This is a genomic window from Ancylobacter polymorphus (genome assembly GCF_022836935.1).
GTDB lineage: Bacteria > Pseudomonadota > Alphaproteobacteria > Rhizobiales > Xanthobacteraceae > Ancylobacter > Ancylobacter polymorphus_A.
Genome location: NZ_CP083239.1, coordinates 1,976,904 through 2,033,107, shown reverse-complemented (window position 1 = coordinate 2,033,107; position 56,204 = coordinate 1,976,904). Strand labels below are relative to the sequence as shown.

At 68.6% G+C, this 56,204-nt stretch carries 51 protein-coding genes and 1 other RNA gene (2 of these 52 cut by a window edge); 26 read left to right on the top strand and 26 right to left on the bottom strand.

Annotation, left to right across the window (positions count from 1 at the left end; translation table 11 throughout):
- From K9D25_RS09510 to K9D25_RS09480, 7 genes are all read left to right on the top strand, one after another.
- Positions 1–619: the 3' portion of a YceI family protein gene (locus K9D25_RS09510; RefSeq protein ID WP_244450601.1), read on the top strand. The gene continues 8 nt to the left of window position 1, outside the view; the window shows 619 of its 627 coding nt (coding positions 9–627); its start codon lies beyond the left edge, outside the window; its stop codon occupies positions 617–619.
- Between the two features lie 67 nt (positions 620–686).
- Complete coding sequence (ispH, locus tag K9D25_RS09505) at positions 687–1,655, top strand: 4-hydroxy-3-methylbut-2-enyl diphosphate reductase (protein ID WP_244450600.1); 969 nt, start codon at positions 687–689, stop codon at positions 1,653–1,655.
- 14 nt (positions 1,656–1,669) lie between these two features.
- Positions 1,670–2,650 (top strand): homoserine kinase, encoded by a 981-nt coding sequence (locus K9D25_RS09500; RefSeq protein WP_244450599.1) that lies wholly within the window; start codon positions 1,670–1,672, stop codon positions 2,648–2,650.
- Positions 2,651–2,718: 68 nt separating this feature from the next.
- Entirely contained in the window at positions 2,719–3,183 is a 465-nt protein-coding gene (gene rnhA / locus K9D25_RS09495) for a ribonuclease HI (RefSeq protein ID WP_244450833.1), read from the top strand.
- Between the two features lie 18 nt (positions 3,184–3,201).
- Positions 3,202–3,600: a DUF4260 domain-containing protein gene (locus tag K9D25_RS09490; protein ID WP_244450598.1), complete on the top strand. Its 399-nt coding sequence runs from the start codon at positions 3,202–3,204 to the stop codon at positions 3,598–3,600.
- Positions 3,601–3,747: 147 nt separating this feature from the next.
- Complete coding sequence (ykgO, locus tag K9D25_RS09485; RefSeq protein WP_013167868.1) at positions 3,748–3,873, top strand: type B 50S ribosomal protein L36; 126 nt, start codon at positions 3,748–3,750, stop codon at positions 3,871–3,873.
- Positions 3,874–3,970: 97 nt separating this feature from the next.
- On the top strand, positions 3,971–4,597 hold the full coding sequence (locus K9D25_RS09480; RefSeq protein WP_244450597.1) for a tetratricopeptide repeat protein: 627 nt from the start codon (positions 3,971–3,973) through the stop codon (positions 4,595–4,597).
- A 15-nt stretch (positions 4,598–4,612) separates the two neighbouring features.
- Here the strand turns inward: K9D25_RS09480 and K9D25_RS09475 are convergent, their stop codons facing one another.
- The 5 genes from K9D25_RS09475 to K9D25_RS09455 all read right to left on the bottom strand — a co-directional run bounded on the left by K9D25_RS09475 (position 4,613) and on the right by K9D25_RS09455 (position 8,002).
- On the bottom strand, positions 4,613–5,122 hold the full coding sequence (locus K9D25_RS09475) for a dihydrofolate reductase (RefSeq protein WP_244450596.1): 510 nt from the start codon (positions 5,120–5,122) through the stop codon (positions 4,613–4,615).
- Positions 5,119–6,417 carry a flavin monoamine oxidase family protein gene (locus tag K9D25_RS09470; RefSeq protein ID WP_244450595.1) on the bottom strand — a complete coding sequence of 433 codons (1,299 nt, stop codon included), beginning with the start codon at positions 6,415–6,417 and terminating at the stop codon, positions 5,119–5,121. The genes K9D25_RS09475 and K9D25_RS09470 overlap by 4 nt, the downstream gene beginning before the upstream one ends.
- A gap of 60 nt (positions 6,418–6,477) precedes the next feature.
- Complete coding sequence (locus tag K9D25_RS09465; protein ID WP_244450594.1) at positions 6,478–7,239, bottom strand: SspB family protein; 762 nt, start codon at positions 7,237–7,239, stop codon at positions 6,478–6,480.
- 52 nt (positions 7,240–7,291) lie between these two features.
- Positions 7,292–7,645: a transfer-messenger RNA gene (ssrA, locus tag K9D25_RS09460) on the bottom strand.
- Between the two features lie 39 nt (positions 7,646–7,684).
- Positions 7,685–8,002 carry a hypothetical protein gene (locus tag K9D25_RS09455; protein ID WP_244450593.1) on the bottom strand — a complete coding sequence of 106 codons (318 nt, stop codon included), beginning with the start codon at positions 8,000–8,002 and terminating at the stop codon, positions 7,685–7,687.
- 180 nt (positions 8,003–8,182) lie between these two features.
- Here K9D25_RS09455 and K9D25_RS09450 point away from each other — a divergent pair, with 180 nt between their 5' ends.
- Positions 8,183–8,977 carry a thymidylate synthase gene (locus K9D25_RS09450; RefSeq protein ID WP_244450592.1) on the top strand — a complete coding sequence of 265 codons (795 nt, stop codon included), beginning with the start codon at positions 8,183–8,185 and terminating at the stop codon, positions 8,975–8,977.
- Positions 8,978–8,981: 4 nt separating this feature from the next.
- Positions 8,982–9,461 (top strand): GNAT family N-acetyltransferase, encoded by a 480-nt coding sequence (locus K9D25_RS09445; protein ID WP_244450591.1) that lies wholly within the window; start codon positions 8,982–8,984, stop codon positions 9,459–9,461.
- A gap of 72 nt (positions 9,462–9,533) precedes the next feature.
- On the opposite strand, the gene K9D25_RS09440 is transcribed toward K9D25_RS09445, so the two are convergent.
- Both K9D25_RS09440 and fumC read right to left on the bottom strand, forming a co-directional pair.
- Entirely contained in the window at positions 9,534–10,163 is a 630-nt protein-coding gene (locus tag K9D25_RS09440) for a Spy/CpxP family protein refolding chaperone (RefSeq protein ID WP_244450590.1), read from the bottom strand.
- Between the two features lie 133 nt (positions 10,164–10,296).
- The gene (gene fumC, locus K9D25_RS09435; protein WP_244450589.1) at positions 10,297–11,688 is read right to left on the bottom strand and encodes a class II fumarate hydratase; all 1,392 of its coding nucleotides are present in this window, start codon (positions 11,686–11,688) and stop codon (positions 10,297–10,299) included.
- 397 nt (positions 11,689–12,085) lie between these two features.
- Between fumC and K9D25_RS09430 the strand changes: the two genes are divergently transcribed.
- The 6 genes from K9D25_RS09430 (at position 12,086) to K9D25_RS09405 (ending at position 16,730) form a co-directional block, all read left to right on the top strand.
- Positions 12,086–12,274, top strand: coding sequence for a DUF4169 family protein (locus K9D25_RS09430; protein WP_244450588.1), 189 nt, complete (start codon positions 12,086–12,088; stop codon positions 12,272–12,274).
- A complete protein-coding gene (locus K9D25_RS09425) occupies positions 12,271–12,549 on the top strand; it encodes a ribbon-helix-helix domain-containing protein (protein WP_244450587.1) in 279 nt (92 codons plus the stop codon). The genes K9D25_RS09430 and K9D25_RS09425 overlap by 4 nt, the downstream gene beginning before the upstream one ends.
- Positions 12,550–12,730: 181 nt before the next feature.
- Positions 12,731–13,873: an FtsH protease activity modulator HflK gene (gene hflK, locus K9D25_RS09420; protein WP_244450586.1), complete on the top strand. Its 1,143-nt coding sequence runs from the start codon at positions 12,731–12,733 to the stop codon at positions 13,871–13,873.
- Positions 13,870–14,826, top strand: a complete 957-nt coding sequence (gene hflC / locus K9D25_RS09415; RefSeq protein WP_244450585.1) for a protease modulator HflC — start codon at positions 13,870–13,872, stop codon at positions 14,824–14,826. The genes hflK and hflC overlap by 4 nt, the downstream gene beginning before the upstream one ends.
- A 12-nt stretch (positions 14,827–14,838) precedes the next feature.
- Positions 14,839–15,024 (top strand): DUF2065 domain-containing protein, encoded by a 186-nt coding sequence (locus K9D25_RS09410; RefSeq protein ID WP_244450584.1) that lies wholly within the window; start codon positions 14,839–14,841, stop codon positions 15,022–15,024.
- 134 nt (positions 15,025–15,158) lie between these two features.
- Entirely contained in the window at positions 15,159–16,730 is a 1,572-nt protein-coding gene (locus K9D25_RS09405) for a Do family serine endopeptidase (RefSeq protein ID WP_244450583.1), read from the top strand.
- A gap of 112 nt (positions 16,731–16,842) precedes the next feature.
- On the opposite strand, the gene K9D25_RS09400 is transcribed toward K9D25_RS09405, so the two are convergent.
- Positions 16,843–17,265 carry a DUF1036 domain-containing protein gene (locus K9D25_RS09400; protein ID WP_432207942.1) on the bottom strand — a complete coding sequence of 141 codons (423 nt, stop codon included), beginning with the start codon at positions 17,263–17,265 and terminating at the stop codon, positions 16,843–16,845.
- A gap of 115 nt (positions 17,266–17,380) precedes the next feature.
- Positions 17,381–18,673, bottom strand: coding sequence for a glycerate kinase type-2 family protein (locus tag K9D25_RS09395; RefSeq protein ID WP_244450581.1), 1,293 nt, complete (start codon positions 18,671–18,673; stop codon positions 17,381–17,383).
- 173 nt (positions 18,674–18,846) lie between these two features.
- Here K9D25_RS09395 and K9D25_RS09390 point away from each other — a divergent pair, with 173 nt between their 5' ends.
- From K9D25_RS09390 to K9D25_RS09380, 3 genes are all read left to right on the top strand, one after another.
- Positions 18,847–19,695 carry an N-formylglutamate amidohydrolase gene (locus K9D25_RS09390; RefSeq protein ID WP_244450580.1) on the top strand — a complete coding sequence of 283 codons (849 nt, stop codon included), beginning with the start codon at positions 18,847–18,849 and terminating at the stop codon, positions 19,693–19,695.
- Between the two features lie 27 nt (positions 19,696–19,722).
- Complete coding sequence (locus K9D25_RS09385; protein WP_244450579.1) at positions 19,723–20,025, top strand: DUF1244 domain-containing protein; 303 nt, start codon at positions 19,723–19,725, stop codon at positions 20,023–20,025.
- Between the two features lie 170 nt (positions 20,026–20,195).
- Entirely contained in the window at positions 20,196–20,480 is a 285-nt protein-coding gene (locus K9D25_RS09380; RefSeq protein ID WP_018387757.1) for a DUF2312 domain-containing protein, read from the top strand.
- Between the two features lie 97 nt (positions 20,481–20,577).
- Here K9D25_RS09380 and K9D25_RS09375 read toward each other — a convergent pair whose 3' ends face one another.
- Both K9D25_RS09375 and K9D25_RS09370 read right to left on the bottom strand, forming a co-directional pair.
- On the bottom strand, positions 20,578–22,299 hold the full coding sequence (locus K9D25_RS09375; protein ID WP_244450832.1) for a DUF882 domain-containing protein: 1,722 nt from the start codon (positions 22,297–22,299) through the stop codon (positions 20,578–20,580).
- Between the two features lie 194 nt (positions 22,300–22,493).
- Positions 22,494–24,563 carry a L,D-transpeptidase family protein gene (locus tag K9D25_RS09370; RefSeq protein ID WP_244450578.1) on the bottom strand — a complete coding sequence of 690 codons (2,070 nt, stop codon included), beginning with the start codon at positions 24,561–24,563 and terminating at the stop codon, positions 22,494–22,496.
- 308 nt (positions 24,564–24,871) lie between these two features.
- Between K9D25_RS09370 and purE the strand changes: the two genes are divergently transcribed.
- From purE to K9D25_RS09355, 3 genes are all read left to right on the top strand, one after another.
- Positions 24,872–25,381 (top strand): 5-(carboxyamino)imidazole ribonucleotide mutase, encoded by a 510-nt coding sequence (purE, locus tag K9D25_RS09365; protein ID WP_244450577.1) that lies wholly within the window; start codon positions 24,872–24,874, stop codon positions 25,379–25,381.
- Positions 25,378–26,472, top strand: a complete 1,095-nt coding sequence (locus K9D25_RS09360; protein ID WP_244450576.1) for a 5-(carboxyamino)imidazole ribonucleotide synthase — start codon at positions 25,378–25,380, stop codon at positions 26,470–26,472. The genes purE and K9D25_RS09360 overlap by 4 nt, the downstream gene beginning before the upstream one ends.
- 152 nt (positions 26,473–26,624) lie before the next feature.
- Positions 26,625–27,566, top strand: a complete 942-nt coding sequence (locus K9D25_RS09355; protein ID WP_244450575.1) for a sulfite oxidase heme-binding subunit YedZ — start codon at positions 26,625–26,627, stop codon at positions 27,564–27,566.
- A 4-nt stretch (positions 27,567–27,570) separates the two neighbouring features.
- Here the strand turns inward: K9D25_RS09355 and miaA are convergent, their stop codons facing one another.
- Positions 27,571–28,521, bottom strand: coding sequence for a tRNA (adenosine(37)-N6)-dimethylallyltransferase MiaA (gene miaA / locus K9D25_RS09350; RefSeq protein WP_244450574.1), 951 nt, complete (start codon positions 28,519–28,521; stop codon positions 27,571–27,573).
- A 50-nt stretch (positions 28,522–28,571) separates the two neighbouring features.
- Between miaA and serB the strand changes: the two genes are divergently transcribed.
- The gene (gene serB, locus K9D25_RS09345; RefSeq protein WP_244450573.1) at positions 28,572–29,465 is read left to right on the top strand and encodes a phosphoserine phosphatase SerB; all 894 of its coding nucleotides are present in this window, start codon (positions 28,572–28,574) and stop codon (positions 29,463–29,465) included.
- Positions 29,466–29,472: 7 nt separating this feature from the next.
- Here serB and K9D25_RS09340 read toward each other — a convergent pair whose 3' ends face one another.
- Together K9D25_RS09340 and K9D25_RS09335 are read right to left on the bottom strand one after the other, a co-directional pair.
- Positions 29,473–33,078: an AsmA family protein gene (locus K9D25_RS09340; protein ID WP_244450572.1), complete on the bottom strand. Its 3,606-nt coding sequence runs from the start codon at positions 33,076–33,078 to the stop codon at positions 29,473–29,475.
- Between the two features lie 162 nt (positions 33,079–33,240).
- Positions 33,241–34,656 carry an FAD-binding oxidoreductase gene (locus tag K9D25_RS09335; RefSeq protein WP_244450571.1) on the bottom strand — a complete coding sequence of 472 codons (1,416 nt, stop codon included), beginning with the start codon at positions 34,654–34,656 and terminating at the stop codon, positions 33,241–33,243.
- A 256-nt stretch (positions 34,657–34,912) separates the two neighbouring features.
- Here K9D25_RS09335 and K9D25_RS09330 point away from each other — a divergent pair, with 256 nt between their 5' ends.
- Positions 34,913–35,425 carry a thioesterase family protein gene (locus K9D25_RS09330; RefSeq protein ID WP_244450570.1) on the top strand — a complete coding sequence of 171 codons (513 nt, stop codon included), beginning with the start codon at positions 34,913–34,915 and terminating at the stop codon, positions 35,423–35,425.
- 34 nt (positions 35,426–35,459) lie between these two features.
- Here the strand turns inward: K9D25_RS09330 and K9D25_RS09325 are convergent, their stop codons facing one another.
- The 3 genes from K9D25_RS09325 to K9D25_RS09315 all read right to left on the bottom strand — a co-directional run bounded on the left by K9D25_RS09325 (position 35,460) and on the right by K9D25_RS09315 (position 39,914).
- Positions 35,460–36,398 carry a 50S ribosomal protein L11 methyltransferase gene (locus K9D25_RS09325; protein WP_244450569.1) on the bottom strand — a complete coding sequence of 313 codons (939 nt, stop codon included), beginning with the start codon at positions 36,396–36,398 and terminating at the stop codon, positions 35,460–35,462.
- 87 nt (positions 36,399–36,485) lie between these two features.
- Positions 36,486–38,948, bottom strand: coding sequence for an ATP-dependent helicase (locus K9D25_RS09320; protein WP_432207922.1), 2,463 nt, complete (start codon positions 38,946–38,948; stop codon positions 36,486–36,488).
- A 93-nt stretch (positions 38,949–39,041) separates the two neighbouring features.
- Positions 39,042–39,914 (bottom strand): LysR family transcriptional regulator, encoded by an 873-nt coding sequence (locus K9D25_RS09315; protein ID WP_244450567.1) that lies wholly within the window; start codon positions 39,912–39,914, stop codon positions 39,042–39,044.
- Between the two features lie 99 nt (positions 39,915–40,013).
- On the opposite strand from K9D25_RS09315, the gene K9D25_RS09310 reads away from it, so the two are divergent.
- The 3 genes from K9D25_RS09310 to K9D25_RS09300 all read left to right on the top strand — a co-directional run bounded on the left by K9D25_RS09310 (position 40,014) and on the right by K9D25_RS09300 (position 43,518).
- Positions 40,014–41,318, top strand: coding sequence for an aspartate aminotransferase family protein (locus K9D25_RS09310; RefSeq protein ID WP_244450566.1), 1,305 nt, complete (start codon positions 40,014–40,016; stop codon positions 41,316–41,318).
- A 121-nt stretch (positions 41,319–41,439) separates the two neighbouring features.
- Positions 41,440–43,272, top strand: a complete 1,833-nt coding sequence (locus K9D25_RS09305) for an aminopeptidase P family protein (RefSeq protein ID WP_244450565.1) — start codon at positions 41,440–41,442, stop codon at positions 43,270–43,272.
- A gap of 93 nt (positions 43,273–43,365) precedes the next feature.
- On the top strand, positions 43,366–43,518 hold the full coding sequence (locus K9D25_RS09300) for a DUF3309 domain-containing protein (RefSeq protein WP_244450564.1): 153 nt from the start codon (positions 43,366–43,368) through the stop codon (positions 43,516–43,518).
- Between the two features lie 91 nt (positions 43,519–43,609).
- Here K9D25_RS09300 and K9D25_RS09295 read toward each other — a convergent pair whose 3' ends face one another.
- From K9D25_RS09295 to ftsA, 9 genes are all read right to left on the bottom strand, one after another.
- Positions 43,610–44,167 carry a cysteine hydrolase family protein gene (locus K9D25_RS09295; protein ID WP_244450563.1) on the bottom strand — a complete coding sequence of 186 codons (558 nt, stop codon included), beginning with the start codon at positions 44,165–44,167 and terminating at the stop codon, positions 43,610–43,612.
- A 57-nt stretch (positions 44,168–44,224) separates the two neighbouring features.
- A complete protein-coding gene (gene ligA, locus K9D25_RS09290) occupies positions 44,225–46,351 on the bottom strand; it encodes an NAD-dependent DNA ligase LigA (RefSeq protein ID WP_244450831.1) in 2,127 nt (708 codons plus the stop codon).
- A gap of 163 nt (positions 46,352–46,514) precedes the next feature.
- On the bottom strand, positions 46,515–48,041 hold the full coding sequence (locus K9D25_RS09285) for an ArnT family glycosyltransferase (protein ID WP_244450562.1): 1,527 nt from the start codon (positions 48,039–48,041) through the stop codon (positions 46,515–46,517).
- Positions 48,038–49,198, bottom strand: a complete 1,161-nt coding sequence (locus K9D25_RS09280) for a glycosyltransferase (RefSeq protein ID WP_244450561.1) — start codon at positions 49,196–49,198, stop codon at positions 48,038–48,040. The genes K9D25_RS09285 and K9D25_RS09280 overlap by 4 nt, the downstream gene beginning before the upstream one ends.
- Before the next feature lie 105 nt (positions 49,199–49,303).
- Entirely contained in the window at positions 49,304–50,977 is a 1,674-nt protein-coding gene (gene recN, locus K9D25_RS09275) for a DNA repair protein RecN (protein WP_244450560.1), read from the bottom strand.
- Between the two features lie 133 nt (positions 50,978–51,110).
- Positions 51,111–52,016, bottom strand: coding sequence for an outer membrane protein assembly factor BamD (locus K9D25_RS09270; protein ID WP_244450559.1), 906 nt, complete (start codon positions 52,014–52,016; stop codon positions 51,111–51,113).
- Positions 52,017–52,295: 279 nt separating this feature from the next.
- Positions 52,296–53,234, bottom strand: coding sequence for a UDP-3-O-acyl-N-acetylglucosamine deacetylase (gene lpxC, locus K9D25_RS09265; RefSeq protein WP_244450558.1), 939 nt, complete (start codon positions 53,232–53,234; stop codon positions 52,296–52,298).
- 305 nt (positions 53,235–53,539) lie between these two features.
- Positions 53,540–55,252 carry a cell division protein FtsZ gene (ftsZ, locus tag K9D25_RS09260; RefSeq protein ID WP_244450557.1) on the bottom strand — a complete coding sequence of 571 codons (1,713 nt, stop codon included), beginning with the start codon at positions 55,250–55,252 and terminating at the stop codon, positions 53,540–53,542.
- Positions 55,253–55,338: 86 nt separating this feature from the next.
- Positions 55,339–56,204, bottom strand: partial view of a cell division protein FtsA gene (gene ftsA, locus K9D25_RS09255; RefSeq protein ID WP_244450556.1) — the 3' portion only. Its footprint extends 457 nt past the window's final position; the window shows 866 of its 1,323 coding nt (coding positions 458–1,323); its start codon lies beyond the right edge, outside the window; it ends in the stop codon at positions 55,339–55,341.

Sequence of the window (56,204 nt, the reverse complement as noted above, 5' to 3'; positions counted from 1 at the left end):
TGTTCGACTTCTCACCGCCGCCACCCTCCTCCTCACCGCCGTCACCGGCGCCTTCGCGCAGGAAGCCGCGCGCGAAATGCCGGGCACGGACGACGTGTCCCGCATCAGCGGCGGCACTTACACCGTCGATCCCGACCACACCCAGATCGTCTGGACGGTCGACCACATGGGCATCACGCCGCTCGCCGGCATGTTCGGCGCTTCCGCCGGCACGCTGGTGCTCGATCCCAGCAAGCCGGACGAGGCGAAGCTGGAAGTCACCATCCCGATGGCGGGGCTGCGCGTCACCTCGGAAGAGTTCGCCACCCATCTCGCCAGCCCGGACCTCTTCGACACGGCGAAATTCCCCACCGCGACCTTCAAATCCTCGAAGATCACGGTCGAGGGCAGCGACGCCACCATCGAGGGCGAGCTGACGCTGCACGGCGTGACCAAGCCGGTCACCATGGATGTCAGCTTCTTCGGTGCCGGCATCAACCCGATGACCAAGGTGGAGAATATCGGTTTCACCGGCACCACCGAGATCAAGCGCAGCGATTTCGGCCTCGGCTATGGCGTGCCGGCCATCTCCGACGAGGTGGCGCTCGATATCGTCGCCGCCTTCATCAAGCAGCCCTGACCGGGCCGCGCTTGACAGCGCGGGCCTCGGCACCCATGACGGTGGCGAGGCCCCGCTGGACCCTGCGATGACCGCCGAAAAACCTGTTCTCCGCGTCCTACTCTGTGCCCCGCGCGGTTTCTGCGCCGGGGTGGTGCGCGCCATCGACGCGGTGGAGCGGGCGCTGGAGATGTACGGCCCGCCGGTCTATGTGCGCCACGAGATCGTGCACAACAAATATGTGGTGGAAGGGCTCAAGGCGAAGGGCGCGGTCTTTGTCGAGGAGCTCGACGAAGTGCCCGCCGGCACCGCCGCCCCGGTCATTTTCTCCGCCCATGGCGTCGCCCGCTCGGTGCCCGAGGATGCCGCCCGGCGCAACTTCTTCGCCATCGACGCGACTTGCCCGCTGGTGACCAAGGTGCACCGCGAGGCCACCGTCCATTACAAGCGCGGCCGCGAGGTCGTGCTCATCGGCCATGCCGGCCACCCCGAGGTGATCGGCACCATGGGCCAGCTGCCCGAGGGCGCGGTGTCGCTGGTGGAGACCGCCGAGCAGGCGCGGCTGTTTCAGCCCCGCGACCCCGGCAATCTCGCCTTCACCACCCAGACCACGCTCTCCATCGACGACACCGCCGAGATCGTCGCCATATTGCGCGAGCGCTTCCCCGCCATGGTGGCGCCGCACAAGGAAGACATCTGCTACGCCACCACCAACCGGCAGGAAGCGGTCAAGCGCGTCGCGCCCGAGGTGGACGCGATGATCGTCGTCGGCGCCCCCAACTCGTCCAACTCCCAGCGCCTGAGAGAGGCCGCCGAGCGCGCCGGCTGCCGCCACGCGGCACTGGTGCAGCGGGCGAGCGAGATCGACTGGGAGCGCTTCGGCGCCATCACCTCGCTCGGCGTCAGCGCCGGCGCCTCCGCCCCGGAAGTGCTGGTCGAGGAAATCCTCGACGCCTTCGCCGAACGCTACACGCTGGCGGTGGAGACGGTGCACAACGCCCATGAGGACGTATTCTTCCCGCTGCCCCGGCAGCTCCGCTCCGATGCTGCCGAATAGGCTCGACCCGTCCCATGGCCGTTTACACCGACGTTTCCCCGGAAGAGCTCGAAGCCTTCCTCGCCACCTATGACATCGGCCGCCTGCGGGCCTTCAAGGGCATCGCCGAAGGGGTGGAGAATTCCAACTATCTGCTGCAGACCGAAGCGGGCAGCTTCATCCTCACGCTTTATGAGAAGCGGGTGAACCCGGCGGACCTGCCCTTCTTCGTCGGGCTGATGGAGCATCTGGCGACGCGCGGCATCGACTGCCCGCAGCCGGTGCGCAACCGCGAGGGCGTGGCGCTCGGCCGGCTGGCGGGACGGCCGGCGCTGATCGCCACATTCCTCGTCGGCACCTCGGTGCGCCGTCCCGGCGTCGCCCATTGCGCCGCGCTCGGCGCCGCCTTGGCCGGGCTGCACAAGGCCGGCGCCGACTTCACCGCCTTCCACCGCGCCAATGCGCTCTCGGTCGCCGGCTGGCGTCCGCTCTACGAGCAGGCGGGCGAGCGGGCGGACACCGTGGCGCCGGGGCTCTCCGCCCTCATCGCCGATGAACTCGCCGTGCTGGAAGCGCGCTGGCCGACCGGCCTGCCCGGCGGCGTCATCCATGCCGATCTGTTCCCGGACAATGTGTTCTTCACCGACGGGCGGCTGTCGGGGCTGATCGACTTCTATTTCGGCTGCAACGACCTTCTCGCCTATGACGTCGCCATCTGCCTCAACGCCTGGTGCTTCGAGCCGGACGGCGCCTTCAACCAGACCAAGGGTCGCGCCCTGCTCGCCGCCTATCAGGCCGAGCGGCCGCTCGGGTCTGACGAGATCGCCGCCTTGCCGCTGCTGGCGCGCGGCGCCGCGCTGCGCTTCCTGCTTACCCGCCTGGTCGACTGGCTGAACGTGCCGCCCGGCGCGCTGGTGCGCCCGCACGACCCGCTGGAATATCTGCGCAAGCTGCGCTTTCACCGCTCGGTGACCAGCCCGCGCGACTATGGCGTGCTGGAAGGCGACGCCGCGTGAAGACCGCTCCCGGCACCGCCCGCATCTTCGCCGACGACACGGCCAAGGAAGCTCCCAAGGAGGCTCCCATGGAAGCCCCCAAGGGCATCGTCGCCATCTGGACCGACGGCGCCTGCTCCGGCAATCCCGGCCCCGGCGGCTGGGGCGCCATCCTGCGCTATGCCGGTTCGGAGAAGGAACTTTCCGGGGGCGAATCCCCCACCACCAATAACCGCATGGAGCTGATGGCGGCGATCTCGGCGCTGGAGGCGCTGAAGCGTCCCTGCACGGTCGATCTGCACACCGACAGCGAATATATGCGCAACGGCATCACCAAGTGGATCGCCGGCTGGAAGCGCAATGGCTGGCGCACCGCCGACAAGAAGCCGGTGAAGAATGTCGACCTGTGGGAACGCCTTGAAGCCGCCATCGCCCGGCACGAGATTCGCTGGCACTGGGTCAAGGGCCATGCCGGCGACGAGATGAACGAGCGCGCCGACGAACTCGCCCGCGCCGGCATGGCACCCTACAAGGCCGCGCGGGGCGGCTACTGAACCGGACGGCCTAACGCCATGACGACGGAACGTGAGGCATCTTCAGGCGCGGTGACGGGCGCCCCTGCCGCGCTGTTGCGCGCCGAGGGCCTCGCCGTCTTCGCCGCCGCTCTGGCGGCCTATGCCGCGCTCGACGCCAGCTGGTGGCTGTTCGCGGCGCTGATTCTGGCGCCGGACCTGTCGATGCTGGGCTATCTCGCCGGGCCACGCGCGGGGGCCTTCGTCTACAATGCCGGCCACACCTATGTCGGCCCGGCACTGCTCGGCGCCCTCGCCTATGGGTTCAGTGCCCCGCTCGCCGGCGCCCTCGCCCTGATCTGGACCGCCCATATCGGGCTCGACCGGCTGCTCGGCTATGGGCTCAAATACAGCGCCGGTTTCGGCCACACCCATCTCGGCCGTCTCGGCCGAAACTGAGGAAGGCTGGGGCGTAAGGGGCCTGTTGGATTGACAAGGCCCCCTCCGCTCCGCTATCAGCCGGGCCTCAATTTCTGCTGGCGGATCGGGGCGCGGCCATAGGGCGCCGTCTCATGCGCAGGCGCTGTCGATCCGAAGGTTAGTGTCATGAAGATCCGTAACTCGCTCAAGTCGCTGCTCGGCCGTCACCGCGACAACCGTCTGGTGCGCCGCAAGGGCCGCGTCTACATCATCAACAAGACCCAGAAGCGCTTCAAGGCCCGCCAGGGCTGAGCGAGGGCCGCAGGGCCTTCGGCCGGCCGCGTTCACGATTTCGCGGCCTGTAGCGGACAATATTGCTCAAGGGCGCCGTGACTCCTAACATGGAGACATGCGCGCCCTTTTTGCTGCCCTGATCCTTGCCGCCGCCCCACTCGGTGCCTTCACGCCCAGCGCGTTGGCCGAGACGGCCCCCCTGCCCCAGGCGGAGCGGCCCGAGGCTGCCGCGCCGGCGGTCAAGCCGGTGGAGCCCGACCGCGCCAAGCGGCTCGACGCGCTGTTCGCCGCGCTGAAGGCGGCGCCGGACGACGAATCGGCCAAGGAAATCGCCGCCCGCATCGATGTGGCGCTCACCCCTTCCGGCAGCGACACCGCCGACCTGCTGATGGCCCGCGCCTCGCAGGCGACACAGGCGAAGCAGTTCGACCTCGCGGTGGAATTGCTCGACGGCCTGCTGCGCATCGAGCCGGATTATCTCGAAGCCTGGAACAAGCGCGCCACCATCTTCTTCCTGCGGGAGGACTATTCCGACGCGCTGGTCGATCTGCGCCAGGTCGTCGCGCGCGAGCCCCGCCATTACGGCGCCTGGGCGGGCATCGCCATCATCTGCAAGGAAATCGGCGACGACAAGCGTGCGCTGGAAGCCGCCCGCCGGGCACTCGCCATCTACCCCCATCTCGACGCGATGGTGGATATGGAGAAGGAACTGGCGATCAAGGTCGAGGGCCGGCCGATCTGACGCCGGACGGCCGGCTCAGGCCCGCTCGTAATCCACGAAGCTGAAGGCGAACTCGTCCTTCTCCCCCTGGATCGGCCCTTCGCGGCCGGTCTCGCGCCACTGCTCGCGCGCGAAGGCGGGGAAATGCACGTCGCCCTCGGGCTTGCCATGCACCTCGGTGAGGCGCAGCCGCGCGGCATGGGGAAAGGCCTGTGCGTAGATCTGCGCGCCGCCGACCACCGCCATCTCATCGACGCCGAGCCGCAACGCTTCCTGCGCCCCGCGCTCCAGCGCGGCACCGAGCGAGGAGACGACCAGCACGCCCTCCGGCGGCCGGAAGCCGGTGTCGCGGGTGATGACGAGGCTGGTGCGCCCCGGCAGTGGCTTGCCGATGGATTCGAAGGTCCGCCGCCCCATCAGGATCGGCTTGCCCCAGGTGATCGCCCGAAAGCGCTTGAGATCGCCCGATATGTGCCAGGGCAGCGCCTCGCCGCGCCCGATCACGCCATTCTCTGCCACGGCGGCAACCAGGGTGAGAACGGTCATGCAGCCCTCCCGCGCAGCCGCGCCAGGGCGGTGTCCGCCGCCACGAGGCCGGTCTGGTGCGCGCCATGCGCGGTGGAATAGGCGTGGGGCGAGGAGGCCTCGCCGGCGAACAGAAGACGGTCCCCGAGCGGGTGCGTCAGCGTCTGCGTCAGCCGCGCGCGGACATGGGCGAAGCCCGGCAGGGCGCAGCTATAGCCGCCGCCGATCAGGGGATCGGCCACCCAGCCCGTCGTGGCGACGCCGGCGACATGTTTTTCGATGTCCGTGCCGAACGCGTCCTTCAATGCCGCGAGGGCGAAGTCGCGCATCGCCGCCGGCCCGGCCGTCACCAGCGCCGCTGCATTCGCCCCGCCGAGCTGGGCGATGGCCATGGGGTGGCCGAACGGGCTGAGCGTGAAATTCACCGGCTTGCGCGCCGGGTCGCGCCGATCCAGCGTGTCGATATAGCTGGTGGGCTCGGCGCCGAAGACATCGCGGTCGAACAGGAAGGCGACCTTTTCCGCCGCGCCCAGCGGCAGCGCCTCGAAGGCCTCGGCAAGATCGGGCGGCAGCAGCGGCGCGAAGGCGAGCCCGCCGCGCGCGATCACCGAGGTCGGCACCGCGACGATGACGAGGCGGGCTGTGAGCGTGCCGCGCGAGGTGGTAAGCCGCACCCCCTGCCCCGACCAATCGACGGTCGAAACCGCGCAGCCGGTGACGATGGGCAGGTCCGGCGCCTCCCGGGCGGCGAGCGCCTGCACCAACGCGCCATAGCCCTTCTCGACCGGATAGTTTTCGCCCGTATCGGCATAGGCGGCGTAGTCGAGGGTCGACAGCCGCTCCGGCTCGGCGGCCGAAAGCAGGGTCAGCCAGTGCCGGGCGAGCCGCGCCCCCTCCGGCGGCAGCGTCAGCTCGCCGAGAACCGCGCTGGCGGCGACATCGCGCCCCTCCTCGCCCGCCCTGTGGATGGCGGCGTAACTGGCCTGGATGGCGTCCCAGATGGTCTCACACTCCACCTCATCGGCCCAATGGTCGCCGAGATGAGTGGCGCGCGCCTTGCGGTTACCGCGCACGAAGTAGGCGAGGCCGAGTTCGTCCGCCGCCGCCCGCAACGGATTGACCGAAGCGGAATGCAGCCAGTGGCAGCCGCGATCCCAGGCCACGCCGAAGGTCGCGGTGTCGGTGAAGGCCCGCCCGCCCGTGCGCGCAGCCGCCTCCAGCACCACCACATCCGCCCCCGCCTGCGCCAGCCGCGCGCCAGCAGCCAAGCCGGCCGCGCCGGCGCCGATGACGATCACCTCATGCTGAGCGGTCACGGTCAGGTCCGATGTCGGGAAAGGAGAGAACTTAGCGCCGCCGACGTGCCGGCGGCCTCATCACTTCTTGCGGAACGCATCGAGCCGCACGACCTGCGCGCCGCCCGAGCCGCCATCCTTGGGGTCGTCGCCATCGGCAGGCGGAGCGCCCTTGTCGTCGGACGGCGGTGCATCGGCCGGTTTGCCGTCCACAGCTTTGACGTCGGAAGGCTTCCCCCCGGCGGGCTTCGCCTCGGCCGGCCGGACGGCGGCCGGAGCGACAGTGGCCGGCTTCGCGGCAGCCTTGCCCTCGGCAGCCGCAGCGGGCGCCGGCGCAGCAGGGGGCGCGGCGGCCGTTTCCAGCTTCACCGGCTCGGCGGCGCGTGTGGGGGGGCGGGTCGAGGGAACGGAGGTGGGACGGCCCTCGCCGATCGGGGTGGGCGCCACGGCCGTCGGCTCGGCCGGCGTCTCGCCCACGCCGTCTTCCTCCGCCGTTTCGAACTGCAGCCCAAACTTGACCGAAGGGTCGAAAAAGCCCTTCAGCGCCGCATAGGGCACATGCAGGCGCTCGGGAATGCCATTGAAGGACAGGCCGACTTCGAAGAACTGGTCGGTGACGATCAGGTCCCAGAACTGATGCTGAAGAACGATCGTCATCTCTTCGGGATAACGCTCCTTCAGCCGCGGCGAAATCCGCACCCCGGCCGCGCGCGTGTCGAAGGAGAGATAAAGATGGTGCTCGCCGGGCAAGCCGTCGCGGGCGACATCGGTAAGGACGCGGCCAACGACGCCGCGCAACGCATCCTGCACCAGCAGGTCATATCGGATCAGATCGACGCTCATGCTCGCAATGAACCCGATTCCAGTCCTGACTGCCAGTAGGACGTGAGAAGGAAGTGCAGGCTTCTGTTGCCAGGTGCCTGCGAACCCCGCCTCACGGTGCTACCCGTTTGGACTTATTTTCCGTAGATCAAACCGCTCACGCGGCCTGAGCAACCGGAGCATAGTTGTCGTTGGCAACTATATGTTTGGTCCGATGACGGCGGTACCATGCCGGGCGAAAGAAGACCCTTTACGCTCTCGTCGATCCTGTTTCGCCCCCGCCGCAACCCACTTGCCGATGGGCTCCGGTGGAGGCGCCGGGTACTGCCCCCGGGTCCGAAGAGTTTATTACGGTGTCCGTTTATCGCCATAGCCGGCTTGCGCCGGCAATCCGAATATAGGCGTTCGTCCTGCCGGTTGGAAGGGGGCAGGCGAAACTCCCCGCCCCGCGTCCCCGGCCGGCGCCTCACGCCTCGGTCTGGTCGCCGAACTGCAGATGCTCGATCGGGCGATTGCCGCCATTACTGCCGAGCAATTTCTCCTCGCGGGCGGCAATCTCGGTGCGCAGCGCGTCCATCAGGACCTGACGCAGCATCTCATAGTCCAGCCGCAGTTCGGAATGGGCGCTGCGCAGCGCCTGCCCCTCGCGCAGCACCAGAGCCGGGGCCGTGTGCGAATGCTCCACCGTGAAGTCGAGCGGATGCGTGGCATCCTTCTCCAGCAGGTTCAGATGCATGCGCAGGCGGTGCAGTTCGGTATGGAGCGTGTCGGTGCTCTTGGTCATGGTTTCCTCCCTCAAATGTCCGCTGGAGACAAGTCCAGCGTGGGCGGAATGTTCCCCGTTACCGCTTCCCGCCACCGGGCGCCCCCGCTGGGGATGACGAGGGCGAATAGGGCCTCGCGGATGGGCGCAAGCAGGCTCATGTTATATGGGGTGGGCAGGAAGGCTCCGGGACGAACAGCGATGCGGAATTATCACGAGCTTCTGGAACGGGTGCTGCGCGAGGGCGTGCGCAAGGACGACCGCACCGGTACGGGCACGCTTTCCGTTTTCGGCCACCAGATGCGTTTCGACCTCGCCGAGGGCTTTCCGCTCGTCACTACCAAGAAGCTGCATCTGCGTTCCATCATCCACGAATTGCTGTGGTTTCTGGCCGGCGACACCAACATCGCCTATCTCAAGGCGAACGGCGTTTCGATCTGGGATGAGTGGGCCGATGACAGGGGCGATCTCGGCCCGGTCTATGGCCATCAATGGCGCTCCTGGCCGGATGGGCGCGGCGGCGTGATCGACCAGATCGCGCAGGTTGTCGCCGATATCCGTCGCAATCCCGATTCGCGCCGGCTCATCGTCTCGGCCTGGAACCCGGCGGACGTGCCGGCCATGGCGCTGCCGCCCTGCCACTGCCTGTTTCAGTTCTATGTGCTGGACGGCAAGCTCTCCTGCCAGCTTTACCAGCGCTCGGCGGATATCTTCCTCGGCGTGCCCTTCAACATCGCCTCCTATGCGCTGCTCACCCACATGGTGGCGCAAGTGACGGGGCTGCAGCCGGGCGATTTCGTCCACACCTTCGGCGATGCCCACATCTATCTCAACCATCTCGACCAGGTGCACGAACAGCTCTCCCGCGCGCCGCGCCCGCTGCCACGGCTGAAGCTGAATCCTGACGTGACCGACCTGTTCGCCTTCCGCTTCGAGGACATCGCCATCGAAGGCTATGATCCCCATCCCGCGATCAAGGCGCCTGTGGCGGTGTAGACATATGCCCCTCTCCCTGCGGCCCGCGCGGCCCGACGATGCCGCGCTGATCCACGCCTTCGTCTGCGAGCTCGCCGATTACGAGAAGCTGCGGCACGAAGTGGAGGCGACGGAAGCGGATTTCGCCCGTGAGCTGTTCGGCCCGCAGCCGCGCGTGTTCTGCGACATCGCGGAATGGGAGGGGGCGCCAGCGGGCTTCGCGCTCTACTACTACACCTTCTCCACCTTTCGCGGGCGGCAAGGAATCTTCCTTGAGGATATCTATGTCCGCCCCGCCTTTCGCGGGCGCGGCATCGCGCGGGCGCTGATGCGCCGGCTTGCCCGGCGCTGCCTCGACGAGGGGCTCGGGCGCTTCGAGTGGAACGTGCTCGACTGGAATGAGCCCGCCATCCGCTTCTACCGTTCGGTTGGCGCGGTGCCGCTCGATGCCTGGACCATGCAGCGCGTCACCGGCGAAGCGCTGGAACGGCTGGCGCAGGGCTGAGCGGGCCCTGCCCGAGAAAATGCCGCCGGCGCGAGGCCGGCGGCAGCTATTCTTCACGACGCTGCGTTCGCGTCAGAGCGGCTCGCCGTCCGGCCCGTCCGGCCCATCCGGGCCGTGGTCCATCGGGCCGGGCGGCAAGCGGTGCGGCATCGGGCCATCCGGACCCTCGCCGCCGGGACCGAAGCGATGCGGCCCGGGGCCGCGTTCATGACCCGGCCCGTGGCGGCCGTCGGCCATGCGCGGATGTTCGATCTGCTTGAACAGAATGGCGAAGCGGCGCTGCTGGGAACCGTCGAGCGCGTCATAGAGCGGCGCGGCGGCATCGGCGACCTTCTTCATGGTTTCGCCCCGGCCGATCATCCCGTCGGCCTGCGCGCGCAGCCGCTCGATGACATCGGGACGCTCACCCCTAGGCATCGCCTCTCGCGCGGCGCGGCGTTCAGCCCAGTGCGCGGCGCGCTCCTTGGCGGCGTCCTGCAGCGCGGTCTCCAGCGCCGGCCAGAGCTTCTCCTGCTCGGCGTTCAGCCGCAGCCCGGCCTTGAGCGCAGCGATGCGTGCATCGCTCATGGCGCCGGCGAATTCGGCCATCTGCTCCGGGCTCGGGCGTGGATGCTCGCCCATGCCCGGCTTTGGCGCCGCCACTCCAAAGGTGACACCCGCGAGAAGGGCGGCGGCGGTAGCGGCAATGATCGTGCGTTTCATCGGCCTCATCTCCTGTGAAGGTGAGGCCGATGCTGGCTGATGAGACCAAGCGTTTCAAATGAAACTTCGGTAATAAACCCAATGTTACGTTCAGAAACGAAGCTGAACGAACGTTCAGGTTCATGAATAGTCATTAACCCGGCGAGATCATCTTCTCCGGACGCACAACAGCGTCGAATTCTTCGTTGGTGACATAACCACCACCCACCGCTTCTTCGCGCAGTGTGGTGCCGTTCTTATGCGCCGTCTTGGCGATCTTGGCCGCGTTGTCGTAGCCGATCTTCGGCGCCAGCGCGGTGACCAGCATGAGCGAGCGCTCCAGCGCCGCCTTGATGTTGTCTTCGCGCGGCACGATGCCGACGACGCAGTGCTCGGTGAAGCTCAGCGCGGCATCGGACATGAGGCGCACCGACTGCAGGAAATTATAGGCCATGACGGGGTTGTAGACGTTCAGCTCGAAATGACCCTGGCTGCCGGCGAAGCTCAGCGCGGCATTGTTGCCGAAAATCTGCACGCAGACCTGGGTGAGCGCTTCGCACTGGGTGGGGTTCACCTTGCCGGGCATGATCGACGAGCCGGGCTCGTTCTCCGGCAGCGCCAGTTCGCCAAGGCCGGAGCGCGGGCCGGAACCGAGAAAGCGGATGTCGTTGGCGATCTTGAACAGCGACACCGCCACCGTGTTGATCGCCCCGTGCGAGAACACCATGGCGTCATGCGCCGCCAGCGCCTCGAATTTGTTCGGCGCCGTAGTGAAGGGCAGGCCGGTGATGGCGGCGATGTGCTCGGCCACCTTCTCGGCGAAGCCCACCGGCGCGTTCAGCCCGGTACCCACCGCCGTGCCGCCCTGCGCGAGCTGCATCAGCGCCGGCAGCGTCGATTCGATGCGGGCGATGCCGTTCTCCACCTGATGGGCGTAGCCGGAGAATTCCTGTCCAAGCGTGAGCGGCGTCGCGTCCTGGGTGTGGGTGCGGCCGATCTTGATGATGTGCTGCCACTGCGCCGACTTCTCAGCCAGCGCGGCATGCAGCGTGCGCAGGGCCGGCAGCAGCCGGCGCGAAATCTCCTCCGCGCAGGCGACATGCATGGCGGTCGGGTAGGTGTCGTTGGACGACTGGCTCATATTGACGTGGTCATTGGGGTGGACGGGTTTCTTGGAACCCTTCTCCCCGCCCATCATCTCGATGGCCCGGTTCGAGATCACCTCATTGGCGTTCATGTTGGACTGGGTGCCCGACCCCGTCTGCCAGACCACCAGCGGAAAATGAGCGTCCAGCTTGCCGTCGATCACCTCCTGCGCGGCAGCGATGATCGCGGCGCCGAGCGTGGGATCGAGACGGCCGAGCGCCATATTGGTTTCCGCCGCCGCCCGCTTGACGATGCCAAGCGCACGGATCACCGGCAGCGGCTGCTTCTCCCAGCCAATCTTGAAATTGCCGAGCGACCGCTGCGCCTGCGCGCCCCAGTATTTGTCGGCCTCCACCTCGATGGGCCCAAACGTGTCGGTTTCGATGCGGGTATTGCTCATCGGTCAAAGCCTTTCGGGGTGCGTCTGAGGGCCCGTCCATGCGGGCGTCGCGGCTCGGCGCCGGTTTAGCATGCGTCGTGCGGCGGCGAAATCAGCCGCAGGTTCCATGACAGGCCCACGCAAGGTTCCACCGGGTACGATCACAAATACGTGATGCCTACCCCTTCGGCGACCCCTATGGAACCCATGCCACCACCACCATTTTACCGCAGAGAAGTCGGCTGGCGAGTCGTCAACGGACTACCTGCAACGGTTTTAGGCTGCCTTCATGGCGCCTGCCGCCGGGTACCTGAACGCCGCAAATTCTTGGAAAACGCCATTTTCATCGATATTATGAGAAGACTAATGCAGCATGTTGCGTAGATTCTGCGCGCCTTTTGAACGGAGGCCGGCGCCCGTGGGCGACCTTGTGAATCTCAACCGTCACCGCAAACGGATGGCGCGAATGACTGCGGAACAAACCGCCGCTGCCCGGCGTTTGGAGTTCGGCCGCCCAAAGTACCAGCGTGAGCTGGAAGCGGCCGAAGAACGAAAGCAGGAAAAAATGCTTGAAGGGCATAGGCGCATTCGAGAGGACGAGACATGAAGAGTCCCGTGGTTAAGCGGTCCATCGTGATTGCCGGGCACAAGACCAGCGTCAGTCTGGAAGATCAGTTTTGGGACGCCCTCAAGGAGATCGCGGCCAACCGGCGCAGCACCTTGTCGGAGATCGTGGCCTCGATCGATTCGGGCCGCAATCAGGGCAACCTGTCGTCGGCGATCCGCCTCTACGTATTGGCGCATTACCGCAGCCCCTCCTCCAGCCGCGAACCGACCGAAGCGTCGGAGCGAAACGGTTCCTTGCGCTCTACCGTTGCGTAAACCCGAAGCCGTTCCCATATCGGCAGGTGGCGGGCGCGTTGTAACCTGATGCCTCGTCACCTATAACCGCCTCGTCACGCCGTTATGGCGGCGAGGCGCGGGTTTTCTTGCACGGTGGCGTCTGCCGGTTCTGCGCTTGCGAGCCCGGACAAGCCGGGCGCGCAAACGGAGTGGGCGCGGAATGTCATGGAAGAACCAGAGCGGCGGGCCATGGGGGAATGGTCCGCGCGGCCCTTGGGGCACTGGTCCGCAATCGCCGGGGCCGAGTTCTCCCGATCTTGAAGATCTGATCCGTCGCGGACAGGAAAAGCTGCGGACCGCCATTCCCGGCGGTTTCGGCACCGGCAAGGGCATCGTGGTTCTGGTGGCGCTCGCCATCGTCGCCTGGCTGCTGTCGGGCTTCTACCGTGTTGAGCCGGACGAGCAGGGCGTGGTGCTGCGCTTCGGCAAATTCGTCGGCACAACCAATCCCGGCCTCAACTACCACCTCCCCTACCCCATCGAGACGGTGCTGACCCCCCAGGTCACCCGCGTCAACCGCATCGATATCGGCATCCGCACCGGAGATGACCCGCGCCGCGGTTCCGTGCAGCGCGACGTGTCGGAAGAGAGCCTGATGCTCACCGGCGACGAGAACATCGTCGATGTCGATTTCGCCGTGTTCTGGATGGTGAAGCCCGCCGCGCCCGGTTCCACCGAGGATGTCGGCGCCGCCAACTTCCTGTTCAACGTCCAGAACCCGGAAGGCACCATCAAGGCCGTGGCGGAAAGCGCCATGCGCGAGGTGGTCGGCCGCACCAACATCCAGCCCATCCTCACCGGCGCCCGCCAGAACATCGAAACGGCGGTGCAGGAGCTGATGCAGCGCACGCTGGACGGCTACCGCGCCGGCGTTCTCATCACCCAGGTTCAGTTGCAGAAGGTCGATCCGCCCTCGCAGGTCATCGACGCCTTCCGTGACGTGCAGGCCGCCCGCGCCGATGCGGAGCGTCTGCAGAACGAGGCTCAGGCCTACGCCAACCGCGTGGTGCCGGAAGCCCGTGGTGACGCCGCGCGCATCACCCAGGGCGCTGAAGGCTACAAGGAGCGGGCGATCATCGAGGCGCGAGGCCAGGCGGCGCGCTTCCTGAGCGTGCTCGGCGAATATCAGAAGGCGCCCGAGGTCACACGCCAGCGCCTCTATCTCGAAACCATGGAACGCGTATTCGGCGGAATGGACAAGGTGATCATTGATCCTGCGGCCGGCGGCTCGTCCGGCGTCGTGCCCTATTTGCCTCTCGCGCCGCTCACCGGCAGCACCCCCGCTCAGGGAGCCGCGAAATGAGGAACAGCCTCGGCCTCATTCTGGCGATCGCCGTCGTCGCCGTGCTCATCGGCCTGTTCTCGGCCCTGTTCAGCGTCTACCAGACCCAGCAGGCGCTCGTTCTGCGCCTCGGTGAACCCATCCGGGTCATCGAGGAGCCGGGCCTGCACGCCAAGATCCCGATGATCGACAGCGTCATCTTCATCGACAAGCGCATCCTCGACCTCGAAAACCCCTCTCAGGAGGTGATCGCGGCCGACCAGAAGCGTCTGGTGGTGGATGCCTTCGCCCGCTACCGCATCGTCAATCCGCTGCGCTTCTACCAGTCGGTCGGCAGTGTCGAGGCGGCCAATTCCCGCCTCGCCACCATCCTCAACTCGTCGCTGCGCCGTGTGCTCGGCGAATCCACCTTCACCCAGGTGGTGCGCGACCAGCGCGAAGATCTGATGGCGCGCATTCGCAACCAGGTGAACCGCGAGGCTACCGGCTTCGGCATCGATGTCATCGATGTCCGCATCCGTCGTGCCGATCTGCCGGAGGCCAACAGCCAGGCTGTGTTCCAGCGCATGCAGACCGAGCGCCAGCGCGAGGCGGCGGAAATCCGCGCGCAGGGCGGCGAGGCGGCGCAGACCATCCGCTCCCGCGCCGATCGCGACTCGACGATCATCGTCGCCGAGGCCAACGCCACCGCCGACCAGCTGCGCGGTGAGGGCGAGGCCGAGCGCAACGAGATCTTCGCGCAGGCCTATAATCAGGACCGGGCCTTCTTCGACTTCTACCGGTCGATGCAGGCCTATGAGGCCTCGCTGAAGGGCTCGGACACGCGGATGCTGCTGGCGCCGGATTCGGAGTTCTTCCGCTTCTTCAGCAATCCCACCGCCCGCGCCGATGCGGTTCTCGGCACGCCGGCCGCGCCGGCGGCGGCTCAACCCGCTCCGGCGGTTCCGGCGGCGCCGTTGGCGCCGGCGAACTGACGCGACGCGACGATGTATGATTTCATCGTCGCGCTCGGCCTTGTGCTGGTCATCGAAGGTTTGGCGCTTGCCGTCGCTCCGGCGGCGGTGCGCCGCTCCGCCGAAGCCATCGCGCAATTGTCCGACTCGCCCTTGCGCGTGGCCGGCCTCATCGGGGCCGTTCTGGGTCTTGCCCTTGTGTGGATTATCCGAGGCTAACGAGGCGGGGCTCCGTGCCCCGCCTCGCGCTCTTTTGGCTTGCATCGCGCCTTGCGGCTTGTAGCGTCGGGCGAACGGCCAATGGATGAGGGGCCGTGCCGCCCGGCTCCGCGTGGCGGCGTCAAGGAGGCTTCATGACCAACTGCCTTGAGGGCCTCGGCCTTGCCCGTTCCGCCCCCGCTCTTCCCGCTTGCTGCCGCCCCCCCGTTCCTGCCCCACGGCTCTCCGTGGCGCGCCGGCTCGGCGCCGCGCTCCTTGCCATCGGCCTCGCCGCTTCGGTAACCCTGTTCCCGCAGCCGGGCCGTGCGGCGGCGACCAAGGGTCCCGACACGGTGGCCGACACCGCCGCCCAGATCATGGACGCGGTGGTCAACATCTCCACCTCGCAGACCGTCGCCCCCTCGCGCAGCGTGCCGACGCCGGAACTGCCGCCGGGCTCGCCTTTCGAGGAGTTCTTCGAGGAGTTCTTCAAGCGCCGGCAGCAGCAGGGCGAGGGCCAGGGCCCGCGTCGCGTCTCCTCGCTTGGCTCCGGCTTCGTCATCGACGCCAGCGGCTATATTGTTACCAACAACCACGTCATCGCCGATGCCGACGAGGTCTACGCCAATTTCGCCGACGGTTCGAAGCTGAAGGCGGAGATCGTCGGCCGCGACACCAAGATCGACCTCGCGCTGCTGAAGGTGACGCCCGAGGCCGGCAAACCGCTGAAGGCGGTGAAGTTCGGTAATTCCGACATTCTGCGTGTCGGCGACTGGGTCATGGCGATCGGCAACCCGTTCGGCCTCGGCGGCACGCTCACGGTCGGCGTCATCTCCGCCCGCAACCGCGACATCAACTCCGGCCCCTACGATAACTTTCTGCAGACCGACGCCGCCATCAACCGCGGCAATTCCGGCGGACCGCTGTTCAACATGGAAGGCGATGTGATCGGCATCAATACCGCCATCATCTCGCCGTCGGGCGGCTCCATCGGCATCGGCTTCGCCGTGCCCTCCAACACCGCCATCCCGATCATCGCCCAGCTCAAGGAGTTCGGCGAAACCCGGCGCGGCTGGATCGGGGTGCGCATCCAACAGGTGACGCCGGAGATCGCCGAGAGCCTCTCGCTCGACCGGGTGCGCGGCGCGCTGATCGGCTCGGTGACCGAGGACGGACCCGCCGCCAAGGGCGGGCTCAAGGCGGGCGACGTGGTCATCACCTTCGACGGCAAGGAGGTGAAGGACATGCGCTCCTTGCCGATCATCGTCGCCGACACGCCGGTGGACAAGCAGGTCGATGTCGTCGTGATCCGCAAGGGCCAGCAGGAGACGGTCAAGCTCACCGTCGGCCGGCTCGACGAAGGCACGCCCTCCCCCAGCGCCGCCGTCGCCCCGGAGAAGAAGCCGGAAGCGCCGCCACCGGTCGCCACGCTCAAGCTGATGGGCGTCGAGATGGCCGAGATGACGCCGGAACTGCGCACCCGCTTCAAGATCAAGGACGAGCTCAAGGGCGTCGTGGTGATGACGGTGGAGCCCGGCTCGGTGGCGGCCGAGCGTGGCATCGCGCCGGGCCATCTCATCGTCGAGGTCAATCAGGAAGCGACGCTCACCCCCGGCGATGTCGAGAAGCGCCTCGCCGCGCTAAAGAAGGAAGGCCGGCGTTCGGCGCTGCTGATGGTGGCCGACCCCGAAGGCCAGATCCGCTTCACTGCCCTGCCGATCGAGTGACACGCGCGGCCAAGGTCGCCTCACCCCTTTCCATCCGCGAGACACAACACCCCGGAGCCCGCTCCGGGGTGTTGTCGTTAGGACAGGTCAATGAGAGGGGGAAGGGACGTGCTCAGGGCCGCGCCTGCGGCATGGGCGGCGGCGGCAGGCCGGAGCCGGCATCCGCGGCGGCGGGCTTGCGCTCGGTCAGCTGCACCGTCCAGCTCTTCTGCTCGTGGGTGTCCACTTCGAAGAAGCCGGTGCGGTCGAAGCCGCGCGCCAGGCAGTCCTGGATGCCGCGAATGGTGAATTCCTTCTCACGGGTACACATGAAGGCCTTGCCGGACCATTCCCCGCCGAGATCGTAGTCGATGGCGTAGACATAGTAGAAGCGCGCCACCAGATCGCCGCGCAGCAGCGTCTCGCAGCTATTGGCGCCGATGTTCCACCAGCCCTCGGTCGCCCAGCTATTGCCGTCCTTGTAGCCGAGCGCGATGCCGACGCGGCTGCTGGAGCGGTTGCACAGGCGGAAATCCGCCGCCGCCGGCACCGGCATCAGCCCGGCGAGAAGCGGCACGGCAAGCAGAGCCGCCCCCAGTGCCCGCGTCAGCGCGCCACGCGGCACCCGCAGCCGGCCGCCCCGAGGGAGGGCGGCGGCAGCGGCAACAGGATCACTCGTCGACGAGAACGGCTCGGAAATCATTGACGTTCGTGCAGGTCGGCCCCGGCGTGAGCAGATCTCCGAGGGCCTCGAAGAAGCTGGTGGAGTCGTTATTGGCGAGAAAGGCGGCAGGATCGAGACCCTGCGCCTTCGCCCGCGCCAGCGTGTCCGGCATCACATAGGCGCCGGCCGGATCGGAGGCGTCGCCGCCGCCGCCATCGGTGCCGTCCGTGTCGCCGGCCACAGCGTAAATCCCCGGCGCGCCGTCGAGCGCCACGGCGAGCGCCAGCGCATATTCCTGGTTCGGGCCGCCCCGGCCCTGGCCGCGCATGGTGACGGTGAGTTCGCCGCCGGAGAGCAGCACCGCTTTGCGACCCGCCGCCTTCAGCTCCTTCGCCTTGGCGGCCTGCGCGGCAGCCACGTCGCGCGCCTCGCCTTCCAGATTGTCGCCGAGCAGCACCGGCTCGATCCCGGCCTCGCGGGCGATCTTCTCCGCCGCGACGAAGGAATCGGCCGGGCGGGAGATGAGGACGTACTCGGAACCGGCGAAGGCCGCGTCGCCGGGCTTCGGCGATTCATTGGCAGGGTCGCGCAGTGCCACCGCCACGGAGGGCGGCGGGTCGATGCGGTAGCGGGCGAGCACATCGCGCGCTTCCGCCAGCGTGGTCGGGTCCGGCACGGTCGGGCCGGAGCCGATCACCGCCGGATCGTCGCCCGGCACGTCGGAGACCGACAGCGTGACTACCCGCGCCGGCTGAGCCAGCGCCGCCAGGCGCCCGCCCTTGATACGCGAGAGATGCTTCCGCACCGTGTTGATTTCGGTGATGTTGGCACCGGAGCGCAGCAGCGCGCGGGTCAGCGCACGCTTGTCGTCCAGCTCGACGCCGAAAGCGGGCGCAATCCAGTTAGCCGAAGCGCCGCCGGAGAGAAGCACCAGCACGAGATCGTCGGCGGTGGCGGAGGCGGCGAGGTCGATCGCCTTCTGCGCGCCAGCAAGGCCCGCCGCGTCCGGCACGGGATGGCCGGCCTCGACCATTTCCAACTGACGGGTGGGGCGACCATAGCCGTGGCGGGCGACGCCGATCCCAAGGAGACGCGAGGGGTCGACGCCCATCTCGTCGAGATAATGCCGCTCGGCCACTTCCAGCATCGAGCCGGCGGCCTTGCCGGCGGCGAGCAGGATCAGGCGGCCTTGGGCGGGAGGCGGCGGCAGCGCCGGCGGCAGACAGGTGGAAGGATGCGCGGCCGCAACCGCAGCGGTGAACAGGCGATCGAGAAATTCACGCGCCGAAACGTCCGTCATCACACCCACCCCGCCCCAAAGGAGGCCTTCCTGCCGGTCTCTTGCCCGGCCATTGCTTATTGCGCGCGGGCGCGAATCCCCGGCCGCGCGACGCGAAACGGGCGTATTCCTATGGCACGCCACGCCTCACGTCGATATCCTCCTGCACACTTCCCCGCAGCACACGGGCAATTATGCGCCGCCTCTCCACGGACGAATCCACCGCGCCCGCCAGCGCCTCCCCTGCTTTGGACCCGTTCCCCGCCTTTGAGCGCCTTCCGGGAACACTGGAAGCCGGGCTTATCCTGCTGTGCGACCACGCGTCCAACGCCCTGCCACCGGCCTATGGCTCGCTCGGCCTGCCCAAGGCGGAACTGCAGCGCCACATCGGCTACGACATCGGCGCGGCCGGCGTCACACGGATGCTGGCCCATCGCCTCGGTTGCCCAGCGGTACTCTCGCGTTTTTCGCGGCTTCTCATCGACCCCAATCGCGGCGAGGACGATCCCACTCTGGTGATGCGGCTGTCCGACGGCGCGGTGGTTCCGGGCAACCGCCATGCCGATGCGGCGGAGATCGAGCGCCGGCTGGCGCTGTTCCACCGCCCCTATCACGACGCCATCACCGCCGAGATCGAGGCGGCGCTGGCGGCGGGCATCGTGCCGGTGCTGCTGTCGATTCACAGCTTCACCCCGGTCTGGCGCGGCGTGGCCCGCCCTTGGCACGCCGCCGTGCTGTGGGACAGCGATCCCCGCTTCACCCGCGAGCTCATCGACGCGCTGGAAGCCCCCGGTGATCTCATCGTCGGCGACAACGAGCCCTATGATGGCGCGCTGCGCGGCGATTGCCTGTTCCGCCACGCCACGCTGCGCGGCCTCGCCAACACGCTGCTCGAAATCCGGCAGGATCTGATCGCCGAGGTCGACGGCCAGCGCGCCTGGGCCGACCGGCTGGCTGGGCTGCTCCCCGCCATTCTCGCCCGGCCGGAACTGCACGAAGTGCGCAGCTATGGCTCGCGCACCGGCCCCGTGCCCCCCATCTGACGGGACGACATATCCCGGGAGACTTCCATGACCGACCTCGACAATGCCACCCGCACCGAACTGGAAGCCGCAGCCTTCCGCCGCCTCGTCGCCCATCTGCAGGCGCGCACCGATGTGCAGAACATCGCGCTGATGAACCTGGCGGGCTTCTGCCGCAACTGCCTGTCCAACTGGCTGCTCGATGCGGCCAGGGAACGGGACGTGCCCATGACCAAGGATGAGAGCCGCGAAGCCGTCTATGGCATGCCCTATGAGGAGTGGAAGGCCCGCCACCAGAGCGAGGCGACGCCGGAGCAGAAGGCGGCCTTCCCCGGACCGGGGCCGCACTGAGCCGGCAAGGAGCCGCTTTTCCCCGGATTCGCGGTGGATAGCGGGACTAGCTGGCCCCGCCAAGGCGCACGGATGCGTCCTTGCCTTGACGGCCCGCCCGGCTTGCGCTCCCTATCGCCGCCCGAATTGCCGTCTAGACGCCGGGCCCTGCCCGCTGCCCCGGAGACACCATGTCCGATATTCCGAACGACCAGCCCTTGTCCGATGCCGCCGCCGGCTTCGCCAAGGAGCAGCTGAAATCCTTCATCGAGCGCATCGAGCGGCTTGAGGAAGAGAAGAAGACCATTGCCGACGACATCAAGGATGTCTTCGCCGAAGCCAAGGGTACCGGCTTCGACACCAAGGCGCTGCGGGAAATCCTCAAGATCCGCAAGCAGGACGCCGACCAGCGCGCCGAGCATGAGGCGATCGTCGACCTCTATATGCAGGCGCTGGGGATGCTCGGCGAAAGCTGAACCGGGCGCGCCACGCAGAGATTATTGACGTCAGATATTGTCAAACCGACCGGGCGGCCACTGGCCGCCCGTTCCGTTTGGAGGGCCAGCGCCCCGATCAGAGCGGCTTCTTGAGCGGGGCCGGGCCGGTCATCATCGCCACCACCGGCACGGCGACCACCGCCTCGCCGGAGAATTGCGTGGTGGAAAGCCCCTTCACCCCGTCGCGGCTGAACTGGGCGGCGACGATGCGGCGCGGCGGCAGCACGAAAGCGGCGAAGCGGCGAAGCTCCGGCAGATGCATGGACACCTCGCCCGCAACGCTGGGGCCGCTGAACAGGCGGCGAATCTCCGCGATCATTGCCTGCGAATGCGCCTGCGGCTTGCGCCCAGGGGCAGCGGCGGCGGTTGCCGTGGGCGCGGTGCGTGCGGCGGCTGTCGATGCCGGCTCCGGCGCGCGGCCGGGCTGGAGGCGCGGAGCGGTGAACACACTGCCGGCGGCGTCGGCATAGGCCAGCGCCGGGCCTTCGCCCTGCGTGCCGCGCACGATGACCTCCGGCAGGCCACCGACCTCGCTCGGGCGGGTGGCGGCAAGCGGCGTGCCGCTGATGGCGCTGGCGATCTGCCGGCTGTTGCTCGCCTCCGGCGTGCCCGGCATCGGGATCGCGGCGGCGAGCGCGGCGAGGTCCGCCTTGCCGGCGGCGGGCGCCGGAGCGGGACGCGGTGCGGGCGCGGCGGCCACCGCCCCACGCGGCAGCGGATTGGGCTGCGGCAGCGGCACCGTACCCAGCGAAGCCACTTCAAACGGTGCCATGGGCGCCGCAGCCGCCGGCAGAGACGGGCGCGGCGTCGGTGTGGGCACGGGCGCGGCGAGCGCGAGCTGGGCTGGCGCGGGAGCGACAGGTGCGGGAGCGGCGGCGACCTGAGCCGGCGCCTCCTCCGCAGGGGCAGGAGTGGCGGCCGGGGCGGCCTCTTCCTCGTCGTCGCCATCCTTGCCGAACAGGCCGGCGAAAATGTTCTTGGCCGGCGCGCCCTTGCGCTTGGGATCATTGCCGCCGGACAGGCCGGCGAAGGCCGCGCCGGCGCCGCCGGGCTCGTTGCCGCGGGCTTCCACCGCCGCCAGCGCCTGGGCGTAGCCGGGCATGGGCTTGCCATCGGCCGGCACATGCACCGTGCGGCCATCGGGGAAGACGCGGGCGAGTTCCGGCCGGCTCATGCGCGGCCAGTGGCGGATACCGCCGGTGTCGAGATGGACGAAGGGCGAGCCGGAGGTGGGGTAGAAGCCGACGCCCCCGCGCTGCAGCCGCAGCCCGGCCTCGCGGATCTTCGCTAGCGGCACGCCGGGAATGTAGAAATCCATCGCCCGCCCCTGCATGTGCAGGCTGGTCTGGGCGACGCCGCGCGAGCGCGAGCGCAGCATGGCGTTAGTGGCGGGGGAACGGTAGCCGCCGATCACCTGGATCGGCTGGGTCGCACCGGTCTCGCGATAGACCTCCCAGACAATGTCGAACAGGCGCGGGTCCATATTGGTCGGCTCTTTGCGCCGCCAATCCTGCAACAGCACGTTCAGCTGCTTCAGCGCCGCCGGGTCGTAACGGCCATTGCGCTTGAAGGTGATGGTGGCGCTCTCGCCGGAATGGACATGGTGGAGGCTGAGCGTGCGCGTGTCGCCATTGGCCACCGCATCCTGCAGCAGATCGGCGCCGCACAGCGTGGCAAGCGCCGCGAGAAGAGCGGCCTTGGCCAGCTTGGACGAGCGGAGGGCGGAAAATCGCAACGGCTTGAACCCGAACTCAACGTTTCCTGGAACGGTGCGGGCGGAAGCGCCCGTACCGCGCATGGTGAACACAGTCTTCTCGGGTTTGGTTAAGAGGTCCTTACGACCCCAGCCCCCACGCCTGTTGTCTCTCGCACTAAAAAGTGACTGTGGCAAAAGAGTGCCAGCACGTCAAATTCGCGTGCGATTACCTCCCGCCGAGCCCTTTTACGCTCGATCGTCTCCTCCTAGCCACAGCAGCTGGTGCGGGGCTGCCGTCAGCGCCGCAGCGCCGGCTTTCCCTGCTCGGCGAAGCGGCGCGCCCCGTCGAGCCCGAGCTGCGCTTTGGTGGCGGCGTTGATGCCGTAGAGGTCCTCGCGCGTCACCAGCTGGCCGGCGGAATCGACGAAGCTGGTGAAATAGACGAGATGGATGGGGAATTTGTTCTTCAGCGTGAGCGAGCGCTCATTGCCGCCGAGCAGGCGCGACAGGCGCTGCTCGGTCCATCCCTCCTTGGGCAGGCCGAGCGCAAACAGCGCCTCGGCGAAGGCCATCGGTTCATGCACCCGCACGCAGCCATGGCTGAAGGCACGGCGGTCGCGGGCGAACAGGGCGCGGCTCGGCGTGTCGTGCAGATAGACCGAGTGCTTGTTGGGGAACATGAACTTCATCCGCCCCAGCGCGTTGCGCTCGCCCGGCTCCTGGCGGAACGAATAGCCCTGCGTGCCCCGGCGCCAGTCCACCATGCCGGGGTCGATCACCCGGCCATTGCGCACCACGTCGATTCCCTGGCGCTGCAGCGCGTAAGGGTCCGCCTGCAGCTTCGGCAGCATCTCGTTGCGCATGATGCTGGGCGGCACGTGCCAGGAGGGGTTGAACACCACATACTGCATCGTCTCGTCGAGGATCGGCGTCGGGCTCTCGGGCTTGCCGACCACCACCCGCGTCTCATGCACCGTGCCGCCATCGACGATGATGCGCACCATGAATTCGGGAATGTTGACGATCACATAGGTCGGTGCCACCTCATGCGGCACCCAGCGCCAGCGCTCCATATTGGCGATGATGTCGGGCACCGGGTCGCCGCCGGTGTCGTTCAATGCCGCCACCGTGCCGCGCCCGACAATGCCGTCGGCGGCAAGGCCGGCCTGGCGCTGGAATTCCTCCACCGCCCGCACCAGCGCCGGATCATAGATCTCCCCATCCCCACGCGGCTCGACCCCCAGCCGGGCACGCAGCAGCGGCACGCGCGGGTCGCTCTCACCGGGGCGCACGGACGGGCCGGGCGGGATCGGCGCGTGGGAAACCGCCTGCTCCCGGGCCATCAGCCGCGCGAGCTGCTCCTTCAGCAGAAGATATTGCGGGTATTGCGGGGCGAAGCTCGCCAGCACGGCGCGCGCCGCCGCCGCATCCGGCGCGCCGGCGAGACGGGCCAGCACATCGGCCGAATCCGGCACGGTCGGGTTGGGATCGACATCCTTGGAGAGCTTTTTCGGGTCGAACCGTCCGCTCTGCGCGTGCCGGGCATAGAGCAGCGCGGTGGCGGCAAGCCGCATCTCGGCTTCGGCGCGTTGGCCGGCATCGGCCGTCGCCGGCAGCGGCGGCTGGGCATAGTCGGTCGGGTCAAGCCCTTCGCTGGCGGCGGCGGCGAAGCTGTCGAGAGCCGCCTGCCCGAGCGGGGAGACGCCCCCTTCCTGCGTGAACGCGGGCTGGAAGGCACGTGCCGTGTAGAAGGCGGCCAGCGCCTCGCGGTCCGCCGGGCGGGTGGAGAAGCGCGGCAGCGAATTGGTGATCAGCGCGGCGAGTTGGCGGGAGAACGCCGATTCGGCGGTCTCGGCCGGGGCGACCGGTGCCGGCCCCCCGGACGTGCCTTCGCCAACGCCTGGCGCCCCATTGCCGACGCTGGGCGCGGCCGGCAACGCGGCCGCAGGGTCGGCATCGACCGGAGCGGCGGGAAGCGGCTCGGCCGGGCTCGGTGCTGCAAGCGCGGCACTGCGCGCCGGGCTGGGGCGGGCGGGATCGGCAGCATCGAAATGCGGCGCCTCCGTCGCGATGGACGGCAGCGGTGCCGCCGGCTCGGCGGGGCGCACAAGGCTCGCGGTCGCGGCGGCAGGGGACACGTTCTCGGAGGAGGTCGTTGCCCCAGCGGGGACCTCGCCGTTTCCCGGGCCGGCCTGGTCGACGGCGGCGATACTGCTGGGCGCCTGCTGCGCCTGCACGCTCAGCCCCCCGCTGCTCACCGTGGCCAGCAGCAGGCCGGCGGAAGCCGCCAGCACACGGCGCGAGGCCGTCCCGCGTGCCGTGGCGCTCCTGTTCTCGACCGTATCTGTAGCGCCGCGACCGAACATTGGAATCTTCTCCGCCTGTTGCCCATCGGGGTCGCCTGGCCGCGCCGCTCCCGTTGGAATCGGCAACGATCAGACCATAGCCCACACGGGGTTCAACTCACGAACACGGCAGGCGGATCCCCGGGGAATCTCTCGCCCTGCACTCTGCCCCGGCATGGTAAAGGCGATGTTAAGCATGCTGTCCATTTGCGCACGGCACCGCTGCGGGCGAGGTGGCTCGGGCGCGTCCGGCAGGGCCGCATCTTCCCTTGCTCCCGCGCCCGCGATTCCTATAATCCGCGCCTTTCCTGAAAGGGGCGGAAAGCAGAATGAGCGACCTGACGGCCGGAACGGCCGCCGACCATCGACCCGTCGCCATCATCATGGGCAGCCAGTCGGACTGGGACACGATGCGCCACGCCGCCGAGACGCTGGACGCGCTCGGTGTCGGCCATGACTGCCGCATCGTCTCGGCCCACCGCACGCCCGAGCGCATGTTCACCTTCGCCAAGGCCGCGAAGGCGGCGGGGACCAAGGTGATCATCGCCGGTGCCGGCGGCGCGGCGCATCTGCCGGGCATGGTCGCCTCGCTCACCACGCTGCCGGTGTTCGGCGTGCCGGTCGAATCCAAGGCGCTGTCCGGCGTCGACAGCCTCTATTCCATCGTGCAGATGCCGGCGGGTATTCCGGTGGGCACGCTCGCCATCGGCAAGGCCGGCGCCACCAATGCCGCGCTGCTCGCCGCCGCCGTGCTCGCCCTCACTGACGACGCGCTGGCGACCCGGCTGGAGGAGTGGCGCGCCGCCCGCACCGCCGCCGTGACGGAGCGCCCGGAATGAGCACGCAACCGAAGATTCTCGCGCCCGGCGACACGATCGGCATTCTCGGCGGCGGCCAGCTCGCCCGCATGATCGCCCTCGCCGCCGCCCCGCTCGGCCTGAAGGCGCATATCTACGCGCCGGAAGAGGGCAGCCCGGCCTTCGATGTCGCCAGCGCCCACACCCGCGCCGCCTATGACGACTTCGCCGCGCTGGAACGCTTCGCCAAGTCGGTCGATGTCGTTACCTATGAATTCGAGAACGTGCCGGTCTACACCGCCGAATTCCTCGCCCGCCATGTGCCGGTGCATCCCGGCGCGCGGGCGCTCGGCATCACCCAGGACCGGCTGGAGGAAAAGACCTTCGTCTCCCGCCTCGGCATCGAGACCGCGCCCTTCGCCGCCGTGCATGACGAGGCGGAGCTGGAAGCGGCGCTGGCCGAGATCGGCCGCCCGGCGGTGCTGAAGACCCGCCGCTTCGGCTATGACGGCAAGGGGCAGGTCACTATCCGCGAGGGTGATGATGCCGCGGCCGCCTTTGCCGCCGTGGGTCGCCACCCCTCGATCCTCGAAGGCTTCGTGCCGTTCGAGCGCGAGGTCTCCGTGGTCGCCGCCCGCACCGAGGATGGCCGCTTCAAGGCCTATGAGGTGACGGAGAACGAGCACCGCCATCACATCCTGTTCCGCTCCACCGTCCCGGCGAACGTGACCACGGCAGTGGACGCCGTCGCCCGCGAGATCGCCCGGCGCATCGGCGAATCGCTGGGCTATGTCGGCGTATTCGCGGTCGAGATGTTCCTCGTGGTAGTGGACGGCGCGCAGGGCGTCATCGTCAACGAGATCGCCCCGCGCGTGCATAATTCCGGCCACTGGACGCTGAACGGGGCGCTCACCAGCCAGTTCGAGCAGCATGTGCGCGCCATAGCCGGCTGGCCGCTCGGCGCGGTGGAGCGGCTCGGCCGTGTCGAGATGACCAATCTCATCGGCGACGAGGCGGATAGCTGGCGCGACCTGCTGGATGAGCCTGGCGCGCATCTGCACCTCTATGGCAAGGCGGAAGCCCGCCCCGGCCGCAAGATGGGCCATGTGACGCGCATTTTTGAGGAAGACTAGGCCATGCGGGCGGGCCTCGCGGGGGCCCGCGCATTTTCCGCTTCGCACGGCGGCGGGACGACCGCTCACGCCTTCGTGCGCGGCGCCGTTGAAATTCCGCCGCCGCCGGGGGCGTATAGGCAGGACCGTCACCGACCCGAGCGGACCCGCCCATGCCCTTTCTGCGCGAGAATTCCGGCAAGCTCAGCCCCGAGAAGATCGCGGCGCTGCTGATCGTGCTGCTGCCCTTCGGCCTGCTGCTGGCACAGATCTTCAGCGGCGGCTTCGCCGCCTCCGAGCCACCCGGGCTGGGGGGCGCCGGTTTGGGCGGTGGAGGGCTCGGCGGGCCAGGGGCCGGGGGCGGGCTGGGCGGCGAGGCGGCGCTGGGCGCCCGCCCGCTCATCCAGGTCATCCATTTCGTCGGCGACTGGGCGATCCGGTTGCTGCTGCTATCGCTTGCCGTAACGCCGGCGCGGCGCCTGTTCAACGCGCCGAAACTGCTGCTGACGCGCCGCACCCTCGGCCTCGGTGCCGCTGCGCTCATCGGCGTGCATCTCGCGGTCTATCTCGTCGATGTCGGCAGTCTTGTCACGGCCGCGAGCGAGATCGCGCTGCGCATCTATCTCACCATCGGCTTTGTTGCCGTGCTGGCCTTTGCCGCGCTGTCGGCCACCTCCTGGGACGGGGCGATCCGCCGGCTCGGCGCGGCGCGCTGGAACCGGCTGCACCAATTGGTCTACCCCGCCACCGCGCTCGCTTTGCTGCACTTCTTCATGCAGCAGAAGCTCGACGTGACCCAGCCGGTGCTGATGACCGGCCTGTTCGTCTGGCTGATGGGCTGGCGCGTGCTGCAGGCTTACGGGCGCGGCACCGGCTTTCTCAACCTTCTTGCGCTCGCCGCCGCCTCCGGCATCCTCACCGCGCTGATCGAAGCCGGCTGGTACGCCGCCGCCACCGGCATCGACCCTGTGCGGGTGCTGCAGGCGAACCTCTCATTTGCGTATGCCATCAGCCCGAGTTGGTGGGTGGCCGGCGCCGGCATCGCCGTCGCGGTGCTGAGCGACATCGCCCTGCGGCTGCGGCCCCTTCCCGTCCGTCGGACCGCACGCGCATGAAGGATCAGCCGACGGCGCGCGCCAGCCACGCCGCCGCCTGATCCTTCGGCAACGCCGTCCAGCCCTCCAGCTGGTGGCGGAACCAGGTGTCCTGCCGCTTGGCGTAGTGGCGCGTGTCGAGGATAGCCCCCTCGATCGCCGCCTCCACCGTGATCTCCCCGGCGAGATGGCGCCCGAACCACGGCATGCCGTGGGCCTTCAAGAGCGGCCGATCCGCCGGCAGGCCGCGCGCCAGCAACGCCCGCGCCTCGTCCAGTGCCCCTTCCGCCATCATGGCGTGGAAGCGCTCGGCGATGCGGGCGCGCAGGGCCGCGCGGTCAGTGGCGAGGAACAGCCGCAGCGTGCTTTCCGCCGCCAGCACCGGCGCCTCGGCCGGGACCTGCTGCCACTGCGCCAGCGGCCGTCCCGTCGCTTCGAACACTTCCAGCGCCCGCATCAGCCGCTGCGTGTCGGAAGGCCGCAGCCGTGCCGCCGTCTCCGGGTCCACCGCCATCAGCCGCGCGTGCAGCCTCAGCGCATCGAGGTCGAGGCCGCGCACGCGGGCGCGAACCGCCTCTGGAATCGGCGGAATGGGCGAGAGCCCCTGGGTGAGCGCCTTGAAGTAAAGCCCGGTGCCGCCGGTGACGATCGGCAGCCAGCCCACGCGCTCCGCCTCGGCCAGCGCCGCCGCCGCATCTTCCAGCCAGCGCGCCACGGAATAATCGTCACCGCCATCCACATGGCCATAGAGCCGGTGCGGCGCGCGCGCCTCCTCCTGCAGGGTCGGCCGCGCCGAGAGCACCCTGAGGTCGCGATAGACCTGCATGGAATCGGCATTGATGACGACGCCGCCCACCCGCTCCGCCAAAGCGAGCGCCAGCGCCGACTTGCCGCTCGCCGTCGGTCCTGCAATAAGCACGGCGCGCGGGCGCGCAGCTTTCGCGGTCACGCCCTTTTCGCTCTTCCGGGTTTCCATCCTGCCTTTTTGCCCGACGCCGGCCCGGCGGCAAGGTCCCAGTTGCTGCCATGTCGCACTCCCTGCCGCTTGTCGCCGTTTTCATCTCCTCTCCCGCCGCCCCGGCGGTGGATGAGGCGCTGCTCGCCCGCGCCCGCGCCGCCCTCCCCTCGCCCGGCCCGGCACACTGGCTCAACCCCGGCATCGCGGCGGAAATCGCCTGCGCCGACGGCGCAGACCTCGCGAGCCTGCGCGCGGCGCTGGACGGCGCCCCAGTCGATGTGGCGCTGCTGCCGGCGGAAGGACGGCGCAAGCGGCTATTCCTCGCCGATATGGATTCCACCATGATCGGGCAGGAATGCATCGATGAGCTCGCCGACTATGCCGGGATGAAGGCGCATGTCTCCGCCATCACCGAGCGCGCCATGCGCGGCGAGATCGCCTTCGAGCCGGCGCTGCGCGAGCGCGTCGCCCTGCTCAAGGGCCTCCCGCTCGCCGTCGTCGATGAGGTCATCGCCGCGCGCATTCGTCTCACCCCGGGCGGCACCACGCTGGTGCGCACCATGAAGGCGCAGGGCACCCACACGTTGCTGGTGTCCGGCGGCTTCACCCTCTTTACCGAGCGCGTAGCGGAGATGATCGGCTTCGACGCCCACCGCGCCAATGTGCTGGTGGCCGATGGCGAGGCCTTCGCCGGGCTGGTCGAGGAACCCATCCTCGGTCGCGAGGCCAAGCTCGCCGCGCTGGTGGAGCTGCGCGCGGCCCTCGGCCTTGGCCATGGCGACACGCTCGCCGTCGGCGACGGGGCGAACGATCTCGCCATGATCGGCGAAGCGGGCCTCGGCGTCGCCTACCACGCCAAGCCCGCCGTCGCCGCCGCCGCGCAGGTGCGGATCGACCATGGCGACCTCACCGCCCTGCTCTATCTCCAGGGCTACACGGCCGAGGAGTTCATCGCCGCCTGAGCCGCGGTCAGGGCGCCAGCGGCGGCAGGATGATCGGGCTGCGCAGCGGGTCGTTGGGAATATCCACCGGCGGGGCCAGCGGCGGGGCGGCGCTTCCCGGCGCGCTCTGCCCGGGCGCGGTGTACTGGCCATAATAGGATTGCGGCGCCGCCGGCCGAGCGGCAGCAGGCGCGCGCGGCGCGGCCGGCTGCGGCGTCGCCCGCGGGGCAACGGCGGCGCCACCGGCACGCGGCGCGGCCTGCGGCGTGGGGCGGCGCACCGGCGGCGCGTCGGTCGCCTGCCCGCCATCGGTCAGCGGCGTGCGGCCATATTCCGCTTCCAGCCGCCTTGTCTCCCGCTCCAGCGCCCGCATGTTGATGGCGGTGCTGAGCGCGGTGAGGTCGAAGCGCCGCTCCGGCGCCGTCAGCGGGCCGCGCCACTGCACCGCCGCCGCCGGCGCGGCCGGCAGGCCGGCGCTGGCGACATCCTGCATTTCCAGCGTCGCCTCGAAGCTCAGGGCGGGAATGTCCAGCGCCCCGCTCAGGCCGAAGCGCTGTTCGCCCACCGCGAGCCGGGCGGCACTGGTGCGGGCGACGCCGTCCACCACGCTGACCGCACTTTCCACCCGCGCCAGCTTCAGCGGCGCCCGCGCCAGACCGTCGCTGAGCAGCTGTGCGAGGCGCTGCTGGTCCGGCGGCGGGCCGCGTTCGGTCGCCAGCATCACATATTGCAGCGCCTTCGGGTCGCTCTGGTCGATTTCCAGCGCCTCGACCGCGACGCTGCCCTGCCCCTGCAGCTGGCTGGCCAGCGCGAAGGGCGAGGTGCCGCGCCCGGTGAGGTCGAGCGTGGTGCTCACGCGGCCGCGCAGCTTCGGCTGCGTCACGCCGAGGGCGGCGAACAGCGCGGCGCTGTCGGCATTGGTCAGCGCCAGCCGTCCGTCGAACTGCACCGTCTGGCCGGCGCGGGCGAGGTTGAACTTGCCGGCGAAGTTTCCGCCGGCGAGCGTGCCATTCGCGCTCTCCACCGCGAGGCGCCCCTCGCTCAGCCGCGCCGCCACCTTCGCCTCGCCCAGTATCAGGCCGCCGGGAAGGTCGAAGCGCCCGACATTCAGCGTCACATCGGCGGCGGGTGCCGCGGCGGCCGGGCCGAAGGCCGCGCGTGACCATCCCTCCGCCGCGCCGCCATCGGAAGCGCCGACGACAAGCGCGAGCGCCGGCGCGAGGCTCCATTGCGGCAGGTTGAGCGCCGCCCGCAGCGGCTGACCCGACATATAGGCGAGGGTGCCGTCGAGACGCTGCGCGCCCAGCGTCCCGGCCAGCGCGCCAATGCGCCATTCCTCGCCTGCGCGGGTCAGCGTGCCGGTGAAGCGGGCCGGCACCGCGCCGGCGGCCGGCACGGCGTTCTGCGGCAGCAGGGGGGTGAGATCGGCCGCGTCGAGCGTCAGGGCGAGGTCGGGTTCCAGCCGCCCGGCGGCGTCGAGCGCCGCCTTGCCTTCCGCCCGCAGCCGCGCGCCGGCAAATTCGAGCGTCGCGGCGACGCGCTGGTCGAGATCGAGGACAAGTCGCGCCGGGCCGAGAGTAGGCCGCAGCCCCGGCACGCCAGCACTGGTGAGCACCGCGCTGCCGTCGCGCGCATCCAGCGCGACCTGTCCGCTCAGGCGGCCATCGGCGGCAAAGCCGAGCTTTCCGGTGCCGGAAAGACCGCCAAGCCGGCCGCCGGCATCCACCGTTGTGCGCCCGTCCTGCGACACCAGCGTCAGGGTGAGGTCGACGGGCGCGAGGCTCGCCTGCGCGGCGGAAAGGAAGGGTTCGATGCGGGTGAGGCCGAACGCCCCGGCAAGGCCCGGCAGGCCCTCGGCCCGCCGGCCGGTGAGCTTTGCGGTGAAGCGCGCGGTACCGGCGCCATCGCCGCCGAGGGCAGCGAGGCGCCCGCTACCGGTAAGATCGAGCCCGGCGAAATCCTCCAGCGCCAGGCGCTCGATGCCCAGCCCCTCCGACGTGCCCTTGAGGATGAGATCCAGGCTGCGGGCGCTGCCGCCGGCAAGCCGCACCTGCCGGCCGCCGACGCTGAGATTGAGATCGGTGGTCCCGAGGCCGAGCGCTACCAACTTCTGCATCGGCGGCAACAGCGCGTCGACATCGACATCCGAGGTGGTCAGCACCGCGTCGATCCGCCCGCGTCCCTGCGCCACCGGCAGCGTATAGGCAGCGGTGCCGGCAAAGCGGCTCTCGCCGGCGGCAAGCTCCAGCTTGTCGAGCGCGAAGCCGCCAGCACTGACGCTGAGATCGCCGGCCAGCCGCGCCGCCCCGGCCGGCAGGCTCGCCACCAGCCCGCTGGCCTGCGGCACCGCCCAGGCGACGAAGCCCGGCAGGTCCTGCGCCTCCAGCACACCCGTGCCGCCGAACAGCGCCGCATTGGGATCGCCGGTGCCGGCCACGCGCGGCAGCGTACCGGACAGCGCGATCCGCGCCCCACCGGGCAGCCGCGCCTCCAGCGTGCGGGCGCGCCAGCCGCCGGGCGACCAGTCGAGCCCCGCCTTCACCTCGCGCGCCGCCGCCCCGGCGAGCAGCACCGTGTCGCTGGACAGATCCAGCGAGCCGACCATGGCGAGATCGGCGAGCGGCGCGAGCAGCCGCGCCAGCGCATCGGTCGCCGCCAGCGGCGTCGCGCCACCGGTCAGCGCGGCAAGATCGAGCTGGCGGGCGGCAAGGGTGAGATCGAGCCGCGATTCCGGGACGCCGGGGCCGGCCGCGACGAGGCGGGCGGAACCCGACAGCGCCACAGGCCGCTCGGCCGCGTCGAGTGTCAGGCTAAGATCGGTCGCGGCGACAGTCTGCGGCGTCGCATCCACCTTGGCGGCGAGGCTCCACGCCTTGAGCGGGTCGCCGCCCGTGGGACTGGCTTCGGGGGCGGCGGTGCGCACCAGCGCCGCCCGGCCGCGAAAGCTCGGCGCACCGCCGGCAAGGTTCAGCACCCCGTCCGCATCGACGCTGAGCGGCGAGCCGACATTCTGCGCGCTGAGCCGGAGCTTGGCGGTACTGTCGGCGGCGAAGGCCGATACATTCAGCCGCACCCGCCGGCGCAGGCCGGCCGCATCGGCCTCACCATCCAGTTTTATCGGTCCCATCGAACCGCCGACTTCGCCGGTGAGGTCCACGTCGTCGAGCTTGAAGGCGCGCTGATTGGCGCGGTCCAGCAGTTCGAAGCTACCGTCGAGGACGGAGAGTTGGGCGACGCTGAACCCCGCGGGGCGGGCGGCACCGGTAGGAATCGAGATTTTCCCCGTATTATCAATTACCAAGCGAGCACGCGGACGCAGAAGCGTGACCTGATCGGCCACCACGTCGCCGCGCATCAACGCACCGAGATTGAGCCGGCCGGACAGTTCCGCCGCCGCGAGCGAGGTCCCGCCGCCGTCAAGACCAATGGAAACATCGCGCAGGACAACACGCGGCGTGGGGAGAATCTGCGCGTCGATCGGCCCGCGGATGACGACAGGCGCACCCATCGTCCGCGCCGCCTGCGCCTCAAACACCGAGCGCCATTGCGACCAGTCGACGACGAACGGCGCCGCGAAGGCCGCCACGACGGCCAGTATGATCGCGCCCGCAATCGTCAACAGCAGGTTCTGCACGCGTTCCTCCGGCCTTTCGGCCCCGGCGTCCCGCCCGCTGGCGGATGCCCGACCACTCTACGCTAGATGGTTGATAATTTTCGCGTTCTTAGCTGTATGCGCAAGGCGCGAATTGAGGCAGACCGCCGCAAGCCGGTCTCGGCGCCGCCCGGGCGTCCCGGATCAGGGCAGGATCTTGCCCGGATTCATGATGTCGTGCGGGTCCAGCGCCTGCTTGATCGCCCGCATCGCCTCCAATGTGGCGGCGCCGTGCTCGGCCTCCATATAGGCGCGCTTGCCCTGCCCGACGCCGTGCTCACCCGTGGCTGTGCCGCCCATGGCCAGCGAGCGCTTGATCATGCGGGAAATGAAGTCCTTCGCCTTGGCGACATCGTGCGGGTCGCTCACGTCCACCAGCGTGACGGTGTGGAAATTGCCGTCCCCGACATGGCCGACGATCGGCGCCAGCATCCCCATTTCCTCAATGTCCCGCTTGGTCTCATCGACACAGTCGGCAAGACGGGAGAGGGGGACGCAGACATCGGTGGCGAGGGCCTTGGCGCCGGGCTTCAGCGGCAGACAGGCCCAATAAGCGTCGTGCCGCGCCTGCCACAGGCGCGTGCGGTCCTCCGGTCGCGTCGCCCAGCGGAAACCGCCCCCACCATACTCGGCGGCGATCTCGCTAAATCTCTCACTTTGCTCGTGAACGCTCGCCTCGGTGCCGTGGAACTCGACGAACAGCGTCGGCTGCTCGGCAAGATCGAGCTTCGAATAGGCATTGCAGGCCCGGACCTGCACTTCGTCGAGCAGTTCGATGCGCGCGACGGGGAGGCCGGTCTGGATGGTGAGGATGACCGCATCGCAGGCGGCGCGGACCGTGGGGAAGGCGCAGACTCCGCCGGAGATCGCCTCAGGGATGCCGGCAAGCCGCAGCGTCAGGCTGGTGATGATGCCCAGCGTGCCCTCGGCGCCGACGAACAGGCGCGTAAGATCGTAGCCGGCCGATGATTTCTTCGCCCGCCGCGCGGTGGTGATCACCTCGCCATTGGCCAGCACCGCGGTGAGTGCGATGACATTGTCCTTCATCGTGCCATAGCGCACAGCATTGGTGCCGGAAGCGCGGGTAGACGCCATGCCGCCCAACGAGGCATCGGCGCCGGGATCTATGGGGAAGAACAGGCCGGCATCGCGCAGATGCTCGTTCAGCTGCTTGCGCGTCACCCCCGGCTCGACCACGCAGTCGAGATCTTCCGTGTGCACAGACAGCACACGGTTCATCCGTGACAGGTCGATGGAAATGCCGCCCCTCGGCGCGTTGATCTGCCCTTCCAGCGAGGAGCCGGTGCCGAAGGCGATGACCGGCACGCGGTGCTGCGCGCAGGCGCGCACGACCTTCTGCACCTCCTCGGTGCTTTCGACGAACACCACCGCGTCCGGCGCCTCATTGGCGAGCCAGGTGACGGTGTTGGCGTGCTGCTCGCGAATGGCCCGACCGGTGGCGAGCCGCTCACCGAAATGGGCGGAGAGAGCGGCGATAACCTGCTGCACCCCCGCACCACCCGCAGGCGCCACAGGACGCTCCTCGACACTGGTTTCCATGCCACCCTCCCGACGCTCGTCTCGGCCCTACACCCGGCCGGAGCCGGTCGCCTCAACGGCATATACCTTATGCCGGCCCCTCGCGACTCCCGGCGGAGGCCTGCTGCCGCGCAATAAGCACGACGAAACCCCGCTATCGCAAGAATTCGGTCATTCAAACGCCATCACGGCAGGTGACGACTGCATGGAAAGTCGGCACAATGCTTGTCAATAAGGCAGCGCGCTACCTCGCGCTCATAACGGTCGGGATGGTGTCATGCTGGACGGGATCGATTTCGAACCCGTGTTCTTCGCGCCCTTCGTGTCGTCCGTCATGACGGTTGACGCCGGTTGGGCCGATCACAACGGGCATTTGCACGCAGCATTCTACAGCCTGCTTTTCGACCGCGCGGTCGATGAAGCGGTGTTCCTTGTCGGGCTCGGCCCGCACATGGTGGAAAGCCGGCGGGCGTCGTTCGTCACGATGGAGGCGCATCAGCGCTTCCAGCGCGAGCTTCGCGCCGGGCAGGAAGTGCGGGCGACGCTCCGCCTCATCAATTACGACGACAAGCGCATGCACCTGTTCCAGGAGTTGCACCACGCCCGCGAGGGCTGGATTGCCGCGACCTATGAGCAGATCGCCCAGCATGTCGAGGCAGGCACCCGCCGTGTGGTGCCCTTCCCCGACGAGGTGCTGGAGCGCTTGGCGCTGATGAAGGCGGCCCACGGGGCGCTGCCCATGCCGGAAGGACTCGGCCGGCCGGTCAACATGCCGATCCGGCTGAGCTGACCGGCGCGCAGGCCCCACACGCCCTCGGGAGGGTTCACCCCCGCAAGGCGGGCGTGGTGTTGCGCCCGCGATCGGCGGTCAATTCCAGCGTCGTCCAGCCTTCGATGGTGCGGCGGCGCTTGAGCCGCAGCCCTTGGGCGCGATAGGCGGCCAGCGCCGCATTGGCGTGTGAAGGCAGCAGGCCCGACAGTACCACCGTGCCGCCCGGCGCCAGCAATCGGCTCAATGGCCGGGCGATGCCCTTGAGTGGCGCCAGCAGGATATTGGCGAGGATCAGGTCATAGGGGCCGTGGCGACGAAATTCTCCCGCCCCCAGTCCCGGCGCATGCACAAACTGGATATGCGGCGCGGCGCGGTTCGCCACGGCATTGGCCCGCGCCGTGGTCACCGCCACCTTGTCGATATCGCTGGCAAGCACGGGGGCGTGGAACAGTCGCGCCGCGGCCATGGCCAGCACCCCCGTGCCGGTGCCGACATCGAGCGTGCGGCCCGGCCGGCGCTGCTTGCCGAAGGTATCGATGGCGGCAAGGCAGCCCTTGGTGGTGCCGTGATGGCCGGTACCGAAGGCGAGCGCCGCCTCGATCTCGATGCCGATGCGGTTGCCCGTCAACCGCCCGCGATCATGCGAGCCATGAACGACAAAGCGGCCAATGGCCACGGGGGCGAGGCCTTCCAGCGACGCCGCTACCCAGTCCTTCTTGTCGAGCAGCGAGAAGGTCGCCGCAACGGCGGCTTCAGGCGAAACGAGCGCGATGAGATCGCGCACCATCTCCTCGTCCGGCGGATCGCCGAAATAGACCTCCACTGCCCAACCCGAGCCCTCGGCGCGGTCTTCCACCTCAAAGGCGGCGGCGGCCACCTCGGCGGGGTCGAAACTCTCGCCGAGATATTCGGCAATGGCGCGCGCCTCATGCTCGGGCGCATCCACCCGCATCACGTGCGAGGCGCCATTAGGCGGCAATCCTTCGAGCATATCGGTCCTCACCTGGCGAGCGCATCCATGGTGCGCGTCTGTAAGCGAGGACGCGCCCGAACACCAGCGTGGGAGCGCCCCCACCGCTCACGCGGCATCGACGAAGCTGTCCACCACCTTCTTCTCGCCAGCCTTGTCGAACTGCACGGTGAGCTTGTTGCCTTCCACCGAGGCGACCTCGCCATAGCCGAACTTCTGGTGGAACACACGGTCGCCAATGGCGAAGCGGGAGGCTGGGCCGGTCGACTTGGCGATGAGTTCACCCTCGATCACCCGGCCGCCGCGCGCCTTCTCACTGGCGGCGAAGCGTGAGGGCCGGTTGTCGCTGGAGCTGCCGCCGGAGAAGCCCCCGCCACCGCTATTGCTGCGCGCGGCGTTCTGCGCCCGCTGCCAGCCGGGCGTCGAATAGGAAGAGCCAAAGGTCTGCACCTCGTCGAAGCGGCTGGGACCATAGCCATAGCGACCCGACTGGCCGCCGCCCCAGCCCTGCCCGCCGCGCGATTCCGTCACCTCCACGTCCTTCTCCGACAATTCGTCAAGGAAGCGGCTCGGCACGGCGGATTGCCACATGCCGTGAATGCGCCGGTTGGAGGCAAAGAACACCTTGGCGCGGCGCCGCGCGCGGGTGAGGCCGACATAGGCGAGGCGGCGCTCTTCCTCCAGCCCCGCGCGGCCCTGCTCATCCAGCGCGCGCTGGTTGGGGAACACGCCCTCCTCCCATCCGGGAAGAAACACCGTGTCGAATTCCAGCCCCTTGGCCGAATGCAGCGTCATGATGTTGACGGCATCGCCGCCTGCGGCGCCCTCGACGTCCATGACCAGCGAAATGTGCTCGAGGAAGCCGATGAGGTTCTCGAACTGCTCCATCGAGCGCACGAGTTCCTTGAGGTTGTCGAGCCGGCCCTGCGCGTCGGCGGAGCGGTCCTTCTGCCACATCTCGGTGTAGCCGGATTCGTCCAGCACGATCTCGGCCAGTTCATTCTGCGGCAGGCTGGCCATCTGGCCGCGCCAACGGTCGAAAGAGGCGACGAGGTCGCGCAAGGTGAGCCGCACTTTCGGCTTCAACTCCTCGCTCGCCACCAGTTCCCGCGCGGCCTCGATCAACGGAATCTGCGCAGCGCGGGCGTGATCATGGATCTGCCGCAGCGCCGCGTCGCCCAGACCGCGCTTGGGCACATTGACGATGCGCTCGAAGGCGAGGTCGTCGGAGGGCGAGGCGATGACGCGCAGATAAGCCAACGCGTCGCGGATTTCCGCCCGCTCATAGAAGCGCGGGCCGCCGATGACGCGGTAGTTCAGCCCCAGCGTGACGAAGCGCTCTTCAAACTCGCGCATCTGGAAGGAGGCCCGCACCAGAATGGCGATCTGGGTCAGGGCATGGCCTTGGCGCTGGAGCTGTTCGATCTCCTCGCCGATGGCGCGGGCTTCCTCCTGGCTGTCCCAGGCACCGGTCACCGTGACCTTCTCGCCGCTCTCGCCTTCCGAGAACAGCGTCTTGCCGAGCCGGCCCGCATTGTGGGCGATGAGGTGGGCCGCAGCGCCGAGGATATGGCCGGTGGAGCGGTAGTTGCGCTCCAGCCGCACCACGGTGGCGCCGGGGAAATCGGCCTCGAAGCGCAGGATGTTATCGACCTCCGCCCCGCGCCAGCCATAGATCGACTGGTCGTCGTCGCCGACGCAGCAGACATTGCGCGAGCCGGCCGCCAGCAAGCGCAGCCAGAGATACTGCGCGACGTTGGTGTCCTGATATTCGTCGACGAGAATGTAGCGGAAGCGGCGGTGATATTCCGCGAGCACGTCCGGATTCTCGCGCAGCAGACGGATGCTCTCGAGAAGCAGGTCGCCGAAATCGACGGCGTTGAGCGCCTTCAGCCGCGCCTGATAGGCGGCGTAGAAGGCCCCGCCGCGCCCATTGGCGAAAGCAGAGCCCTCGCCCGCCGGCACCTGCTGCGGGCCGAGGCCGCGATTTTTCCAGCCGTCGATGATGTTGGCCAACAGCCGGGCCGGCCAGCGCTTCTCGTCAACGCCTTCGGCCTGCAGCAACTGTTTCAGCAGCCTTATCTGGTCGTCCGTATCGAGAATGGTGAAGCCGGATTTCAGCCCCACCAGCTCCGAATGCCGGCGCAGCATCCGCACACCGATGGAGTGGAAGGTGCCGAGCCAGGGCATGCCCTCCACCTCCTCCCCGACCATGGCGCCAATGCGCTCCTTCATCTCCCGCGCCGCCTTGTTGGTGAAGGTGACAGCGAGGATCTGCGAGGGCCAGGCGAGGCCGAGCGAGAGGATATGGGCGATGCGGGTGGTGAGTACCCGCGTCTTGCCGGTGCCGGCGCCGGCGAGCACCAGCACGGGCCCGTCGGTCGCCTCCACCGCCGCCCGCTGCTCGGGATTGAGGCCGTCGAGATAGACGCCGCGCGCGTGCCCGGCCCCGTCGGGACGCGCCAGCGCCGCCGCGCGCGCGGCAATGCCGCCGGGTCGCGGAGAGGCCGCCGGCAGGTCGAAGGGGAAATCGGAGGGTTCACCGTCCGGGATGTTTCGGGGGTCGGCCAACGGCCTGCTCACAGTCATGATGAATGATTCTTGGCGGAACAAAATGGCACCGGCATGCCCGTTTGGCGAGGGCGGCGCACATTGGCGAGGTTTTCAGCTGGCGCGATAGCCCAGCGCGGGCAGTTCGGCACCGATATGGGCGCCCAGCGCCCGCGCCGCCAGCGAGGGGCGCGGATCGGCATATTCCAGCGCGATGCCGATGCTGGGCAGCGCCGGCATGCCTTGCGTGACAATGTGCAGGTCCGGCGGCACCGCCATGCGCGTGAGCACCGCGATCGCATGGCCGGAGCGGGCGATGGCGATGAGGCCGGCAAGGCTGTTGCTGGCGAAGGCCACCCGGTAGCGCCGCCCCACCTGCTCCATCGCCGTGCAGGCGGCGCGGTAGTCGAGCGTCAGCGGTGCGGAGAGCGCCAGCGGCAGGGTGGCCTGGGCGAGCACGGCGGGCGCGGGATCGTGAGCTACCCAGACGAATTCCTCTGGCCGGATCACATCGCCGCCAGCGGGATCGGGCACCGAGACCAGTGCCAGCTCGATCTGCCGCCGGTGCAGCAATGGACGCAGTTCCAGCGTCGGCGCACAGACCATGCGTAGTTCGACATCGGGATAGAGCGCGCAGAAGCCGCGCAGAAGCTCCGGCAGGAAGGCGGCGGAATAGTCCTCCGGGCAGCCGAAGCTGACCGAGCCGCGCAGCCCGGTGCCCACCATATCGGCGAGGATTTCGTCGTGGCGCGCGAGCAAGGCGTCGGCATGCACCAGCAGTTTCTCGCCTGCCGTGGTGAGACGCACGCCGGAGCCGCTGCGGTGCAGCAGGGGTTGGCCGAGCGCGCTTTCCAGCCGGTGCATCTGCATGCTGAGCGCCGATTGGGTGCGGCCGATCTGCAGGCAGGCGCCGCTGATCGAGCCGGCGCGCGCCACAACGGTGAAGCTGCGCAGCAAAGCGAGGTCGAGATCGGGAATGGCGGCCATGCCGCCATCAGTTTCATCGATATCGGAATGAAACAATATCAGTTTGCCTGAGAGCGACGCCACCGATAGCTCTTATCCACCGCCATACGGGGATGAGCCATGTCGCTGAATGCCGATCCCGCCTTCTGGGCCGCCGCCAACACGCATCTCACCCGCTACGGGCCGAGCTTCGAATCCATCATCGTCGAGCGCGCCGCGGGCAGCTTCGTCTACGACGCCGACGGGCGCGGGATTCTCGACTTCACCTCTGGGCAGATGAGTGCGGTGCTAGGCCACACCCACCCCGATATCGTCGCCACCGTCGAGCGGCAGATGGGCCGGGTCGCGCATCTGTTTTCCGGCATGCTGTCCCGCCCGGTGGTGGAGCTCGCCTCCCGCCTCTCCGCATTGGCGCCGGGGCTGGAGCGGGTCCAACTGCTCTCGACCGGGGCGGAATCGAACGAAGCTGCCATCCGCATGGCCAAGCTCGTCACCGGCGGGCACGAGGTCGTCGCCTTCGCGCAGAGCTGGCACGGCATGACCGGCGCGGCGGCCGCCGCCACCTACAGCGCCGGGCGCCGGGGCTATGGACCGGTGACGCCGGGCTCCTTCGTCATTCCCGCGCCCAATTCCTACCGCCCGCGCTTCGCCCATGCCGACGGCACCAATGACTGGCAGACAGAACTCGACGACGCCTTCGCGCTGATCGACCGCCAGTCCACCGGAGCGCTCGCCGCCTTCATCGCCGAGCCGATCCTGTCCAGCGGCGGCATCCTCGAACTGCCACCCGGTTATCTCAAGGCGCTGAAGCAGAAATGCGAAGAGCGCGGCATGCTGCTCATCCTCGACGAGGCGCAAACCGGCATCGCCCGCACCGGCCACATGTTCGCCTTCCAGCGCGACGGCGTGACGCCCGACATCATGACACTTTCCAAGACGCTCGGCGCCGGCCTGCCGCTCGCCGCGGTCATGACGACGGCCGAGATCGAGCAGAAGGCGCATGAAAAGGGCTATCTGTTCTACACCACCCATGTCTCCGATCCGCTCCCGGCCGCCGTCGGCGTCACCGTGCTCGACGTGGTCGAGCGCGACGGGCTGGTGGAACAGGCGGTTCTCCGCGGTCAGCGGCTGAAGGACGGATTGCTCGCGTTGCAGCAGCGCCATGACTGCGTTGGCGATGTGCGCGGGCGCGGCCTGCTGCTGGGGCTGGAAATCGTGCTCGACCGGGGCACCAAGGAGCCGGGTTTCGAGCTCGGCGCGCGCGTCATGGACGAGGCGATGACGCGCGGGCTGAGCATGAACATCGTCAAGCTGCCGGGTATGGGCGGCGTGTTCCGCATCGCCCCGGCGCTGACGGTGAGCGAGGCGGAGATCGATCGCGGGCTGGAGATCATCTCCGACTCCATCACCGCCGCCACAGGCTGAGAGGCCCGCCGCGCCCGTCCGGGCCGCTACGAAGCGATCCGGGCGGCACGGGGCGCTGGCATCGCCTGCCCGGGCATGGTCTGATCGATCAGATTCCGCCCGTGCAGCACCAAGGCCCATCATGTTCGACGCCAAGTTCCAGACCTTCGCCGATTCCGCCGCTCCCGCGCTCGGTACCGCCCGCCTGAAGCTGCTGCGCGAGGAACTGGAACGACGCGGGCTCGACGGTTTCCTCATTCCCCGCGCCGACGCGCACCAGAATGAATATGTCCCGCCCTGCGACGAACGCCTCGCCTGGCTCACCGGCTTCACCGGCTCGGCCGGTGTCGCGCTGGTGCTGCGGGACGAGGCCGCCATCGTAGTCGATGGCCGCTACACGCTGCAGGCCGCCGCGCAGGTCGACACCGCTTCCTTCGCCGTCGTGCCGCTCGCGGAAACCACGCCCGAGCGCTGGCTGGAGACGCACCTGCCGGCCGGCGCTCATTTCGGATACGACCCCTGGCTGACGACGGTAGACAGCGAGCAGAAGCTGCGCCGCGCCGCCTCCGCTGCCGGCGGGGTGCTGGTGGCAGTGGACGGCAACCCGGTGGACGCGGTGTGGCGCGATCGTCCGGCGCCCCCGCTCGCCCCCGTGACGCTACGCGATCCGGCGCTGGCCGGCGAAAGCGCCGCCGATAAGATCGGCCGGGTGCAGAAGGCGCTCGGCGAGCAGAAGCTCGATGCGTTGGTCATCTCCGACCCGCATTCCGTCGCCTGGACCTTCAACATTCGCGGCGGCGACGTGAACTTCACACCGCTACCGCTGTCTTGGGCGCTGATTCCCCGCAGCGGACGGCCGACGCTGTTCATCGACGCCCGCAAACTCTCCAACGCGGTACGCGATGCCCTCGCGCCCATCGCCGAGATTGCCGAGCCGGTGCTGTTGGAACGTGCCGTGGAGATGGCCGCCGCCGGCGGCGCCACCGTCCGGCTCGATCAGGCAACCGCTCCGGCGCTTCTGGCGGCACGGATCGAGGCCGCTGGCGGGAAGGTCTCCAACGGAGTGAGCCCGGTCGCGCTGATGCAAGCGGCAAAGAATGCCGCCGAGCTTGAGGGCATGCGGGCCGCGCACCGGCGCGACGGCGCGGCGCTCGCCCGGTTCCTCGCCTGGTTTGACACGGAAGCGCCGAAAGGCGGGCTGACCGAGATCGACGCGGTCTGTGCGCTGGAGAGCTTCCGGCGCGAGACGGGCGTGCTCAAGGATATTTCCTTCCCCAGCATCTCCGGCGCCGGGCCGAACGGCGCCATCGTGCATTACCGCGTCAGCGAGGCGACCAACCGGCCCATCCGCCCGGATGAGCTGTTCCTCATCGATTCCGGCGCGCAGTATGAGGACGGCACCACCGATGTGACCCGCACTCTCGTCGTCGGCACGGCGAGCGCGGAAATGCGCGACCGCTTCACCCGGGTGCTGAAGGGGCACATCGCGATTGCACGGGCCGTGTTCCCGCTCGGCACCTCGGGCGCGCAGCTCGACAGCTTCGCCCGACAGCACCTCTGGGCGGCGGGGCTGGATTTCGACCACGGCACCGGCCATGGCGTCGGCGCCTATCTCTCGGTGCATGAGGGGCCGGCGCGGATTTCCAAGGTCGGCACGGTGCCGCTGGCGCGCGGCATGGTGCTCTCCAACGAGCCCGGCTACTACAAGACGGGCGCTTACGGCATTCGGCTGGAAAATCTGGAAATCGTCGTCGACGGGCCGGTGATCGAGGGGGCGGAGCGTACGCTGTTGGCCTTCGAGACGCTGACGCTGGCCCCGTTCGACCGGCGCGGGATCGAGCCCGCTTTGCTCACAGCCGAGGAGATCGCCTGGCTCGATGCCTATCATGCCCGAGTGCAGGCGGAGATCGGCCCGCTGGTCGACGCGCCGACCCGGCTCTGGCTGGAGGCCGCCACGGCACCGCTGGCGCGCTGACGGCGGGAAAATAGGTAATGGTTCAATGGAACCATCGTCGATGACCGGCATTATCCCCGCGACCGATGTAACGGGACGGCTGGAGACTCGACGATGACCACCATTCTTATCGTTATTCTTATCCTGATCCTTATTGGCGCCCTGCCGAGCTGGGGCTACAGCCGCAATTGGGGCTATGGCCCCAGCGGTCTCGTCACCATCCTGCTGGTGATTCTGATCGTGATGATGCTGACCGGGCGCCTCTGACCGTCGCGCACCGGAGTGGAAAAGCCGCCGCGTCTCCCCCCGCGGCGGCTTTTTCGTGTCTACGAAACGGGCGCGGCGTCGCGGTGAGTAGTCAGCCGCGCAGCACCGCCGCGGCCTCCGAAGCCGGCACCACCTTCGCGCCGGCGAATTCCAGTGCCGCCATCATCGCCGCCTGCACGGCGGGCGCGGGCACTTCCTTGCCATTGAACGCCAGCGGCAGCGTCGCCGTCGCGTCATGCGCAAGCGTGACCTCATAGCCGAGATCGAGCGCCGCCCGGCTCGCCGCATCCACGCACATATGGCTCATCGCGCCGACGATCACCAGGCGGCTGACGCCCTGCCCGCGCAGCAGGCTGTCGAGATCGGTGCGCAGGAAGGCGTTCACCTCCTCCTTCACCACGACCGGCTCCCCCTCTTGCGGTGCGAGGCTGGCGTGGATTTCCGCGCCCGGCGTGCCTCGCGTGAAGAATGGCGAGTCCTCACCAGTCATTTCATGACGCACATGCACCACCCCGGCGCCAGCTTCGCGCGCCAAGGCGAGAAGTTCCCCAGCCTTCGCGGCAGCAGCGGCGGTACCTTCCAGCGGGAAGCGGCCACCAGGGAAATAGTCGTTCTGCAGGTCGATGATGAGAAGCGCGGTGTCAGACACGGCAAGCTCCGGTGGTCGTAAAAGGGGAGCCAAGGTCCCCCCAGCGCAGCTTCCCTGTCAACTGGCGCCGGCCAGAGCCAGCCACTCGTCCTCGGTGAGCACCGCCACGCCCAGTTCCCGGGCCTTGGCGAGCTTGGTGCCCGCATCGGCGCCGGCGACGACGTAATCGGTCTTCTTCGACACGGAGCCTGCCACTTTGGCGCCCAGCCGCTCGGCCATGGCCTTGGCCTCGTCGCGGGTCATCTTCTCCAGCGCGCCGGTGAACACCACGGTCTTGCCGTTGACCGCACCAGCGCTGGCGACCGCTTCCATGGGCTCGGGCGTCACCTCGCCCAGCAGCGCCTCGACTGCCGCCTGGTTGTTCGGCTCACCGAAGAAATCGACCACCGCCTCCGCCACCACCGCGCCGATGCCCTCGATGCCTATGATCTCCTGCCAGGCCTCGTTGCCCTTGGGGTGCGCCTCGCCAGGGGGTATCGCCGCCAGCGCCGTCTCGCGCAGTGCCTCGATGGTTGGGAAATGGCGCAGCAGGCGCTTGGCATTGGTTTCGCCGACATGACGGATGCCGAGCGCGTAGAGGAAACGGTTCACCGGCACCTGCCGGCGCGAGGCGATGGCGGCGAACAGATTCTTCGCCGAGGTCTCGCCCCAGCCCTCGCGGTTCTTGAGCCGGGTGAGCGCTCCGGGGGCCGAATCGCGGGCCTCCAGCGTGAAGATATCCGCCGGCTGCTTCACCAGCCCAGCCTCATAGAAGGCCTGCACCTGCTTCTCGCCCAGCCCTTCGATGTCGAAGGCGTCGCGCGAGACAAAATGGCGGATGCGCTCCACCGCCTGCGCCGGGCAGATGAGCCCGCCCGTGCAGCGGCGCACCGCCTCGCCCTCCTCGCGCACGGCATGGGAGCCGCAGGCGGGGCAGAGGGTGGGGAAGGCGTAGGGTCTGGCATCGGCGGGACGGCGCTCGGTCTCGACCGCTACCACTTGAGGAATCACATCGCCGGCGCGCTGGATCACCACCCAATCGCCCTCGCGAATATCGACTCCACCGCGGATCGGCTCGCCATTGCCGCCGATGCCGCGAATATAATCCTCATTGTGCAACGAGGCGTTGGAGACCACGACGCCGCCCACCGTCACCGGGGTGAGTTTGGCGACCGGGGTCAGCGCGCCGGTGCGCCCGACCTGGATTTCGATGCGCTCCAGCCGGGTCACCGCCCGCTGCGCCGGAAACTTGTGCGCCAGCGCCCAGCGCGGCGAACGGGAGACAAAACCGAGCCGCCCCTGCAGCGCGAGGCTGTCGACCTTGTAGACGACGCCGTCAATGTCATAGCCGAGCATGGCCCGCTGCTCACCGATCAGGCGGTAATGCGCCAGCAGCTCCGCCGCCGTGTGGCAGCGCACCGTGAGCGGGTTGGTCGGCAGCCCCCAGCGCTTGAACGCCTCGATGACGCCGAACTGCGTATCGGCGGGCAGCCCAGCCTCACTCACCTCGCCCCAGGCATAGGCGAAGAAGCGTAGCGGTCGGCTCGCTGTGATCTTGGGGTCCAGCTGGCGCAGGCTGCCGGCCGCCGCGTTGCGCGGATTGGCGAAAAGCGGCTTGCCGGCCTCCTGCTGGCGCTCATTTATGGCGGCGAAGGCGTCGTGGCCCATATAGACCTCGCCGCGCACCTCGAACACATCAGGCACATCCGCGCCCTTCAGCCGCTGGGGAATTTCGCCGATGGTGCGGACATTGGCGGTGACATCCTCGCCCTCGAAGCCGTCGCCACGCGTCGCCGCCTGCACGAACACGCCATTCTCGTAGCGTAGCGAGCAGGACAGCCCGTCGATCTTCGGCTCGGCGGTGAAGGTCACCTCCGTGTCTGCGGCAAGGCCGAGGAAGCGGCGCACGCGGGCGACAAATTCCTCCACCTCCTCGTCGGCGAAGGCATTTCCCAGCGAGAGCATCGGCACCGCATGGCGCACCTTGGCGAATTTGGCGGAAGGCGCGGCCCCGACCTTCTCCGAGAGGCTGTCCATGCCGCGCAATTCGGGAAACTGTGCCTCGATCGCCTCATAGCGCCGGCGCAGCGCGTCATACGCCGCATCGGAGACGGTCGGCGCGTCGTCCTGGTAATAGCGCCGGTCATGGCCGGCGATCTCCTCGCCCAGCTTTGCGTGCGCACGCGCCGCTTCGTCGGCGGTCATGGCCGCGACATCCTCGGCAGCGGCCACATTCGGCAGGTCGTCGGCCGGCGTGACGGAAGAAGACGTTTGGGATCGCGACATCACACTCACCGCAGGCTTGGGCGGGGCACCGCCGGGGGCCCTCTCCCTTTCCAGAAATCGCCCGCCGGCTCAAGCCTCGCGATCAGGGCGCGGAAGACACCGGGCTCGGCGGGGACGACACCACCGGATCGAGCCGGAACAGCCGCACCGGCGGCATGGTCACGTCGCGAAAACGCCGCGACACCTCACCGAGATCCGTTCGTCCATAGACAGCGGCGATCTCGTTGAAGGAGCGGTAGGTGGAGAGCACGAGGAGCAGCGGCCCTTTCAGGCTGGGCGGCTCGGACTCGTCCATGAAAGCATAACGCTGACGCTCATCGAATTGCCGCACGGTCACACCCGGCAGTTCCCGCTTCAGCATGGCGGTCATCTGGTAATCATTGGTGAGGATCGCGGTCGCGCCGATCTCCCGCCGGCGCGTGTCGATTTCGGCGGCGAACGCCGGCCAGCCGCGCGTCATACGCACGATGGCGTCCTTGTTGCCGGCGAGCGTGGTGGGCACGAACAGCGCGTGAAGGCCCAGCGCCAGAATGAGACCAAAGGCCAAGGGCAACGTCGCCCGCGCCAGGCCCGGCAGGCTTCGCCCCAACCACCCGCTGCCGGCCGGGGCCAGCATGCCCGCCGCCGCCGCAATAGCAACGAGCGGGTAGAGAAAGCCGACCCAGTTGCCCTCGACGCGCGACCGCAGCGCATGCACGAGGAAATAGGCCAGCGGCACGAACAGCAGGAAGAGCACCAGCGCCCGGCCTGCACCGGGGCGGAACATCGCCGCCGCGCGCCCCGGCAGCAGCCCGAGAACGGCGAACAGAAAGATGAGCGGGGTCGCCAGCGCGATCTGCGAGCCGACGAACTCCGGCAGGAAGCCGGGGCGAAACGGTGCCTGCGCCGTCACCCGGCCGCCCTGCTTGGTCAATGTCGCCCAATCATGCGTGGCGTTCCAGGCGATATTGGGCAGGAATACGAGCAGCGCGAGCGCACCCGCCAGCCATGGCCATGGCGTGAGCAACTGCCGACGGAGCGGCGGCAGAACGAAAACCGCCAGCGCGAAGCCACCCGCCAGCATGATGCCGGAATATTTCGACTGTGCCGCCAGCCCCGTCGCCAGCCCCATGGCGAGCCACAGCCACGGGCAGGGTGCGCGCAGCAACCGCGCCGCCCCCCACACCATGGCCGCGCAGAACAGGGCGAGCGGCGCATCCGGCGTGGCCAGCGTCAGCCCGAGAAAGCCGAAGATGGTGGCGTTGAACAGAACCGCCGCCAGGGCGCCGGCGCGCTTGTCCGCCAGCAGTTCCGCCGCCGCACGCCAGACGAACCAGCTCGCCGGCAGCGCGGCCAGCACGCTGAACAGCCGGATGCCGAGCGGCGTATCTCCCAGCATTTCCTGCCCGGCGCGGATGAACAGCGCGATCATCGGGGGATGATCGACATAACCGGCGGAAAGGCCCTGAGCCCACAGCGCGTAATAGGCCTCGTCTGGTACAAGCGGCACGAAAGCGGCGAGCAGCAGCCGCCACACCAGCATCAGCCCAATCAACGCGAGCGCACCGCGCGCCGCGGTCTCCTGCGACAAGGCGGCAACCGGCGACGAGGCGGCTCGTGGCGCGTTCACGCCGCGTCCTTCCACACCAGCGCGCGGCTCATCGCGTAGTTCCACACCGCCCCGATGAACGCCCCGGCGATGCCGGCAAGCCACCATTGGTTGGTCTGGTAGAAGGCCCAGTCTGCCGCGCCGACATTGGCCGCCGCGCCCAGCCCGCAAATGGCATAGAAGGCCAGCAGCCCGCGCAGGAAGGCAAAGCCGGTCAGGCGGCGATCGCGATAGGTCAGCAGATTGTTGAGCAGATAGTTGAAGGTCATCGCCGTCATCGTGGCGATGGCCTGCGCCACCAGGAAGCTCAGCGCCAGACCGAGGCCAATGCGCAGCGCCGCGAGATGGACGACGAGCCCCGCCGCGCCCACTGTGGCGAAGGACAGGAAGCGCAGCGAGACAAGGCCACCCGTCGCCTTGGCGACGATCAGGCCGAGAAAATCCATCAACACCTTGTTGTCGAGCTTGCTGTCGCCGCTCTGCCGCACGCCGAAGCTATAGGTTAGCTCCGTCACCTTCAGCCGCCCCTTGGCGGTGGCGAGAATGTCGAGCAGGATCTTGAAGCCCTGCGTGGAAAGTTTCGGTGCCAGTTCCTCCACCGTCTCCCGCCGCAGCATGAAGAAGCCGCTCATCGGGTCGGAAGAGGTCACATGCAGCACGCGCTGGGCGAGGAGCGTGGCCAGCCGGCTACCGCGGCCGCGCCAGGCACTGAAGCCCTCCGCGTCGCCGCCGGGGGCGTAGCGCGTCGCCACGACCACATCGGCACCCGCGCCCATCGCTTCGAACATGCGCGGCAGCAGGCTCTCATCATGCTGGAGGTCAGCGTCCATGACGGCGACGACCGGCGCCTGCGCCGCGAGCATGCCCTCGATGCACGCGCCGGCGAGGCCGCGCCGGCCGACGCGGCGGATACAGCGGATGCGCGGGTCGCGCCGGCCGATGCTGCGCAGCGCGTCGGCGGTGCCGTCGGGTGAATTGTCATCGACGAAGATCGCTTCCCAGGCGAGACCGTCGAGCACGCGCGCGAGCCGCGCGACCAGCGGCTCCAGATTGCCGCGCTCGTTGAAGGTGGGAATGACCACCGTCATATCAGGGGGAACGGCCGGTGCGGCGAGGAAGACCGGCGCGGCACTTTCGGTGCCGGCGTGGGTGGGCGCGAGGGACGGCGAGGACGTCATGGGAAGCCGGCGGAGCGAGGGACAGGGGCGTTCGCACGTCGAATAGGACAGGCCGGCGCGGAAGTCGACGCCCTCCGAGGGCGCAGGCGCCCCGCCGGCGGAGTATCAATCGGCGACCGCCCCTTTCAGCAGCCTGTCGGCCGCCGCCCGTGCCTCCGACGTCACTTCGGCACCGGACAGCATCCGGGCGATCTCCTCGCGCCGGTGATCGGGGGCAAGCGGCGCCACCCGCGTCGCCACGCGGTCGAGTTCGGCCATGGCCTCCTTGGCGATGCGGAAATGATTGCCGGCGCGTGCGGCCACCTGCGGGGCATGCGTCACCGCCACCACCTGCACGCGACCCGAAAGCCGGGCGAGGCGGGCGCCGATCGCGTCGGCCACCGCGCCACCGACCCCGGTGTCGATTTCGTCGAACACCAACGTCGGCGCCGAGCCCTTGTCGGCCAGCACCACCTTCAGCGCCAGCAGGAAGCGCGCCAGTTCGCCGCCGGAGGCGACCTTCATCATCGGGCCGGGCCGCGTGCCAGGATTGGTCTGCACCCAGAACTCGATGCGGTCATAGCCGTCGATATGCGCGGCCTCGTCCATCTGGCAGTCGGTGAGGAACCGGGCGCGCTCCAGCTTCAGCGGCGGCAGTTCGGCGTTCACCGCCGCATCCAGCGCCTCGGCCGCCGCGCGGCGCTTGTGCGAGAGATCGCGCGCCGACTGGCGATAGGCCGCTTCCATGGCATCGGCGCGCGCCTCGAGACCCTTCAGCGTCTCGGCTCCATGGTCGAGCGCGTCGAGCTGGTCGGCAAAGCGGGCGGCGACGGTCGGCAGGTCGTCCACCGTGCAGGCGTATTTCCGGCCGGCCGCGCGCAGGGTGAACAGCCGTTCCTCGATCCGTTCCAGCTCATGCGGGTCGAAATCGGCCTCGCGCAGCGCCGCATCGAGATGGGAGCGGGCAAGGTCGAGTGCGTTCAGCGCCGCGTCGATCGCTTCTACCGCCGGGCGCACCAGCGATTCGACCTCGCCGGCCCGCCGTTCGAGCCGGCGCACGGCGGCGGCGAGGCCGGGTATGGGGGAATTGTTGCCGCCGACGGCGTCCTGCGCATCGGCCAGATCGGTCGCGATCTTCTCGAAACGCATCATTTCGGTGCGCCGCGCCGCAAGACGTTCCTCTTCGCCCGGCTCGGCGGCAAGGGCGGTAAGCTCCTCCACCGCATGACGGATGAAATCGGCTTCCTTGGCTGCCTCATCAAGCCGCGCCTTTTCCTGGGCGGCCTCCGTGCGGGCAGCGCGCCAGCCGCGGGCCCGGGCGCTGACTTCCTCGGCCAGCCCGACCAGACCGCCATAGGCGTCGAGCAGCGCGCGGTGCGACGCAGGATCGACCAGCGCGCGATCGTCGTGCTGGCCGTGAATCTCCACCAGTCGACGACCGAGCGTGCGCAGCATCTGCGCGCTGACCGACTGATCGTTGACAAAAGCGCGGGTGCGGCCATCCGCATGCTGCACCCGCCGCAGCACCAGCGCGCCATCATCGTCGATCCCGGCTTCCGCCAGCAGTGCGCGCACGGGGTGATCGGCGGCGAGATCGAATTCGGCCGTCACCTGCCCCTGCGTGGTGCCCTGACGCACCAGCGAGCCATCGCCCCGGCCGCCGAGCGCGAGGGTGAAGGCGTCGAGCAGGATGGACTTGCCCGCGCCGGTTTCGCCGGTGAGGACCGTGAGGCCGGAATGGAAAGAGAGGTCGAGCCGCTCGATGAGCACGATATCCCTGATCGACAGGGCGATCAGCATGGGTAACGCTCCAGAACGTGGCCTTGCGGGACGAGCATGCGCGGCGTTGGCGCCAGCGGCCGAAAGACGCGCATCATGTTCTCGCTACGTTCTCACAAGTCGCGGCGGAGCGGAAGAGGGTTTCGCCCCTTCCCTAGCCGAGGGTGAAACCCTTGAACGCCTTGGCGATCCACGACTGCTCGTTCATCTTCGGATCGACGCCGCGCGACTGAACCAGCTTGAACGCGTCCTTGTACCAGGTGCTGTCGGGGAAATTATAGCCCAGCACCGCCGCCGATGTCTGCGCCTCGCTGATGACGCCAAGCGACATATAGGCTTCGGTGAGGCGGTAAAGCGCCTCCTCGACATGGCGGGTCGTCTGATAGCGGGTCACCACCACCTTGAAGCGGTTGATCGCGCCCGCATAATTGCGCTGCTCAAGATAATAGCGCCCGATCATCATCTCCTTGCCGGCGAGCTGATCGCGAGCGACTTCGAGCTTCTTCTTGGCGCTGACGGCGTATTCCGTATTTGGATACTTTCGAATAACCTCTTCCAGCGCATCCATGGCGCGCTGCGTGCGCTGCTGGTCGCGAGAGATGTCGGGGATCTGGTCGAAATAGGAGGCGGCGACGAGATACTGCGCATAGGCAGCATCTTCCGAGCCGGGATGCAGAGCGAGATAACGCCGCGCCGCTGCGATGCAATCGTCGTATTCGCCCAGCGTGTAGTTGTTATAGGCGATCATCAGCAGCGCCTTGCGCGCCCATTCGGAGTAGGGATGCTGGCGATCGACATCCTCGAAGCGGGTGATCGCCTCCTTGTACTCACCCTTCTGCATGAGGGTGAGGCCCTCATTGTAGCGCTGTTCGGCGGGAACGTCGGGATAGACCGTCTCTTCCTTGTTGGTATCGAACCAGCTGGCGCAGCCGCCCAGCGAGGCACCAACGAGCACCAGTCCGAAAAGGCGCGCGGCCACGAAGCCCGAACGCACCGCGCGGGGGCGGGAGACGGGAGCCAAGGGGCCGGGAACAGTCTGGCCGAGACGGAGAAGACGCATCACAAGTTCGATCCCGATCTGGTCGCTGTTTCGTCGCCGAGTGCGTGGACAGGCGCTAAGGTGGCTTTCCGACCGGATTATGGCGCCTTGGGACGCCGAGCGCAAAGAGCCACGGCAAGCCACCTTTTCACGCCCTCTGTGGCGCGAAGGACGCGCATGCACGGCAACACCGGGAAATGCAGCCCGGACGGCACCCAGCCAAATGGAGAAAAACCGGAAGACGGGAGCGATTGGAACGTCCGGCGCCCGGCCCATCAGTCGGCCAGGAGGTCGACAGCCTCACAGTTCCGGCGCGTAGGCGGGAACCGCCACTGCGATCAGCCCGGCATTGCTGCTGACGGTCCGGCGGGCCGGGATGCGGGCTTCGACGATCTCATAGGCGGAACGGTCGGAGAGCAGCGCGTCGACGACGGCGAAATTCAGCTTGTGGCCGCCGCGATAGGAACGGTAGCGGGCCAGAAGCGGCAGGCCGCCAATGGCAAGATCCCCAATGGCGTCGAGCGCCTTATGGCGGACGAACTCGTCGGCGTAGCGCAGACCGGTGGTGTTCATCACGCCCTCGTCGCCGAGGCAGATGGTGTTGTCGAGCGAGGCGCCGAGGGCATAGCCGGCCTGCCACAGACGCTCGACATCGCTGACGAAGCCGAAGGTGCGCGCAGCGGCGAGTTCCTTGCGGAACACATCCGGCGACATGGTGGCCGCGAAGCGCTGACGCCCGATGGCGGAATGGTTGAAATCGATCTCGACTTCGAGCCGGAAGCCCATGTCATAGGGCGAAATCTCGCCGAAGCCGGTCTCTGTCTCGATACGGACGGGCTTGAGCACACGCAGATAACGGCGCGCGCGGTCGGTCTCGACAATGCTGGCCTCATCCACCGCAGCAACGAATTCGCCGGCGCTGCCATCGAGGATCGGTACTTCCGGACCGTCGATCTCGACCCGGGCATTGTCGACACCGAGGCCGGCGAAGCAGGCCATCAGGTGTTCAACGGTGGAAACGGCGGGCCCTTCCGAATCGCGCAGCACGGTGGCGAGATCGCTACCACGCACCGCACCACGGCAAGCGCGCACCGATTGATTCGTGTCGTTGCGGAAGAAGACGATGCCCGTGTCGGCTTCGGCGGGGGAAAGATGCATCCGGGCCATCTTGCCGGAATGTACGCCGACGCCGGAGAGCGTCACATCATCGCCGAGGGTGGTCTGCCGTACAGCGTTCATTCGACCCAAAAAGCGGTGCGGCAGGCGCCCCGCTCTCCCCAATCCCCAAAACCAACACAGTGCGCCGCTACCTAAAGGCTCGGAACCGAATCCGCTGCGGACGCTTATCGTTGGCTGGCAAGATAACGGCGCCGTGAGTCCGCGCCAAATCACGCTTGCTTACCGTCTGTTACCGCCTTTACGCTACCGCACAAATCTGAAAAATCCTTTAATTACAAACAGCTACGCCCGGACCTCGCGATCCGGGCGCTGCATTGCGTGGGCGTTTTGTAACAGGCGGCACGCGGCCGCCTGTGGTGCGTGTCTCAGCCTTGGCGGCGCAGGAAGGCGGGGATATCGAGATGATCATCCTCCGCCGGGCGCGCCGCGCGCGGATCGGCCGGGCGGGCCGCCGGACGCTTGGCGTATTCGGAAGTCTCGGGCCGCATGTCAGCAACCTGACGCGGCTCGGGCTGGGCCGGCGCGCGGCGCACCACGGGGCGCATATCCGCCGCCGGCTCTTCGTCTTCCTCCTGGCTGCGGCCGAGGCCGACATGGGCGAGACGCTGCAGCAGCGTCATCCGCTTCTTCTCAGCCTGATGATGGTCCGGCGCCTCGCCGCGCGCAGCGCGGATCTGATTCTGCGCCGGCATGGGAAGCTCGTCGACGCGCGGCATGCGCGGGGACGGACGCTCGGCCTGCGGCGGAATGAACGGCTCGATCGCGTGCTCTTCGTAAGCCGCCTCATTGTACGGCGCCGGCTCGGGCTCGGCATAGAGCGCGGGCTTGGGCGCCATCGGGCGGATGGTCACGTCGTCGATAGCGGCCGGCGCCGGCGCATAGGACGGCTGGGCGTAGGACGGCTCACCATAGGGATGCTCGCTGACCGGGGCCGCGGCGAAGCTCGGCTCGTGGTGCGGGGCGCCGAAATCCTCCGCGTCGAGCGCCGAGGCGACCGAGCGCAGGGCGGCGTCGCGGCGGGCTTCCACGGCGGCGCGGCCTGCATTGGAGACACGGCGGCCGCCGAGGTCCGGCAGATTGTTCAGCGCGTGGGGAATCTGCTCGGGAATCACCGCCGGGTCGATACCGGTGGCAACGACCGACACGCGGATCAGCCCTTCCAGGGTCTCGTCGAAGGTGGCGCCCAGAATGATGTTGGCATCGGGGTCGACTTCCTCACGGATGCGGGTCGCCGCCTCGTCCACCTCGAACAGGGTCAGGTCCTTGCCGCCGGTGATCGAGATCAGTAGGCCGCGCGCGCCACGCATCGACACTTCGTCGAGCAGCGGGTTGGCGATCGCCGCCTCGGCCGCATGGCGGGCGCGCTGCTCGCCGGAGGCCTCGCCCGTGCCCATCATAGCCTTGCCCATCTCGCGCATCACCGCGCGGACGTCGGCGAAGTCGAGGTTGATGAGGCCTTCCTTCACCATCAGGTCGGTGATGCAGGCAACGCCGGAATAGAGCACCTGGTCGGCCATCGCGAAGGCGTCGGCGAAGGTGGTGCGCTCATTGGCGACGCGGAACAGGTTCTGGTTGGGGATGACGATGAGCGTATCGACACCCTTCTGCAGCTCGTTGATGCCCATCTCGCCGATGCGCATGCGGCGCTGGCCTTCGAAGTGGAAGGGCTTGGTCACCACGCCGACGGTGAGGATACCCAGCTCGCGGGCCGCACGGGCGATGACCGGGGCCGCGCCGGTGCCGGTGCCGCCGCCCATGCCGGCGGTGATGAACACCATGTGGGCGCCTGCGAGATGATCGCGGATCTCGTCGAGCGCTTCCTCGGCGGCGGCACGACCGACTTCAGGCTGGGAACCGGCACCGAGACCTTCGGTGACCGCGACGCCCATCTGCACGATGCGCTCGGCCTTGGAGAGGGTCAGCGCCTGCGCGTCGGTGTTGGCGACCACGAAGTCGACCCCCGTCAGGCCGGCCGTGATCATGTTGTTGACCGCGTTGCCGCCAGCGCCACCAACACCGAAGACGGTGATGCGGGGACGCAGTTCGCGGATATCCGGTACCTGGAGGTTGATGGTCATTCTAGTGTCCCCTAACGCCGGCGGGCACGCGGCCCGTCATGATCCCTGTGGTGCCGGTTCCGCCGGCGCGGATTAAATGGTGCACGTCAGAAGGCCTCCCTCAGCCAGTGACCGACGCGCGAGAAGTAGCCGGAACCGTCGCCCTGCGAGAGGCGGCGGCGGCGAGCCTCGAAATGTTCGAGCCCCGCGACCTGCGGATAGACCAGAAGCCCGGTAGCCACGGCGAAGGGCGCGCCGCGCGTCGCCTCCGGCAGCTTGGAGATACCGAGCGGACGACCGATTCGCACCTGTGGTCCCAGTATGTTCCCGACTAGCTCCGCAAGGCCAGTGAGTTGAGCGGCCCCGCCGGTGAGAACGATGCGCCGACCCGCTCCTGCCGCATGGCCGGAGGCGTGCAGACGGTCGCGCACCAGTTCCACGATCTCCTCGACGCGCGGGCGCACGATGCGCATCAGCCGCGCCTTGGGAATCGCCCGCGGCAGGTCGTGATCGTCGGTGATGCTGGGCACGGTGAGCATTTCGCGCTCGTCAGCGCCCATCGCCAGCACGCCGCCATGCAGGCTCTTCAGCCGCTCGGCATCGGCAAGGCGGGTGGACAGGCCGCGCGCCACGTCGTTGGTCACGTGCTGGCCGCCGATGGCGATGCCGTCGACATGCACGCAATGGCCGTTCTCGACCACCGCCACCGTCGTGGTGCCGGCGCCGAAGTCGATGAGCGTGACGCCGAGTTCCGCCTCGTCATCGGCCAGGGTCGACAGCGCCGCCGCATAGGGGGCCGCGACCATCGCCTCGACGCCGAGGTGGCAGCGCTCGATGCACAGCAGCAGGTTGCGCACAGCGGCCGCCTCGGCGGTGATGACGTGCAGATCGACGCCGAGCCGGCGCCCCAGCATGCCGCGCGGCTCACCAATGCCGGCGACGCCGTCCAGCGCATAGCCGACCGGCAAGGCGT

Bases quoted from the DNA above. Each gene is read 5' to 3' on its own strand.
- ispH (WP_244450600.1), top strand. From the start codon at position 687: ATGACCGCCGAAAAACCTGTTCTCCGCGTCCTACTCTGTGCCCCGCGC.
- K9D25_RS09500 (WP_244450599.1), top strand. From the start codon at position 1,670: ATGGCCGTTTACACCGACGTTTCCCCGGAAGAGCTCGAAGCCTTCCTC.
- rnhA (WP_244450833.1), top strand. From the start codon at position 2,719: ATGGAAGCCCCCAAGGGCATCGTCGCCATCTGGACCGACGGCGCCTGC.
- K9D25_RS09490 (WP_244450598.1), top strand. From the start codon at position 3,202: ATGACGACGGAACGTGAGGCATCTTCAGGCGCGGTGACGGGCGCCCCT.
- ykgO (WP_013167868.1), top strand. From the start codon at position 3,748: ATGAAGATCCGTAACTCGCTCAAGTCGCTGCTCGGCCGTCACCGCGAC.
- K9D25_RS09480 (WP_244450597.1), top strand. From the start codon at position 3,971: ATGCGCGCCCTTTTTGCTGCCCTGATCCTTGCCGCCGCCCCACTCGGT.
- K9D25_RS09475 (WP_244450596.1), bottom strand. From the start codon at position 5,122: ATGACCGTTCTCACCCTGGTTGCCGCCGTGGCAGAGAATGGCGTGATC.
- K9D25_RS09465 (WP_244450594.1), bottom strand. From the start codon at position 7,239: ATGAGCGTCGATCTGATCCGATATGACCTGCTGGTGCAGGATGCGTTG.
- K9D25_RS09455 (WP_244450593.1), bottom strand. From the start codon at position 8,002: ATGACCAAGAGCACCGACACGCTCCATACCGAACTGCACCGCCTGCGC.
- K9D25_RS09450 (WP_244450592.1), top strand. From the start codon at position 8,183: ATGCGGAATTATCACGAGCTTCTGGAACGGGTGCTGCGCGAGGGCGTG.
- K9D25_RS09445 (WP_244450591.1), top strand. From the start codon at position 8,982: ATGCCCCTCTCCCTGCGGCCCGCGCGGCCCGACGATGCCGCGCTGATC.
- K9D25_RS09440 (WP_244450590.1), bottom strand. From the start codon at position 10,163: ATGAAACGCACGATCATTGCCGCTACCGCCGCCGCCCTTCTCGCGGGT.
- fumC (WP_244450589.1), bottom strand. From the start codon at position 11,688: ATGAGCAATACCCGCATCGAAACCGACACGTTTGGGCCCATCGAGGTG.
- K9D25_RS09425 (WP_244450587.1), top strand. From the start codon at position 12,271: ATGAAGAGTCCCGTGGTTAAGCGGTCCATCGTGATTGCCGGGCACAAG.
- hflK (WP_244450586.1), top strand. From the start codon at position 12,731: ATGTCATGGAAGAACCAGAGCGGCGGGCCATGGGGGAATGGTCCGCGC.
- hflC (WP_244450585.1), top strand. From the start codon at position 13,870: ATGAGGAACAGCCTCGGCCTCATTCTGGCGATCGCCGTCGTCGCCGTG.
- K9D25_RS09410 (WP_244450584.1), top strand. From the start codon at position 14,839: ATGTATGATTTCATCGTCGCGCTCGGCCTTGTGCTGGTCATCGAAGGT.
- K9D25_RS09405 (WP_244450583.1), top strand. From the start codon at position 15,159: ATGACCAACTGCCTTGAGGGCCTCGGCCTTGCCCGTTCCGCCCCCGCT.
- K9D25_RS09400 (WP_432207942.1), bottom strand. From the start codon at position 17,265: ATGCCGGTGCCGGCGGCGGCGGATTTCCGCCTGTGCAACCGCTCCAGC.
- K9D25_RS09395 (WP_244450581.1), bottom strand. From the start codon at position 18,673: ATGACGGACGTTTCGGCGCGTGAATTTCTCGATCGCCTGTTCACCGCT.
- K9D25_RS09390 (WP_244450580.1), top strand. From the start codon at position 18,847: ATGCGCCGCCTCTCCACGGACGAATCCACCGCGCCCGCCAGCGCCTCC.
- K9D25_RS09385 (WP_244450579.1), top strand. From the start codon at position 19,723: ATGACCGACCTCGACAATGCCACCCGCACCGAACTGGAAGCCGCAGCC.
- K9D25_RS09380 (WP_018387757.1), top strand. From the start codon at position 20,196: ATGTCCGATATTCCGAACGACCAGCCCTTGTCCGATGCCGCCGCCGGC.
- K9D25_RS09375 (WP_244450832.1), bottom strand. From the start codon at position 22,299: ATGCGCGGTACGGGCGCTTCCGCCCGCACCGTTCCAGGAAACGTTGAG.
- K9D25_RS09370 (WP_244450578.1), bottom strand. From the start codon at position 24,563: ATGTTCGGTCGCGGCGCTACAGATACGGTCGAGAACAGGAGCGCCACG.
- purE (WP_244450577.1), top strand. From the start codon at position 24,872: ATGAGCGACCTGACGGCCGGAACGGCCGCCGACCATCGACCCGTCGCC.
- K9D25_RS09360 (WP_244450576.1), top strand. From the start codon at position 25,378: ATGAGCACGCAACCGAAGATTCTCGCGCCCGGCGACACGATCGGCATT.
- K9D25_RS09355 (WP_244450575.1), top strand. From the start codon at position 26,625: ATGCCCTTTCTGCGCGAGAATTCCGGCAAGCTCAGCCCCGAGAAGATC.
- miaA (WP_244450574.1), bottom strand. From the start codon at position 28,521: ATGGAAACCCGGAAGAGCGAAAAGGGCGTGACCGCGAAAGCTGCGCGC.
- serB (WP_244450573.1), top strand. From the start codon at position 28,572: ATGTCGCACTCCCTGCCGCTTGTCGCCGTTTTCATCTCCTCTCCCGCC.
- K9D25_RS09335 (WP_244450571.1), bottom strand. From the start codon at position 34,656: ATGGAAACCAGTGTCGAGGAGCGTCCTGTGGCGCCTGCGGGTGGTGCG.
- K9D25_RS09330 (WP_244450570.1), top strand. From the start codon at position 34,913: ATGCTGGACGGGATCGATTTCGAACCCGTGTTCTTCGCGCCCTTCGTG.
- K9D25_RS09325 (WP_244450569.1), bottom strand. From the start codon at position 36,398: ATGCTCGAAGGATTGCCGCCTAATGGCGCCTCGCACGTGATGCGGGTG.
- K9D25_RS09315 (WP_244450567.1), bottom strand. From the start codon at position 39,914: ATGGCCGCCATTCCCGATCTCGACCTCGCTTTGCTGCGCAGCTTCACC.
- K9D25_RS09310 (WP_244450566.1), top strand. From the start codon at position 40,014: ATGTCGCTGAATGCCGATCCCGCCTTCTGGGCCGCCGCCAACACGCAT.
- K9D25_RS09305 (WP_244450565.1), top strand. From the start codon at position 41,440: ATGTTCGACGCCAAGTTCCAGACCTTCGCCGATTCCGCCGCTCCCGCG.
- K9D25_RS09300 (WP_244450564.1), top strand. From the start codon at position 43,366: ATGACCACCATTCTTATCGTTATTCTTATCCTGATCCTTATTGGCGCC.
- ligA (WP_244450831.1), bottom strand. From the start codon at position 46,351: ATGACCGCCGACGAAGCGGCGCGTGCGCACGCAAAGCTGGGCGAGGAG.
- K9D25_RS09280 (WP_244450561.1), bottom strand. From the start codon at position 49,198: ATGACGTCCTCGCCGTCCCTCGCGCCCACCCACGCCGGCACCGAAAGT.
- recN (WP_244450560.1), bottom strand. From the start codon at position 50,977: ATGCTGATCGCCCTGTCGATCAGGGATATCGTGCTCATCGAGCGGCTC.
- K9D25_RS09270 (WP_244450559.1), bottom strand. From the start codon at position 52,016: ATGCGTCTTCTCCGTCTCGGCCAGACTGTTCCCGGCCCCTTGGCTCCC.
- lpxC (WP_244450558.1), bottom strand. From the start codon at position 53,234: ATGAACGCTGTACGGCAGACCACCCTCGGCGATGATGTGACGCTCTCC.
- ftsZ (WP_244450557.1), bottom strand. From the start codon at position 55,252: ATGACCATCAACCTCCAGGTACCGGATATCCGCGAACTGCGTCCCCGC.